Source organism: Snodgrassella sp. ESL0323, from assembly GCF_013346865.1.
Lineage (GTDB): Bacteria > Pseudomonadota > Gammaproteobacteria > Burkholderiales > Neisseriaceae > Snodgrassella > Snodgrassella alvi.
On the sequence record NZ_JAAEDT010000020.1, the window covers coordinates 1 to 57671 of the forward strand.

The window sequence follows — 57671 nt, forward strand, 5'->3', positions numbered from 1 at the left end:
GGGGTTAATAACCTGGGTGTAGCCTTCAAATGATTATCTATCATGTCTGCTACAACAACTCCTACTACCCCTCCAGACACTCCCCCACCAATCTTCATAGCAGTTGAAGCAGCCCCACCAATAGAAGTTGGAAAAATTTTAGGCATTTACTATTTCCTCATGTCCAATCATTTGATTATAAAATAATATAATCAAGTCGATCCGAATGGATAAAAATAAACTAATTTCTATAAAAAATCTTGATCCAGCAATATTGTGTTAATATTTAATAAAATTTAATATAAATTCGTCGTAGCAATTACTATCTTTCATTTTCTAATTTGATAATAGTCGAATTTCTATACTTTTTCAAAATTATTGATATAAAAATAATTTATCATAAATAACTGTTGCGGATATGTTCATAATAAGAATTTTCTTAGTCTTTTTCACATACGTTAATTTATGAATGTTTGTTTTTTGTTTGATTAATTTAAACTCTTCCGGATTAAGGGGATTCATACATTCTAGATTGAATAATATCTACTTAATGTATCATAAACCAGATAATTATTTTTCTTATACTCTTCGTACTTAAATAATTTATTGACCATGATTAAAAAAAGAAATAGTGTCATACTTTGTCTTGTATTTTCCAGAAATTTAACAATAAATCCAGTAAAGGATGGCCAATAACTCATCTTTTAGCATTGACTATAAAGCTGTTCAAGACATTAACATAATGATGCTCATTCCAGCCCAAATAATGATTATTATACCTTTCAAAAAATCATATCGGGTGTATTTTATCCCTCTGAAACATAAAAAATTCATTACCAAGTTGAGATACTATTGCAGAGGTAATATTAAATTGTTCGTTCTTATAGTATTCTCACTTCTTGGGATGCTAATACAAAGTTGATATTATCTTTTAAAATAATATATCCCAAAACAGTTTATTAACATGATTAGCATAAAAATTTAATAGAATACAGAAGATAATTCTTTATTTCATATTAACACTATCTCTTCTATAATAAATCGTTAAAAGAACTGATTTACAAAAAAAGCGGAATACTGATAACAACACATTTTTATCATTACCACTTATGTAGCACTAATTAATATCACCTGAATTGGCCTCATTATCAATTAATAATTGTAAATTACCATCCTTATCTTTTACTATTCGTATATCAGCACTCCAGATTTTTTCACTCCCACCTTTTTCTTCCGTGCTAAATGCAATACCATAGGTAATATCATTTCGAAAATGATATTCAAAATCTATGCACTCCTGAGCTTTTACATAATATTGTTCTTCCTGATAATATTTCTCCGATAAGTAGGATCTGATACTGGTTTGATATATATGTGTCGAGGTAATATTAAATGGTCTGTTTGTTCTTAACATATCCTCACTCCGCGGGATGCTAATACAAGGCTGACCATTTTCTTTTAAAACAATATCCGGTTCCCTAATACTACTACAGCTTGTTAACATGATTAGCATAAAATTTAGTAGAATACAGAGGATAATTTTTTGTTTCATATTAACTATTTCTTCTCTAATAAACTGTTATAAAACTGATTTACCAAAAAAGCTGAATACCGATAAGAACGTATTATTATTATGATTACCACTTATGTAGCACTAATTAATATCGTCTAGATTGACCTCATTATCATTTAATAATTTTAAATTACCATCCTTATCCTTTGTAATCCGTATTAATACCTCCCAGAATTTTGCCTTTTGATCTTTTTCCACTGATATAAAATCAATTTGATAAGTGAAATCATTTTTAAAATAATAGTTAAAATCTATGCATTCCTGGGCTTTTACATAATATTGATTTTCCGGATTATCATACTTTTTCACTGATAATTCTTTTCCGTCAACTGGTAGAGATACTGTTGCCAAGGTAATATTAAATAGTCTGTTTGTTCTTAATATATCCTCACTCCGCGGGATACTAATACAAGGTTGACCATTATCTTTTAAAACAATATCCGGTGTATAATACGCCCTAATACAACCTGCTAATATGTTCAGTAAAAAGATCAGCAATAAAAAGTGAATATTTCTTCGTTTCATCCAAATAGTGCTTTCTTATCTTTAGTGTTGTTTAAAAACAAACGTAAAGTATTCTCATATTTTTTTAGCCAGTAATTTCGCATGCCTTGTTGATTTCTAACTAGACGTCCTTTATATTTCTCATTTGTTAGTGTATACCAAGCATTATAATCAAAGGTTTTTAGACACCAATAATCAGCAATAATTGATGCTTGTTGCTCCATACGATAATCTGATAATATTTTATCATTTGTCAAATCATATTGATAATCAGCATGCCAGCTCATTAGCCCCTTAATCGCTACTGCCATTCCCCTCTGATATTGCCATACATGAACCATTTCATGCATAAACCAATGCTTATCATTACTTTGCTCAGTTGAAAAGTCATTCTTAAAATGCTTTTCAGGAAAATATATTTCACCAAATGGAGTTACAGCAGTATCACTATTTTGCATAGGCAGAATAGGCCCCTTCTAACTCTTACTGAAGCAATATTGAGCTATCTTTAAATATTGAAGTAACCATCGCAATCTCTCCAGGGGTTAATAACCTGGGTGTAGCCTTCAAATGATTATCTATCATGTCTGCTACAACAACTCCTACTACCCCTCCAGACACTCCCCCACCAATCTTCATAGCAGTTGAAGCAGCCCCACCAATAGAAGTTGAAAAAATTTTAGGCATTTACTATTTCCTCATGTCCAATCATTATATTTAATAAAATTTGATATAATTTCTCCGTAGCAATTACTATCTTTTATTTTCTAATTTGATAATAGTCGAATTTCTATATTATTTCAAAATTATTGATATAAAATAACTTATCATAAATAACTGTTGCGGATATGTTCATAATAAGAATTTTTCTTAGTTTTTTTGACATACGTTAATTTATGAATGCTTGTTTTTTGTTTAATTAATTCAAATTCTTCCGGATTAAATGATTCATGCATTTTGGATTGAATAATATGTACTAATGTATCGTCAAAAACCGGACAATTATTTTTCTTATACTCTTCATACTTAAATAATTCATCAACCATAATGTGAAAAAAGAAATAGTGTTGTACTTTGTCTTGTGTTTTCCAGAAATTTAACAATAAATCCAGTAAAGTATGGACAATAACTCCTTTTTTATCACTGACTATAAAACTGTTCAAGACATTAACATGATGATGCTCATTCCAGCCAAAATAATGATTATTATACTTTTCAAAAAAAATCTTATTGGGTGTGTTTTTATCCCTCTGAAACATAAAAAAATTCATTTTCTTGATAGTTTCAGGAATAGGATTAGTCAGTAATATGGTGGCATCAATCCAGATACCGCCATAAACATCCAAAAGAGCCAGCCTGAGCAGATCTGAGAAAAATGCAAATTTAAACTGTTTATTTTTTCTTTTTGCCCAAACAAAATCAGGAATATCCAAATAATCCCCGATAGTACTGTCATCAAGTCGAATTACCTGATAATCTTCTTTATAAATATCTATCGATTTAAAGCAAATTTTAACTGTTTCAGGAAGTAATATATTATCAATTCCCTGACCCCAGTATTGCCAAATAATTTTATCTGTTGTCAGTATTTTTTTAGGTTTTAAATTAAATTTACTTAATTTATTTTTAAAATAAAGTTCCAGAAAATTTTTGGATGCTTGCGCTAGCACCGCTTTACGATCAAGTTCTGCTTTAAACGAAATTTTTCGTCTGATAATTTTTGGAACAAAACAAAAATAAAACATGCGAAACGGTTGTTTAAGCACATATTTAAAAAAAATAGCCCATTTGGTATTAACAAAAAAAATAGAGGCTAATTCCGAATAGTTGTCATTATTTTGCGATTTCATTTTCAGCAATCTGGTATTGTGATTTGAATAACGAAATTAAAACTTAAGCATAAATTAATACAATAAAAATCAGTAAGATAATAAAATGAAAAACTTTCTGATACTCAAAACATAAAATAACTAAATTTTATGAATATATCCTAAGACATTTCAAAATTAACCTGAAATCGGTTAACTGATAATATTTAATAAAATTAAGTATATTATAATCATCATATTAATTTGTAATAATCTTATTGTCAATAAAATGAATCTTCATAATCTCAATTTGATATAATCAGCTAGATTATAGAAAAATAATTAATTAAAAATAAAATTTTAGTTTTTATATTAATAATTTAATAAAATTTTATTTTTATAATTTCAACTGTAAGGTTTATTTGATTTTGAACGTACTTTAGCATATAAAGTATTTAACTCAGAGTAAACATTCTATTTCTTAAAGAATATTTATTTTTATTATTTTCAATAGTTTTATGACGCTAAAACATCTATTAATAAAAAATAATAACTAGAACCATTATAAATAAAATTTGTAGTGGTAAAACGGTGAATGATCCCATACATCTACCAATATCTATCCTCACTCAGTGCCTGACGGCAATCCTCAAAAAAGGTTTAGCAACCAGACTGTCAATAATCTGCTCACCATCAAAGCCATCAACCAGAATAATATCTGTATTTACCCGCAGTATCTTGATGTATTCGGCACCGTTGTCTTCAATAATTTCGAATTTTTTGCCTTCAAATGGCAGCTCAAACATACTGCGGACAATGCTGATACCTGAGAGTTAATATCGACAGCAGCCTGACTGGTATCAGGCAATCATTATTCCTACACATCTATATGTACAACCAATTCTGGCGGCACTAAAACAATTTACCATCAAAGGTATGGCTCATATTACCGGTGGCGGTATCAGTGAAAATGTACCCCGTATTCTTCCTGAAAACACCGTGGCCGCCATTGATTCTCAATCATGGACACTACCCAAACTTTTTCAATAGCTGCAACAAGCTGGAAATGTAGAAACTCAGGAAATGTACCGCACTTTTAATTGCGGTATTGGTATGGTTTTGGTGGTGAGTGCAGAAGATGCAGATGTGATACAGAAATTTTTACAGCAACAAGGCGAAACTGTTTATCAGATAGGTCGTATTCGTTCTCGTCAAGGGGACGAACATCAAACCCAAGTAAATTAGATAGTAATTAAAAATTAATTGCAATATTAATATATGAAGGCTTAGAATTAATTTATTTATTCTAAGCTTTTCATTACAATTAATAAATTATATAATTACCAATCAATTAAAATTCATTATTGAAATAACGAGTTCAGATTCAAAATCTTAGTCAACTTTATTTTTGAAAGAAATATATCTCGCAGAACTTTCGATACCTGGAAAAACTGTACTTTCATTGATATTAAGTAAGTCTAGTTCATTTAATATTTTTTTCCTATTCTTAATTTTAATTCTTTTAATTTGAATAAAATTATTTCCAATTTCTTCTAAACTAGCATTTAAACCAAATAAAAGAAAGACACCAGACTGAGAAGTTATTCTTTCATTATTTTTAATTCCCTTAATACAGATAATATTTTGTAAATCGTATTTATCTATTCTTGGTTCAAAAAAAGGTTTCTCGTCTCGAATAAAATGAAGAAGTTTTTTTATACTGGTCTGTTGATTAAAACGTTCACGATCAAAGTTAAACTTAATTGATTCTTTTTCTTGATCGGATAATCTTGCTAAATTTGCAATACAGCTCGCCGTGTCAGAATCATAATATTTGACATGCTTATCATCTATAAAAAATATAATCACTTCCCCTATACCTTCATCCGTATCTACACTTGATTTACATGCAAAATAAAGGGCTATAAGTGGATTAGTAGTTAAATCAAGTAATCGTGTCGGCATTGAGTAATGCTGCATTCTAACCAATTTATCTAATGTATATCTATCATTGATAAATTCTTTATATTCAGACATGTACAATTCTCGATATAAAATATGTTCTTGCGAACTATATATAGAACGACCTTGACTATTTTTTCTAAAAAGTGAGGGTACTAAGCGATACCGCTCACTTGAGTGTCCGCGATAAAATATATGTTTTTTGTGTTTTTTTAAATCCAAAATTTGCTGAATAAATTCGAATATTTCCCCAATATAAACATCTTTTCCCTCTTGTTGTGTATACATAATAAATTACCTATTCATTATCAAAAAATTGCTGAAGCTGTTCCTTATATAAATAAAGAGGTATATCAATTAACCCAATATTTTCTGTAGATATAAAATGTATTTCATAGTTTGAATCTTCAAAACTAAAAAATTTACTTATTCCCAGTTCAATATTCGCAACAGCATCAATAAAATCTGAGTCATATTCTATTCTGATGGATTCGGATGTATTATCAGAAAAATAAATATTTATACTATGTGTTATCTCATAAACATCTTCTTCAGTAAAATTATTCTCTTCAATCAAATCTTTAATAATTAATTGTAATTTTTCTGATGTATTCTTACAAAAGTACTCATCATCCCAAAAATATTCTTCTATAAGATTGTACTATTCTTCAGCTCCTAAACCTTGATATCCATCCCAAGGTATCTCCCAATTTTTTGGAGCAACTGAAGAATCATCAAGAAGTGAAATTTTTTTTATTGAATTAGTATTAATAATAAGGTAGCGGTTATTTAAAGTTTCAACAGAAAATAATTCATCATGTATATTTCCGTCAGAACACAAGCTTTTATGAATTCTTTGAGCTGTAGCAGAGGTAATCGGATACCATTTAATATTATTAGAATTACATAAAAGAATACCAATATGCCCCCAAAAAGAATCAATTATTTGTTCTTTTTGCCATGGCTGCCAATATGTTGTTGAAACTGGCTCATTACTTAAAATATCAAGAACGCTTGTACCAAAAATTACCGCAAGATCCCTTAGTGTTTTTAATTCTGGTTGAGATTTATTCAATTCCCAGTCACTTATATCTTTCGATTTTACTCCCAAAATATCAGCTAAATCCTTTTGTGTATAATTACATGATTTTCTTAAAATTTTTAGTTTTTCCATAATTGGTATTAATAGCAAATAAAATAATAAACAATCTCTATTGTTATATTTACATATTTAAGCTAATTAAAACAATGGTAATGGCTTATATTTCTATTAAGAACTGTAATAATTAAATATAGTCTTTTGCCAACACCAGATAATTGTCGGCAAAAGACATATCGTCGTTTATTTCACCAATAATGCAGGAAATAGCCTCTCAATCCATTGACGCAGTAAAATCAGTTTGCCATGAAAAAAATGACCGGAACCGGGTACAACCAATACGGGCAAGTCCTGCCCTTCAGCCCAGTTCAGACTGTTCTGCAACGGTACCACTTCATCCTTTTCACCATGAATCAGTAATGTAGTAGCCGGATTATAGGCACTGGGTGCATCAATGGTATACATACCTATAGCCGGACCCATCAGCAATAAGGCATCCGGTCTTGCAGTGAGCGCACTGAACAAGGCTACATATCCACCAAAAGAAAAACCGGATAATACCAGTTTACCAACTTCTGGATGCTGAGCACGGGCAAAGTCAACCACGGCAAGGCAGTCTGCCACTTCACCGCGACCATAATCATGCTCTCCTTCGCTATTACCCACGCCACGCAAATTAGGCAGATAACAGTGAAAACCCATTCCTGTAAGTGCTTTTGCTGCTGTCTGTATCACCTTATTGGTATTCAGCCCGCCTTGTAAAGGATTGGGATGATTAATTACAGCCACACCACATGCGGTACCCTGCGCAGGTAAATAAATAGTTTCAAGCCGTCCTGCCGGCCCGTTAATCCAGATGTTCGGTTGTTGCTTCAGCATCAGATTTACTCATTACTTTCAGATTTATCCATTAACAATCGGGTAACAACACGATCGTTTGCCAGTTCTTCATCCAATATTTCCTGTAGGTCACTTTCGTCTACATAGGTATACCAGCGCCCCTGCGGATAAAGCACCATAACCGGCCCTTCATCACACCGGCCAAGACAGCCGGCACTACTGATACGCAGCTTACCTACTCCCATCAGCCCCATGGCCTTAGCATGACCTTTGAGATAATCAACTGCATCTGCACCAACATCATCGTCTCCACAGCTCTGGCGACACGGATTATCTCGGCGATTGGTGCAGACAAAAAGATGTTTAGCATAATAACTCACGGGTTTTCCTTTATTCTTTGTTTCTGTTCACACCGGCAATATCCATTTTGCCAGTATGAAATATTTAATCATTAAATGTCAGCACACGATTACTGTGTGATTGCTGAGCTTTAACTGAAGCCAGCATAGCGGGCAAATCCAGATTAAATTCAATTGCACGCTGTGCAGCCCGTTTTTTCAGTTTATCCCAGTCACGTACTGAAGGCGGCTGCTGAAAGGCCAGTACGGCAATATTGCCATGAGTTTCAGCCGGCACCATTAGTACTCTGTTGTCAAATACACTACGCAACCGGCGTACAAAAGTCTGAAACCGTTTGTCACCCTGCCACCAGTTAGTAACAAAGATACCATGCTCACTCAGTGCCTGACGGCAATCCTCAAAAAAAGGTTCAGCAACCAGACTGTCAATAATCTGCTCACCATCAAAGCCATCAACCAAAATGATATCTGTATTTCCCCGCAGTATCTTGATGTATTCGGCACCGTCGTCTTCAATAATTTCGAATTTTTCGCCCTCAAATGGCAGCTCAAACATACTGCGGGCAATACTGATAACCTGAGGGTTGATATCGACAGCAGTCTGACAGGTATCAGGCAGGTAAGCATCTATCCAGCGTGCAAATGAACCACCGCCCAAACCTATTTGGGTAATATGCCGAGGCATACTGTCGGCAAACAATAGCCATGCCATCATAGCTCGGCTATACGATAACACCAGTTCTGCCGGATCATCGACATTCATAGAACTCTGTATAGTAGATGTACCTAGATGGAGAGAGCGTATATTGCCTGATTCGGATATGCCTACTTCGGGTAACTCATAGCGCGCAGGACGTAAACGACGATAGGGATGTTGTGGCATAGTAATTTCCGTCATCAGATAACAATAAAGTAGCAATTGGCCGGATGGCTAATATGCAGTCTGATAATATTCAATATCAGATTAGCAGTAAACCGTTTAAAAATAATATTAGCCTCACTGATAAGACTGGAATAAACAGCAAATACAGTGAGGCCAGTTGGTGGTGTATTATATAGTTATAACAAATCTTATGTCTTATCTGGAATCAGCATCATTAATATAATTAATTTTAATAAATTTAATATTTCTTAAAATAAAAAGGTTTATATAAAACATCACCACAATTATTTAAATAAAACACATTATTCCTATTCTTGGATAGTGTTTTTTTATTTCCGGCGATAAAATAATTAGTGCTTAGATAAAAATTACCTACTCCCCAAGAATTAATATTTATCTTTTCAGGAATTTTAGCTTCTTCCACAAATGTCCCTATATCACTTTTAGTAGAATCTAAAATATAATTTTTACTGATCATTGACCATTCAGACTTACTTAAAATACTACAACAGTTATTACCATATATCTCAGCACCACTATTACTTTGAATTAAAATAAAATTTTCCAATTTAAAATCATCATTGATAAAATTCTGATCTAATGTTACATAGCTCTGTGCTTTATCCGTATTAATAAGTTCCTCAATTTTTTCCATGTAATTCTCTCCTTCTTCTACTTCTATATGTTTTTTAAGCTCCTGATTGTTTAAATTCAAAGGAATTCGCCATACTCTGCAATTATTCTGACTTTTACAATCACTAGAAGTCCATCTTTTCACTCCATTGGCATCCAAAACATCATCATTCCAAAATAAACTATTCTCAAATATCATCCGCTCAGTTAAGCTTTTCATTGCCTTATGCCAAAGCTCTTTTTTGGTGTAATACCTTCTGTCCCGCCAGCAGTATCCCTCTCTATTCTTTTTCTCAAACTCTTCCTGTGAAATGTTAAAAGGTATGGAATTCTTTTTTAATATGTCATACCAGAAGTGATAAGGAGATCTTTCATAGAATAGTTTTTTTATTCCGAATCCTCCTGCAATAATTAATATTATGAATAAAAAACTTATTATATATTTTGTTTTTTTGGGGTTAACTTTTGCTTCAGTCCATATTTTATCTATTACCCAAACAAGACAAAATATTAATATCAAATCGATTAAAACTATGCCAACAATGATTAATATAATTACAAGCATACTAGTATCTTTCTAAAATATTATGTCTTGTTAGCTGCTAAACGGTTATTGAATCAATTTTCTGATACTGCAACCTATAAATCCGGTGTTTCCATTTGTATTGCTGAATCACAAACTATCTATCATGAGATTTGTAAAATATCCAAGGGGTAATTTAATAACTATCTGTGTAGTAAGATTGAACAAGTACAGATACAGAATAAAGTCAATAGACTGATTAGCGCTGTTATCAGCAAAATCACAAGCAAAGCACAATTAGATAATAGTGCTCTAAATCAGCAATAAAAGCAGGCAAACTATCCCCGACTACTCAATATTCCTGTCGGAAAAAGTATGAGCTGATATACATAGGATGGATGATACTGGCAGGACCGCTTGCCTGCCATTCATAATATTTTATGCTCCGGCAATCAGATGCAGGGCTTCTTCATATTTAGCCAGTGTTTTGGCAATTATGTCTGCCGGTATATGTGGTGCCGGTGGTTGTTTATTCCAACCGGACTCTACCAACCAGTCACGGATAAACTGTTTATCGAATGAAGGCGGATTGCTACCAACCTGATAGCTGTCTACAGACCAAAAACGGCTGGAATCCGGGGTAAGCACTTCATCCATAAGCGTTAAAACACCATTCTCATCCAAACCGAATTCAAATTTGGTATCGGCAATAATGATGCCTTTACTGCGAGCATAATCCGCGGCTTCTGAATATAGCTTAATCGCCTTAGCATTTACCTGCTCTGTCAGTTCTTCTCCCAGCAGAGAAGCACATTGTGACAAACTGATATTTTCATCATGGTCGCCTACAGCAGCTTTACTTGATGGAGTAAAAATTACCTCTGGTAACTGTTCAGCTTCACGCAATCCAGCTGGTAATTTAATTCCGCAAACAGCTCCGGTTTGCTGGTAATCACGCCAGCCACTGCCAGAAAGATAACCGCGAACAATAGCTTCTATTTTCAACGGGCTTAATTTTTTTACCACAACTGCCCGTTTGGCAATTTTGTCAGCCTGCTGGCGTGGCAGCACATCATAAACTGTTTCACCAGTAAAATGGTTAGGCATAATATGTTGCAGTTTTTTAAACCAGAAATTGGATATCTGGGTAAGAATTTCGCCTTTTCCTGTTATAGGTTCAGGTAAAATTACATCAAAAGCCGATAAGCGGTCTGTAGCTACCATCAGCATGTGTTTCTCGTCAATTGCATACAAATCGCGTACTTTACCCGAATATATTTTTTCCAGAGCCAGCTCAGTCATCATCTACCTCTATTCAAGCGGTTAATCGCCAATATAATATACCTGTGCAAATCAATAACCTTGTGCTAAGGTAATCATTGTGCAACAAATGTTAGCAGCCAATGATTATTTTAACCGATATTGCAATACAACAGACAGTCTGTTTGCCGTACTGCAAGGGTTAAGCCTGTTGCTGATGTTAAATCGTAGATAAATTCCACGCCAATTGGAAGGAGAATTGCCATGGCTGATTTTGATTCACAAAAAAAAGATTTAATGAAAGAAGTACGTTCTGTACTGGATGAAGTTGAAGATTTATATGAAAATGCCGGCGACAACGGGTCTGATCAGGCCAAAGCATTGAAAGATCAGTTTCGTAAAAAACTAAGCAATACCAAATCCAAACTGTGCGATATCGAAAGTACACTGGCAGAAAAAGCCCGTGCCACAGCTGAACGCACTGATGAGCTGGTACATGAACAACCATACTATGCTATGGGTGTTGCTGCCGCAGTCGGCTTTCTTGCCGGTGTGTTGCTGGGACGTTGCAGACACTAAACAACTTACGGCATAAGTTCATTCAGGCAATCTGGTCTGACGATCGGTTGCCTGAATATAATTTACTTTTTAACGGATAATATACCATGAGTATAGGCAATCTTGGTCGTGACCTGCGCCAGCTGAAAATCTGGCTGACTTATGGCACTGAGTTATTGTGGATTCGCTTACGTATGCTACGCCTGGATGCGATTGCCCAGCTGCAAAGTATTATTGTACTGATGGTACTTGTTGTACTTGCCGGAGTAATGTTTTTTCTGGGATTTATCAGTTTATTATTCGGTCTGAATACTGTACTTTCCCCTCAGGCTAAAGTATGGGTATTTTTTGGTCTTGCCATTCTGTTTTTACTTTTGATTCTGATTCTGACTATATTAATTATTAAATTGTTACGCAAGCAAAGCCAGTTTATGACAAAAACACTGGATGCAATGAGTGAAGATCTAAGCTATCTCAGACATACCGGCAAGCATGAAGCCAATGGAGAACACAGACGACCATGAGTAAATCCGATAAGTTGAATATCGCACAACAACGCGAATTGCTGGACATACAGGCACAAGGTACGAGATTAAAATTACTCGCAGAGCAGCTCAGGAATGGCGATAATACCCATAAATCACGTTTATGGCAGCGCTCGCTGAATATTGTGGATAAAATTCCAGCAGGAGGTTTAGCACTTAAGCTGGCGAACAAACCCAAACGCTGGCGCAACAAGCTGCTGGTGGGTGCAGTATTAACAGCGGCTACCTTGATAGCCAATAAAATTAGCCGCAATATACGTTAAAATACAACAGATAATAAAGATAAAGCCTCTTACCAGCAAGTAAGAGGCTTTTATTTATAAAACCTGAATAAACTTAAATTCCACGCAGTAAATCATTAACACTGGTTTTAGCACGGGTTTTGGCATCTACCTTTTTGACAATTACTGCACAATACAGACTATGGCTGCCATCTTTTGCCGGAAGGCTGCCTGAAACCACAACAGAACCGGCTGGTACCCGGCCATAACTGATTTCACCGCTTTCACGGTCATAAATTTTAGTAGACTGACCAATAAATACACCCATCGAAATTACACTGCCCTCTTCGACAATTACCCCTTCAACAATTTCAGAACGGGCGCCGATAAAACAGTTATCTTCAATAATTGTTGGTGCTGCCTGTAAAGGTTCCAGTACACCACCTATGCCTCCCCCGCCACTCAGGTGAACATGTTTACCAATCTGAGCACAGGAACCTACCGTTGCCCATGTATCAACCATCGTACCTTCATCAACAAATGCACCAATATTAACAAATGAAGGCATCAGTACTACATTTTTACCAATATGACTGCCGGCACGTACTACTGCACCTGGAACTGCACGGAAGCCTGCCTGCTGAAAATCTGCGCCAGTCCAGTTGGCAAATTTAGTAGGTACTTTATCAAAATAGCGATTGACTGCATCATCTGCCAGTACATTGTCACTAATCCGGAAAGACAGCAATACTGCTTTTTTGGCCCATTCATTTACCAGCCACTGATTACCCTGTTTTTCAGCCACACGCAGATGTCCGCTGTCTAGTTGCTGTAAAGTTTCAGCTACAGCTTCCTTTACTTCGGCAGTTACAGAAGCCGGAGTAATTTCCGCGCGGTTTTCAAAAGCAGTTTCAATTACTTGTTGTAAAGACATACAATATTCCTATAATCAATAATTCAGTTCTGGATTATCTCTGGGTAAGGGTATAACACCATTATCTGCCAGTATCTGTGATTTGAAAGAGTCTGGCTGTGCCAGTGAACGTGGATTAAACTCATGCAGACAAGCTGCAAATTCAGCATAAGGAATTTTACGGGCACCAAAGCTGGCTAAGTAGTCAGTGTAAACCTGACAATCTATCAGCGGTACGCCCTGTTGCTGCAAATAATGCACGGCATGCACAAAAGCTATTTTGGAAGCATCCGAAGCATGAGCAAACATGGATTCACCATAGAATATCTGCCCAATCAGCACGCCGTATAAGCCTCCAGCCAGAATAGTATTGCCATCTGTATCCCGATACCAGCATTCAAATGAACAAGCATACTGCTGCTGATGTAACGAATAGTAAGCCTGCTGCATTTCTGCGCTCAGCCATGTACCGTTCTGCCCGGGGCGTGGCGTTTGGGCGCAGTTGGCAATCACCTGCCGGAAAGCATAGTTCATGGTCACGGCATAAGGCTTATTGCGCAAATTTTTCGCCAGAGAACGACTGACTTTCAACTCTGCCGGAAATAGTACCATCCGCTGCGCAAAAGACCACCACATAATAGGCTCATCAGGTGAATACCAAGGGAAAATACCCTGCCGATATGCAGCCAGTATTCGGGCAGGAGATAAATCGCCGCCAACAGCCACCAATCCGTCACGTTGTTGCTGTGCAGTTTCAATATCCGGAAAATCCAGATTATTCCTGCTCAGAACCGGAACACGTAAGCGGTATTCAGGCTGGTTCATACTTGAATATCCTGCCTTTTATTTCAGTTTCAGAGATATTTATTGTCAAACTGCTGGCACTCAGTGCATACACCATACATATACAAAGCATGGTCAACAATACGGTATCCATTATCATCAGCAATCTTCTTTTGCAGCTTTTCAATTTCTTCACTGCAAAATTCAGTTACCTTTCCGCATTTAATGCATACAAGATGATCATGATGACCGCCGCGATTTAATTCATATACGGCTTTACCGGTTTCAAAATGATGGCGTAACAGAATATTGGCCTGTTCAAACTGGGTAAGCACTCGATAAATGGTGGCCACACCGATTTCCACTCCATCATCAAGCAGGCGCCGGTATACATCTTCTGCACTCATATGCAGTTCAGGCTCGGCTTCAAATAGCTCCAGAATTTTCAGTCTGGGGCCAGTTACCTTTAAACCGCTATCTTTTAATTGAGCTACATTGTTATTCATGATGCTTATTTCACCACTAAGTAATAATACTCGCTATAATACGCAATTTTAAGGCAATTGCCCACTGGGTGTCATACAATGTCGACATCGCCATTGTTAACTGTTTCGTCCCGGATCAGAGGTATCAGTATGAAAAAAATATACTGCCTGCTGGCAGTGGCCGTTCTAGGCCTGAGCGCATGCTCCACAGCAAAACTGACACAAATTCCGTCGTATAAACTGAAAATTATTCAGGGTAATGAGCTTGACCAGAATGTGGTAAATTCCTTGCAGCCCGGTATGAGCCGTGAACAGGTGCAAATGCTGCTTGGCACGCCCTTACTGCGTGACCCGTTCCATGCCAACCGCTGGGATTATCTGTTTGTTATAACCCGCGACAAACAGATTCGGGAAGAAAAGAAGCTGACACTTTACTTTGATGCCAATGGTAAACTGGTCCATGCCGAAGGTGATGCTTTAACTGCTCAGCCTGTACCTGTAAGGGAGTAATACATGTCTACATCACGTTTAAGAATTGCTGTAGCCGGCGCCAACGGGCGTATGGGCAGAGCTCTTATTCAAAGCATCAGTCAGCGCCAGGATTGTGTTCTGAGCGGCGCACTGGAACACGACGCTTCCCCTGCTATCGGTCTAGATGCCGGGTTTGCCATCGGTCTGGAGCTGGGTGTTAGTATTTGTCACGACCCGGAAAAGGTACTGGACAATACAGATGTACTGATTGATTTCAGTAAACCGGAATCCACGCTGAATAATCTGGCTATCTGTGAACGGCTTGGTGTCAATGATGTTATCGGCACGACAGGTTTCGATGAGACAGGCAAACAACGCATTGCCTCAGCTGCTGAAAAAATTAGCATTGTATTTGCTCCTAATTTCAGTGTAGGTGTCAACCTGACCTTTGCTCTGCTTAATACCGCTGCCCGGGTATTAAATGAAGGCTACGATATTGAAATTATCGAAGCACATCATCGCCACAAAGTTGATGCTCCTTCCGGTACTGCTTTACGTATGGGTGAAGTAATTGCCGATGCACTAGACCGTGATTTAAAAACCTGTGCTGTTTACGGGCGTGAGGGACATACCGGAGCGCGTGATCCGCAGACAATCGGCTTCTCAACTATCCGCGCCGGTGATATTGTTGGCGAACATACGGCATTGTTTGCTACTGATGGTGAACGCGTAGAAATCAGCCATAAAGCCTCCAGCCGTGCTACTTTCGCTAATGGTGCTGTCCGGGCGGCAGTCTGGCTGCGTCAGCACCCACATGGTTTGTTTGATATGCAGGATGTACTTGGTCTGAAATAAAGCTATCTGACTAACACAGTAAACAGGGTTAGCTCTTTATCTGGCCAACCCTGTTTATTTTAGACATTTTAGAGCTAAAAACGGTATAGAATTAATTATATTTTCAATAATATAACAACCATAAAAAAGCCATTGTCAGAAACAATGGCTAAAAAATTTTGCAATACATACTTCATTATTTATGCAGCCATAGCCATACATTTATCCGCGCAGGCATTACAAGCTTCAGCGCAGCGCTGACAGTGATCCATTTTAAAACGACCACATTCCTGAGCACAGGCACGGCATACTTCAGCACACAGCTGACACACCTGTACGATAAAAGCACTGTTCATACACATAAAATTAACAGCCAGTGTGCACATTGCCGCACATTGCATATCCAGATGAATACACTTAGCCATCATTTTGACATCATCTTCCTGCAGACAGGCAGTAGAACAATACTGGCATAAAGCAATACAACGGTTACAGGCTTCTACACATTCTTTAAATTTCTGGGCATCCATGGTTGATATCCTATTCAGCAATATTTTGATTTAACAAGAAAAATCAAAATCAGTCTATAAAACCATAGCGCATATTGCAATCCAGTTACAGGTAAATAAAATTATGATTTAGATAGATTAATTTAAGTTTCACCCGAATCTGTATTTCATATGCCAATTAACAGGTGAAAATTGTTTATTCACGTAAGTCTGCAAAACATAACAGAAAATAATTTCCAAATATAAATTTTTATGATTTTCAAATTAGCCTTTCATAAAGCAGATTGATTACTTTCAAAGTAAAATATTAAATCCGCTTCAATGATTTACTTTATTTTTGAGTATAAAAATTCAGTAATCCGGATTTATTTCCTCTTTATATTATCAATAAATATCCATATTAATCAGCAATCTATTGAAATCAAACAATATAACTCCATATCAATAATCTATTATTTTGAAGGAGCTTATTATGGCCAGCGGCTGGGCATCAGATGATGCGGTAAATCAGCAGATTGAAAGCACGATAGCAGATGCCATCAATCATGTCCGTCAGCAAATGGATATTGCAGATGAAAGCGCAGAATTTTGTGAAGAATGTGGCGAAGCAATTCCTATCGGGCGTCGTCAGGCTATTCAGGGCGTTCGTTTTTGTGTTCACTGTCAGGCAGAACGGGATAAGGAAATGCAGAAAACATTCAGTTTATACAACCGGCGTGGCAGCAAAGACAGTCAGTTACGTTAAGTTCACTTGATTAACAAATAAAAATATATGTTTATCTCGCGCATATTAACCCTAACCAAACAGAATGAATCATGACCATCTATTTAAAAAAGCCAGACAACCTAAATTGCCGGCTTTAATTCACTACCAGAGATGATACTGACGGATTTCTGAATTTTATACCGCTACTGCTATGCACCAGCTCAGGTAATTAATGGCTGATTGGTAACAATGTCAAATCAAACTGGAATTTATACTATTACAATAAAACAGCATTTATATTTTCATATTTCTCATATATTTTACTTGCTTCACTATGCACATTAATTTAAGAGCAATTTGATTTATACCTGAAATTATCAATCGATATCAGATCTTGCGACCAAACCATTCAACCTTACCAATAATTTCAAAATCTTCTTCAATATGTGCCAGATCAACAGTAAATGCTTCGTATTCTTTGTTAGCAGAAGTAACCAATAATTGATTATTCGGTTTCAACTGCGTACGCTTAACCAGAATATTTTTTCCTATGCGCAACACATACAGACCGTCACCGCCTTCTTTTTTTCCATGATTAACCAGTACATGATCTCCGTCATTAAAAACACCAGCCATACTGTCATCTTTAACGATAAATGTACTTAATTTCTGCGGATCAACATTCAGATAATTTTCCAGCCAGCTACGATTGAAAGCAATGGTGCATAAAGTTTTATTGTCCGAGACGTCTGTTTTATTGGTATTTTGCAAAGAGCAGACTGGAATGAATGTATAATCTCCTGCACATATTTCATTGGAACGGCCGGCATAATCAGGACTGCTTTCACTAAGATCAGTGCCGGTATTCATGGATAATGGATCGGGTAGTTTAGTATAAAAATCTTTGTGGTTATTTACACTATCATAATTAAATTTAGGCCCCTTACCTGTCGCCAGCCATAATAGATTTACCTGTGCAACATCGGCTATTTTAATTAGATTAGTAGTACTCGGTTCTGCACCTTCTTTCACCCATTTAGAAGCAGTAGGGTAAGCAACATCTACCTTCCTGGCTAATTCAGAAACACTTTTCAGAATAGTAACTACTTCCTGCATTCTAGAGGCAAACCCGACGTTAAAATTTTCCATTTTGGAATTACTTTCAAATAAAACTATGTAAGGTCTAATTTAAAACATATTTGTAAACAAGAATTTACAAATATAAATTTAAAAAAAGCAACATTTTTTGCACAATATTTAAATTAAAACTTGCAAATTGTAATCTTTACTATATAATCTAATATGTGAATATATTAGGAACAACACTTAAATACATTAATGCAAACAATGTTTATATTAAAATTTTAATATTAAGCTATAATAATTAATTTACAGCATAGCATTAGTATTAAAAAATACATTAATTTAGCAATTCACTATCTGTATTTAACTACCGGATAGATGATACCATTTTGTCATTCGCAAGAAAATGCCAGAAATCAGCTAGGTTTGCACCTTTGCATGTTTTTTTGCATATAAAAAATTGACCGACAAAATATTGGATTGCATCTATTGGTAATAGTATCTTTTTTCCGAGGTATCAGCTACATTGTCATTATATGTGAAATTTTGTTAAAGATGTAGCATTTTTTTATAATTTTAACATTAATTTTTTATTAAATAAACATTTGGAATTTTATATATAAATTTATATATATAGAGATTTTTTAAGCAAAAGCTATTTATTTATTATACTTAAAATTTTGATGATTACCGTTCAAATAACTATTTATTCTAAATATATAACTAATAATTATATATTTATATATTAAAATTTATGAGAAAACACCATTGGAAGATTCATTAATTTTTTTATCGATTTTAATTAAGTTATTAAATATTTTTATTATAAAAAATTATACTTAAACTTAGTATTGCAATTTTAATGTTAATTTTTTAATGTATAGTTAAAATAATCATTTCTCTAGTTCTTACATTTAAAATACATTTAATTTTTTTCATTACATTTAAAAAATAATTATAAATATCAATTTTTTATAAAAAAAATTTAAGATACTGGTATACCTTAACTAAGTTATTAATATGGGTCCGTTGTCTATTTTTAAGATACTTTTTTGCTATATATAAAATAAACAGGCGCCTCAAAGTTTATATTGCAGATGAAGAAAGTAGATATAGCCTTTTTGACTGAAGGCACTAAGATTATTTACTTCATCAGAGCTATTTATTAACTATACACAGCCTGAGCTGCTCATTACCAGCGTGGCACTGATATACCTGTTTATTTAATAATTTTTTAATAACTAAAAATCACTACGAATTTGCTTTCACCTTAACTGAATCAGGGCTGGCGATACCAGGCACCGGACTGGCCGCCCTCTTTGTGTTGCAGACAGATATTGCTGATAATCATACTGCGATCTACTGCTTTGAGCATATCATAAATAGTAAGCAGTCCGACACTGGCAGCAGTTAATGCTTCCATTTCAACTCCGGTCTGCCCCGTATTTTCTGTTTGTACACAAATAGTAATACTGCGTTTTTCATCATCAAGACTGAAATCAACATTAACCCGGGTAAGTGCTATCGGATGGCATAAAGGTATTAAATTACTGGTTTGTTTGGATGCCTGTATTGCGGCAATTCGTGCAATACCGAGTACATCCCCTTTTTTACTGTCACCATTGCGTATTTTATTAAACGCAGTTTCATTGACACTGATAATACCGGTTGCAATGGCAATGCGCTTACTGTGCGGTTTGGCTCCCACATCTACCATATGAGCTTCGCCACGATTATTGAAATGAGTTAACTCGTCTGAATTCATCTTGCTTCACTGACAGGCTAAAGGGTCTATATTACAATAATTGTCTTTGTAATGCTGGATGAGCTCTGAAAATGGATACATTGTCTTTATTAAAAATTGGTCTGGTTTCTATCAGTGACCGGGCTTCTACTGGCGTCTACACGGATCAGGGTTTGCCTGAACTGAAAAAATGGTTACAGCGTGCGGTATTGAATCCTTTGGAATTTGTTGAGCACCTGATTCCGGATGAACAGCCACTTATTGAAAGTATTCTGACTCAGCTTGCCGATGAAGATGCCTGCCCTCTGATTCTGACTACCGGCGGTACTGGCCCTTATTTACGCGATGTAACTCCGGAAGCAACGCTGGCAGTTGCCGACCGGGTAATTCCGGGCTTTGGTGAATTAATGCGGCAAATTAGTCTGCATTTCACTCCTACTGCTATTTTATCGCGTCAGGTAGGGGTACTGCGTGGCAATAGTCTTATTCTGAATTTACCCGGTAAACCATCTGCAATTGCAGAAACACTGGGGGGCGTGAAAGATGAACAGGGAAAAACCCTGATACCGGGTATTTTTGCTTCAATACCTATTGCAGTAGATGCCGTTAGCGGCCCGCTTATCCGTACAGATTCTGATTTTTGTCCGGTAGTATTACCCAAGCGCTGATTGAATAATGCCTGATGTTCACTGACCAATTAATTTGGCAATGGATTTGATTGGCGGAAAATGGGAAGGTGTGATTCTTTATTCAATAAATAACATTCTGTAATCTTTAGCAGATAGGGTAATATCCAGATTTATATCGAATTTCTTAAAATTTTTATTTATTGAGCTTTATAAAAAAACAGTCTGGTAAATGACCAGACTGTTTTTTCATTGTTAAATATTTTTATCCACTTCATCCAGCGTAGCTTTGGCATCACCAAAACACATTCTGACATTTTCTTCATAAAACAGTGGATTATCTACGCCTGCATAACCGGATTGCATTGAACGTTTAAATACAATCACATTTTTGGCTTCCCAGACATGCAATACCGGCATACCGGCAATAGGACTATTCGGGTCAGTTACTGCTGCCGGATTGACTGTATCATTGGCACCAATCACCAGTACTACATCAGTATCGCTGAAATCATCATTGATTTCGTCCATTTCCAGTACAATATCATAAGGTACTTTTGCTTCAGCCAGTAATACATTCATATGTCCGGGCAGGCGTCCGGCTACCGGATGAATCCCGAAGCGGACATTAATACCTTGCTGGCGCAGTTTGGCGGTAATACTGGCCACTGCATTTTGTGCATGAGCCACCGCCATACCGTATCCCGGCGTAATAATGACGCTATGTGCATTTTTCAGTGTATCTGCTACCTGCTCCGGTTTGATTTCCTGAACTTCGCCGGCTGGTACATTGTCACTGTTTGCGGCTACCGGCGCTGAGCCGAAACCACCGCCAATTACAGACAGAAATTTGCGATTCATCGCCTGACACATGATATATGACAAAATCGCACCGGACGAACCGACTAATGCACCGATAACAATCAGTAGATCGTTATCAAGCATAAAACCGGCAGCGGCGGCAGCCCAGCCTGAATAAGAATTCAGCATGGAAATGACTACCGGCATATCAGCTCCGCCAATCGAAGCGACCAGATGATAACCGAATACCAGTGCAATCAGAGTCATGACAATCAGAGCAAAACCGGAACCGCCAACACCTACGAACCACAGCATCAGTAAAAATGACAATACCAGTGCGCCCAGATTGAGCAGGTGCCGGTGTGGCAGTTGCAGGGGGCTGCTGGCAATCTTACCATTCAGTTTTCCCCATGCTACTAATGAACCACTAAAGGTTACTGCACCAATAAATACCCCCAGAAATACTTCAACCAGATGGATGGTGAACATGTCTGAGTCTACATCATGAGGGTCGATGTAGCTGTTGAAACCCACCAGTACGGCAGCTAATCCGACAAAGCTGTGCAGCATAGCAATCAGCTCCGGCATCTGGGTCATTTCTACTTTCTTAGCCTGTTGCAGACCCACTGCACCACCAATAACCATGGCAATAATCACCCAGCCCAGACCGTGCGCATTTTCACTGAAAACCGTAGCAATCAGCGCAATAGCCATACCTGCTATGCCCATATAACAGCCACGTCTGGCACTTTCCTGCTGTGAGAGTCCGGCCAGACTCAGAATAAACAATACTGCAGCAACGATGTATGCAGCAGTTACGATACCTTGAGACATACCGTTTCCCCCTTATTTACGAAACATATTGAGCATACGGCGGGTAACAGCAAAGCCACCGAAGATATTAACGCTGACTATCGCTACTGCAATAAAGGCCAGCAACGATACGAAACCATGTCCCTGCCCGATTTGCAGCAATGCACCTACTACAATAATGCCCGATATGGCATTAGTTACTGACATTAACGGGGTATGCAAGGCGTGGTTCACGTTCCATACCACAAAGTAACCCACTACACAGGCAAGTACAAATACCATGAAGTGATTCAGAAAAGCCACCGGAGCAACCGCACCTATCCACAACATCAGTATGACTGCAATTGCTGCCCAGATGATTTTTTTGTTTGCTGATGCCGGCTGTGCTGTCGCAACAGGAGCCGGAGCTGCAACTTTCGGTTCTGCTTTTGGCGCAGCGGATACCTGAATCGGTGGTGGTGGATACATGCTGTTGCCTTCATGAGTAACAGTCATGTTACGGATAATCACATCTTCGAAGTTTAATGCCAGCTCACCATCCTTATTCGGTGTAAGCAGGCGTGCCAGATTAACCAGATTTGTGCCATAAAGCTGTGAAGACTGGCCTGCCAGACGGTTAGCCATATCGGTATAACCAATTATTTTCACCCCATTGGCGGTAGTAATAATTTTACCGGGTTCGGTATATTCGCAGTTACCGCCGGTAGCAGCGGCCAGATCCACGATTACCGAACCTTCACGCATACTGTCTACCATCTCCCGGGTAATCAGTTTGGGAGCAGGTTTTCCCGGAATCGCAGCAGTTGTAATGATAATGTCAACTTGTCTGGCCTGTTCGGCAAACAGTTTCATTTCTGCTTCAATATAAGCAGCACTCATGGTTTTAGCATAGCCGTCGCCACTACTGCTTTCTTCTTCCTGATAGTCCAGTTGCAGAAAGTTACCACCCATGGACTCAATCTGGTCAGCAACTTCAGGGCGGGTATCGAATGCATTAACCACGGCACCAAGCTGACGGGCTGTACCAATAGCGGCCAGACCAGCCACCCCTGCACCTATCACCAGCACTTCTGCCGGAGGAACTTTACCGGCAGCAGTAATCTGGCCGGTAAAGAAACGGCCAAAGTTTTCAGCAGCTTCAATTACCGCCCGATAGCCACTGATATTAGCCATTGACGACAATGCATCCATTGCCTGTGCACGTGAAATCCGCGGTACCATGTCCATTGCCAGTACGGTAATTTTTTTCGCCTGTAACTGCTGTACCAGCTCTGACTGCTGCGCCGGCATGATGAAGCTGACCAGTATCGTATCGGACTGCATGGCGGCAATTTCTTCTTTATTCGGTGCATTTACCTTAAATATTAGCGGACACTGCCAGACAGTGTCTGCATCCGCCACTGTTGCGCCTGCTTCCTGATACAAACCGTCAGATAAGCTGGCTGCCTTACCGGCATCATGCTCAATAACAACTTCATGCCCCAATTTAATTAGCTGGGTAACGGTTTTCGGCGTAGCCGCTACTCTGGTTTCACCGGCAAGAGATTCGCGTGGAATACCTATCTTCATTCTTATTCCTTTCCGAGGAAGGTGCCGTAAATAGTTTTAACTGTAAATACTTGTCTGCTCTGATATATTTGGTCTGAGTTAATCAGCATAGACTGCCTGTCTAACCCATAACTATCAGAAGATAATATTTTCTGTTGTTTACAACCACTATATTATCGAAAACACAGCAATAAAACCTTTATTCAGGTCATTATTTGTGTCTGATTTAAAAAATTTAACAATTACATTTACATATAATATGTCTTTATCAATAATGTCTATTATCAGGATAGGCTATTATCTGTTTTCAACAAAAAAGCCAGCCATTAGTAATAACGGCTGGCTGTGATGTGACAGAAACAAAATTTAATTCATGCTGTTCAGCGGCCGGATAACTTCATCAATCTGACGATTCAGACTTTCCAGCCCGTTGCCGGATAAATACCACAAGTCAGCACTAAGATTAACGATTTGCGTACCTGCATTCTGCATAACTTTATTATCAAAATAATCGCTGCGCATTGGTGTATTACCTATTGCTTTACTGCGGTCAACAACGTAAATAATATCCGGATGATATTGAGCAATAAACTGATTATCAACCATTATACGTGCCGGCCGGCCATTTTCAGCTTTATCCGGTACAGGCAGATCATTGGCATTTACAGCCCGTTTTACATGTAATTCATCGAAGATCAGCGCAGCATAGCTACCCTGATTCATCAGCATCACATTTCCGTCATTATGTAATACCACGATGGCTTTTTTACCGGATTGCTGCGCGAGCTGACGGGCTGCATCCATTTTTAAATCCAGTGCATTCAACTGCTCCTGCGCCAGTACTTCTTTGCCGGCAATTTTCCCCAGCAATCTGATCTGATTCTTAACCGCAGAATAATAATTTTCACCGGCATTAACTGAGTAATTGAGTGTAGGTGCAATAGCACTTAAATCTTTATAGAAATTATTCTGCCTTCCGCTCATGATAATCAGATCCGGACTGGCAGCTTTAATACCGGCAATATCCGGCTCCTTCATTTTGCCTGAATCCTGTACCTGTGCATTATGATATTGTTGCAGATAAGCCGGAATATTACTTACCGGCGCAGCAATAACGCGGTTGCCGGCACCTAGTGCATCCAGTGTATCTAAAGCACCGAAATCCATCACAACAATTTTTTGCGGTTGTACCGGTATTTTAATTTCTTCGCCAGCCTGAGTAAGGTTAATTGACGGTGCAGTGCTTTGACAGGCACTTAACCCCATTATCAGAGCCGATGCCACAGCCAGCGTTATTATTTTTTTCATAACTGAATTACCCCTTGAATTTTAAATTATTAAATAATGATAATTATTATCATTATTTAATATAAATGTCCAGCTTTGCAATACAATCCAGCTTAATATAAATTTAATAAGCGGATGTTATAACTTGCCGGACAGTATGAATTTAGTGTGCGCCCAGTTTCAGACCAATAATACCGGCAATAATCAGTGTCAGGCTAATCAGACGCATGGCACCAGCCGGTTCTTTAAAAGCAATGATACCAACAATGGTTGCCCCCACAGCACCAATACCAGTCCAGACTGCATAAGCTGTACCTACCGGCAATGAACGCATGGACTGTGCCAGCAGAAGAAAGCTGCCAACCAGAGCAGCTAATGTAATGATACTCGGGGTGAATTTAGTAAAATTCTGTGAATACTTAAGACCAATTGCCCAGACTATTTCAAGTATGCCGGCCAGCAATAATGACACCCAGGCCATAATGATTCCTGTTAAGGCTGATGCAGGCCGTCCTGCGTGAGAATCTACCGGTCGGGTCGTCCCGAACGGATGCATAAATAAGCATATGAATAATGGCATCATAATAGGCAGCCTGAATCAGCGTCAAGCAATCAAAACTCCATTGGAACGAAAACAGATGGCTATAAACCATCTGTCAGGATATTGATACTGATCATAGTTCAGTCTGACACAGTTATAATCAATATAATGCTGCGAACTTATTTCTTCTTCTGAATGAATTCAATTTTATAGCCATCAGGATCTTCCACAAATGCGATGACAGTAGTGCCATGCTGCATGGGTCCGGCCTCACGGGTTACACGACAGCCCTTAGCGCGCACAGCATCACAGGCAGCATAAGCATCATCTACCTCAATAGCAATATGTCCGTATCCTGTACCTAGATCATAAGTATGCGTATCCCAGTTATAGGTTAATTCCAGTACGGTACTGTCAGATTCTTCACCATAGCCGACAAAAGCCAGAGTAAAACGTCCGCCGGGAAAATCTTCTCGCCGCAGCAGTTTCATACCGAGCACATCCTGATAAAACGCCAGTGATTTATCCAAATCACCTACTCGCAGCATAGTATGCAACATTCTCATGTTATGTTCCTTATATCTTATTCTGTTTTTGTTTTTGCCAGATTACCCAGCAGCATGGCATCGCCATAACTGAAAAAGCGGTATCCGGCGCCAATGGCATGCTGGTAAATGGCACGAATTTCATCATAACCGCTAAATGCGCTTACCAGCATGAGTAAAGTTGATTTAGGCAGGTGAAAATTGGTAATCATGCGGTCAATTACCTTAAACTCATAGCCCGGCGTAATAAAAATATTGGTATCGCCCTGGCCTGCCTGTAATTTTCCACTGCGTGCTGCAGACTCCAGTGCGCGAACTGCTGTTGTGCCTACCGCCCAGATTTTATTTCCTCGCGCCTGTGCCGCTTCAATCTCTGCTACAACTTCCTCACTCACGTCATACCATTCACTATGCATATGATGTTCAGCAATATTTTCTACCCGCACTGGCTGAAAGGTGCCTGCACCTACATGTAAAGTTACTTCGGTCAGGTGTACGCCTTTATCTCGCAATTGTTGCAAAATAGTATCGGTAAAGTGCAAACCGGCGGTAGGGGCAGCTACTGCTCCTTCATATTTAGCATAAATCGTCTGATAGCGTTCATCATCGTCGTGATCAGCCGAACGGGTAATGTATGGTGGTAATGGCAAATGGCCGTGCGCTTCCAGTAGCTCCCATACAGTTTTGTCGCCGGAAAAATGCAGTACAAATAACTCACCTTGTCGTGCCTGCATCTGTGCATGCAATCCGCCTTCGAAAATCAGTTCTGTACCCGGTTTGGGCGATTTAGATGAACGCACATGTGCCAGAGCAGTATGGTTATCCAGCACTCGTTCAATCAATGCTTCAATCTGACCGCCACTGGCTTTACGGCCAAAAAGGCGGGCTTTCATTACACGGGTATTGTTAAATACCAAAACATCACCGGCTGCCACATAATCTGCCAGCCGGATAAATTCACTGTCTGTCGGAGGCTGCCCGGGCAAAGCCACCAGCAGACGGCTACTGCCGCGCACAGCCGGAGGGTGCTGAGCAATCAGTTCCGGTGGCAAATCAAAATCAAAATCATTAATATGCATGTAATATGTGCCCGAAAAAGGCAAAAGACGTATTATAAGCCGGCTTGCACAGACTGCGAAGCAGTAGCATATTACCCTTATCAGCCACAGTTTAAATATCCGGCTTATCAGTTTATTAAGCACGCAAAATAAGGCTGCCAGACTGTTATAAGGAAAACAGTTGTAGTTTGTATAGTGAAATTTTTACGAAAATACTGGACATTTGCGCGCATTTTCGGCAAAAATGGCGCAATTTTGCGATAAACAATCAATATATGAGTGCCTCAATTCTGGTTTTAAACGGCCCCAATCTGAATCTTTTAGGGTTACGGGAGCCACATATATATGGTCATACCACACTGGCAGACATTAATCAGAAACTGCTTGTACAGGCACAAGCTGCAGGCCTAACACTGGAAACACTGCAAAGCAATGCCGAACATGTTCTGACAGAACGCATTCAGGCTGCATTAACTGATGATACCCGATTTATTATTATTAACCCGGGTGCGTTTACCCATACCAGCGTAGCCATTCGTGATGCTTTTGCAGCTGCCGGCAAACCATTTATTGAGATACACATTTCAAATGTACATGCACGCGAAGCTTTCCGGCGCCATTCCTATCTGTCCGATATTGCCATGGGGGTAATCTGTGGTCTGGGCGTATATGGTTACGAGGCAGCGTTACACCGTGCAATTGAATACATTCAAGAGACAGATCGCCAACACTAATACCTATTGCGATCTAGTCCAATCACACAAGGGTTCATAATATGGATTTACGTAAACTTAAAAAACTCATTGATCTGGTAGAAGAGTCAGGCATTGCTGAAATCGAAGTGACCGAAGGTGAGGAAAAGGTACGCATTACCCGCACTACTGCTGCTCAGCCAGTATATTCTGCACCAGTACAACAACAGCCGGCTGTTATGGCTGCACCAGCAGCAGTTCCGGCAGAAGCTGCTCCCGCAGCAGCCGTACCGGCAGCCGGTCCTGATCTGAGCAAAGCGATGAAATCACCGATGGTCGGAACTTTTTACCGGGCAGCAAGTCCGACTTCTGCACCGTTTGTTGAAGTGGGGCAAACCGTTAATGCCGGCGATACTCTGTGTATCATCGAAGCCATGAAACTGATGAATGAAATTGAAGCTGATCACAGTGGCGTAGTCAAAGAAATTCTCGTATCCAACGGGCAGCCTGTGGAGTTTGGTGAACCGCTGTTTATTATTGAGTAATCTTAATATCAGTCATAACTCCCCTTTTTTACAAGGTACTGCCTCATGTTAAAAAAAGTTCTTATTGCCAATCGTGGCGAAATTGCGCTGCGCATTCTGCGCGCCTGCCATGAAATGGGTATTGCAACCGTGGCTGTGCATTCAGAAGCCGATAGTGATGCTCTGCACGTCAAGCTGGCTGATGAATCTGTTTGTATTGGTCCGGCCAGTTCCGCCCAAAGTTACCTGAATATCCCTGCTCTGATTTCCGCTGCTGAAGTTACCGATGCTGATGCCATTCACCCCGGTTATGGATTTCTGGCAGAAAATGATGGTTTTGCAGAACAGGTGGAGCAGTCCGGTTTTGTTTTTATCGGTCCGCGTCCGGAAACCATACGTCAGATGGGTGACAAAGTTTCTGCGAAAAAGGCGATGCAGGCAGCCGGTGTCCCCTGTGTACCCGGTTCAGATGGTGCATTACCGGAAGATCCGCAGGAAATTGAAAAAATCGGTGCTGCGGTAGGCTATCCGGTCATTATTAAAGCATCAGGCGGCGGCGGCGGTCGAGGTATGCGCGTAGTTGAAAAGGCTGAGGATTTACTGGCCGCAGTAGAAATGACCCGTACTGAAGCCGGTGCTGCTTTTGGTAATCCTGCCGTGTATATGGAGCGCTATCTGCAGAAACCGCGCCATATTGAAATTCAGGTACTGTGTGATGAACATGGCAATGCCATTTATCTGGGTGAGCGTGACTGCTCTATGCAGCGCCGCCATCAGAAAGTCATTGAAGAAGCACCGGCACCATTTATCACTGCGGAAGAACGCGAACGTATTGGTAGCGCGTGTGTAGCCGCATGTCAGCGCATCGGCTACCGTGGTGCAGGTACATTTGAATTTCTGTATGAAGATGGTGAGTTCTTCTTCATTGAAATGAATACCCGTGTACAGGTTGAGCATGCTATTACCGAGCTGATTACCGGTGTGGATATTGTACAGGAGCAAATCCGTGTAGCTTCCGGTCTGCCCTTATCCTACACTCAGGCGGATATCCGTTTACAAGGACATGCTTTTGAATGCCGGATTAATGCCGAAGACCCGTATACTTTTGTTCCCAGCCCCGGTCTGATTACCAGCTGCCACCAGCCCGGTGGTAACGGTGTGCGCATTGACAGCCATATATATCAGGGCTATACCGTACCTCCTTATTACGATAGCATGATTGGTAAGGTTTGTACCCACGGGCGTGATCGTAATGAAGCTATCGCCAAAATGCGTGTTGCCCTGCAGGAGCTGGCCATCACCGGTATTAAAACTAATACCAACCTGCACCGTGATATTTTTGCTGATCCGGGTTTCATTCATGGTGGTGAAAGTATTCATTATCTTGAGCAATGGTTACAAAAACACAAAGAATCACAAAAATAATTTACAATAAGCATACATTGCGCTTTTGTTTGCAGGCAGCCGCGGTGGCTGCCTGAAGTTTTATAAAACATCCAATTACGGTAAAAAAGCCATGCACTACCAACAAGTTGTTATTACAGTTACACAAGATCAGGTGGATAAGCTCTCCGATGCTCTGATTGAAAACGGCGCATTAAGTACAGCTATTGAAGATGCCAATGCCGGCAATGACAATGAACAGCCGATTTTCGGCGAACCTGATATGCCCACTGAACAGGTGTGGCAGCAAAGTAACATTGTGGCATTATTTAATGAAAATACTGATATTGATTCCGTTGTTTCTGCAGCAGCACAGGAATGTGCTATTGCCAAACCACAATACTATCTTGAAACCATTCCTGAACAGGACTGGGTACGGCTGACTCAGTCTCAGTTTGACCCGATTCAGATTTCTTCGCGCTTATGGATTACGCCATCGTGGCATAACCAGCCAACTGAACCGGGTGTCATTAATCTACAATTGGATCCTGGGCTGGCTTTCGGTACCGGGAGTCACCCCACTACTCGGCTGTGCCTGCAATGGCTGGATAAGCATGTGCGCAGTGGTGAAACTCTACTGGATTATGGCTGTGGTTCGGGTATTCTAACAATTGCCGCACTGAAACTGGGTGTCGGCCGTGCCTGTGGTGTAGACATTGATCCGCAGGCAATCCGTGCCAGTCAGGATAATGCTGCACAAAATCAGGTCAGTGCTGAATTTTATCTTCCGGATAATTTGCCAGCTAGTCAGAAATTTGACATTGTTGTTGCAAATATTCTGGCAAATCCGTTACGCATGCTGGCTCAAATGCTGGCAGAACGTACCCGTACCGGCGGTGAAATTGTCCTTTCAGGTATTCTGGCAGAACAAACAGAAGAACTCAGTGAAATATATCGTCAGTGGTTTGATTTAAATTCACCTAAAACACTGGACGGGTGGGTATGCATTAGTGGCCGTAAAAGAGCATAATTGTCCGGTTCTGCTATTTATCTGCAGACTCTGGCATGACATACTAATGCGATAAAGCGGCTATCTGCTTCTGACAGTACTTAATTGCCTCCTTTTTAACTATTTTGGTTTGCTGAAATAATCATGTCTAAAACAATTACTGTTATTTGTCCTCAATGCCATGCAGAAAATATCGTAGCAACACCGCCACGTGACGGAGGACGTGTTGTATGTCAACAATGCCAGCACAGATTTACTGTTGTATCAAAAATCCGTGCGAATAAAAATGTCACCCCGCCGGCTTCAGAAAGCAATAAAAATACAGCTGCCTCCGGGCAGCAGATACCCAGTGCCAGTGAAGTAATGGATTTACTGCACAATGCTCTGAATCAGAATCAGACGAATAATAAACGCGCACAGAATCAAATCTACACCAGTGCACCAACACCAAAAAATACTGCGGTTATCGACAAAAGACCGAATCTAAATACTTTATTAAATCAGGTAGCGAATAAAGTGGAGATTCGCGTGCCAACAACAACCGAACCGGAACCGGAACACTCGTCTGCGCCACAGCCGCAGCTGGCCAGCAGTGAATTACTGCTTAACCCGCTGCCAGTAGCAGAGCCAGTAAAAAATGCACCGCCAATAGTCAGCACACCAGTCCATGTGCCTGAAGAAAATACTACCAATATTTCCATGAACAGTAATGTGAATAACCTGAATAATCTTGTTTTTACCTTACTGCCTAATGACAACACAAATCAGGCAGATGTACCATTACTGCTAAATGATGCGATCGAAAAAACCGATGCCATCCATGCCAAAACCGAATTTTTACATCATCAGCAGGATAAACTGTCCAAAGAATTTAACTGGACTCTAGCAACTATTGTTGCGTTAACTGTACTGATGATGCAGTTATTTTATTTAATGGCAGTAAAATGAACATTCATGCAGGTAATCAAGAAACTTTTAAGAGTAACCAGTTTGTTCACGATTTTCGTCAGGCCTCACCCTATATCCACCATCTGAATGGTAAAACGCTTGTTTTAGCAATCAGTAGCCATGTTCTGGTAAGCGACAAACTCGCAGCACTGGCAGCCGATATCCTTTTATTAACCAGCCTCGGTATGAGGCTGGTTCTTATTCACGGTTGCAGCCAGTATATTCAGGCCATAGCCGGCAGCGATACCGCAATCAGCATAGATGAAAATCCGGTTACGGATAATGCTGCTCTGGAGTTAGTCAAACAGGCCAGCGGAATTGCACGCTTCAATCTGGAAGCAGCACTATCTATGATACCTACACAGGTTATGGATCACAGCACTCCCAACCTGCGTATTGCTGCCGGCAATTTCCTGCGCGCCAAGCCTCTGGGCGTAATTAACGGAACAGATATGGGCTACAGCGGCTGTGTTCGTAAAGTAGATTCGGCTGCTATCGAAGAGCGTCTGGCTCACAATCAGCTGGTATTAATCAGCCCGATCGGCCATTCGCTTAGCGGTCAGTCATATCGTTTGCAGGTAAATGAAGTTGCACAAGCTGTGGCAGAAGCCATCAGCGCAGAAAAACTCATCTTTCTGGGCACGCAGCAAGGTTTACTGGATGAACAGCAACAAACCATCAGTGAGCTGAACTGTGTTGAAATTGCCAGTCTGCTGGCACAAAACACCGGAAGCAGACGCCAGACAGAGCTGTTACAGACAGCAGCACATGTACTTGAACACGGTGTTCAGCGGGTGCATGTACTGTCCGGTCTACAGGATGGCAGCCTGTTACAGGAATTATTTACTCGTGAAGGCAGCGGCACAGCCATGGCTAAAGCGCCTTTTATGCGTATCCGGCCGGCTGCCAATAAAGATATCGGCGATATCCTGCAGCTGATTGCGCCACTGGAAGCAGCCGGTATTTTATTACCGCGCGACAGTGAGTACATGGAAAACCATATTCATGAATTTTCTGTGTTGGAGCAGGATTGCTATGTTTATGGCTGTGTTGCTTTACATGTTTATCCTGAAGCAAATGTCGGTGAGCTGGCTTGTCTGATTGTTTCACCGAATGCCCGCGCCCGCGGCTACGGAGAACTGCTGCTGACTCATGTTATCAAACAGGCACAGCAATTACAGCTAAAAGAACTGTTTGCTCTGAGCACACATACCGGCGATTGGTTTGTCGAACGCGGATTTATCAGTGCTCGCCTGGAACAGTTACCATCAGAGCGGCAGCAACAGTACACCAATAACAAACGCCAGTCGAAAATATTTTGCCGCCAGCTCTAAACCAACTCCAGCAAAATCTTTTACAATCTGTATTTTTCCCTGAATGACACGAAGGAAAACACATGAGCCATATGGTGCATTGCGTTAAACTGGGCAAAGAAGCGCCCGGAATGAAATTTCCGCCATTTCCCAATGAACTGGGTAAACGCATATACGATAATGTATCACAGGAAGCCTGGGATGGCTGGTTACGTTATCAAACCATGATTATTAATGAAAACCGCCTTAGTCTGGCCGACCCCCGCGCCCGTCAGTACATTACTCAGCAAATGGAAAATTATTTCTTCGGCGAGGGTGCCGACCACATCAGTGGTTATACACCTCCTCAGGAATAAAAACTAATGGCTGTTCGATTTCACAGAAACGAACAGCCTTTTATTTTCCCGACATCTTTGCACTGTTTTATGGTTATCCAGCTTATTAAAAGTGATTTGTTTCGTTATAGCGGCCGTACAGACTGGTCTAGTTTTATTCGTCATTATTTGTTTAACCGGGGATTCCGCTTTACTTTCTGGCTCAGGCTGGCCTCCGTACCGGGAATATGGCGCAAACTTGCCTACCCCATGTATGCATGGCAAAAACGCCGCAGCGGCATCATTATCAGCCCGCGCACAGCAGTGGGTTATGGTTTGTATATTGGTCATGGCGGCCCGCTGATTATCAATAGCAGTGCCCGACTGGGTAATAATGTCAATCTTTCACCCTACACAGTAATTGGTGCTAACAACGGACCCGCAGCCTGTATCGGTAATAACGTCTACATCGGACCCAATTGTAATCTGATTGAAAATGTACAGATTGGTGACAATGCCACTATCGGTGCCGGCAGTGTTGTGACTAAAAATATTCCGGCAAATGCCACAGCTGCCGGCAATTACGCTAAAGTACTGAATTATCAGAATCCGGGACAGTATATTCATAACCGCTGGCCGCAAGAAAACACAGATGAGGCTTGACCTGACAACAAAACAGTGCCAATGTTATTAAATTAACATCATACAGACACACTCTTACTCTTAATGACAGTTACAGGTATAGCCAATGTCCGAAATTCAGCCACGTCTGCTTTGCCGTGAACTAAGCCTGCTGGCTTTCAATCGTCGTGTTCTGGCACAGGCACAGGATGTACAGGTGCCCTTACTCGAACGTTTACGGTTTTTATGTATTGTTTCTTCCAATCTGGATGAATTTTTTGAAGTACGAATGGCATGGCTGCGGCGTACCCGTCAACTCTCGCCGCATATTCCTCTGGCCAATGGTGAACTGCCGGATACAGTTATTGCCAATGTAACCGAAGAAGCTCATGCCATTATTGCCGAGCAATACAGGCTGTTTAACGATGAGCTGATTCCGGCTTTACGCAATGAAGGCATATCATTTTATCCGCGCAGTTCATGGAGTAAGGCACAACGTCAGTGGGTGGCTGATTACTTCCGGCATGAACTGTTACCCATTCTGACCCCTATCGGACTGGATCCTTCTCACCCATTCCCGCGTTTACTGAATAAATCGCTGAATTTTGCAGTAGAACTGGAAGGTAAAGATGCTTTTGGTCGTACTGGTGGCATGGCCATCGTTCAGGCTCCGCGTATTTTGCCAAGAGTACTGAAAATGCCTAAGGAATTATGTGACGGACATGATGGTTTTGTATTTCTATCGTCAATCCTGCATGCTCATGTGCATACACTCTTTACCGGAATGAGCGTTAAAGGCTGCTATCAGTTTCGCCTTACCCGCGATAGTGACCTAAGTGTTGATGAAGAAGATCTGGAAAATCTGCGCACGGCAATTGCAGGTGAATTACAGGGAAGACAGTATGGAGATGGTGTTCGGCTGGAAGTAGCCGATAATTGTCCGGCGCGCGTTTACGATTTCCTGCTTAGCCATTTTCATCTGGGGCGTGATGAATTGTACCGGGTAAACGGTCCGGTAAATCTGGTACGACTGATGGCCGTACCAGATATGGTTGAACGCAATGATTTAAAGTTTCCGCCATTTATTCCCGGCACACCGGCCATTCTGAATAAAAATCGCGATATGTTCAGTATCATCAGTCAGCGCGATATTCTACTCTATCATCCTTATCAGTCTTTCGAACCTACAGTTCGTCTGATTCAGCAGGCAGCTGATGACCCTCAAGTTATTGCGATAAAAATGACCATTTACCGCACTGGCAGTAATTCTGACCTAGTAAAAGCACTGATGAAAGCAGCACTGACAGGCAAACAGGTTACCGTAGTGGTTGAACTGATGGCCCGTTTTGATGAAGAAACCAATCTGAACTGGGCCAGTCAGCTTGAAGCTGCCGGCGCTCATGTCGTATACGGAGTCTTCGGATATAAAGTTCATGCCAAAATGGCATTGATTGTCCGTCGTGAAGACGGCAAACTGAAACGCTATACTCATGTCAGTACAGGTAATTATCATCAGGGTACCAGCCGCATTTATACCGATCTGGGTTTAATGACCTGCAATCAGGATATCAGCGTGGATGTTAATACTGTATTTATGGAAATCACCGGTCTGGGACAACCTAATAATCTGCATAAAATAGCGCAAAGCCCGTTTACTCTGCACAAAATGCTTCTCAACAGCATTAATAACGAAATTGAGCAGGCAAAAGCCGGTAAAACAGCACGTATTATGGCCAAGATGAATGCACTGGTTGAACCTACTATTGTCGATGCCTTGTATGCGGCCAGTCAGGCTGGCGTACAAATTGAGCTGATAGTACGCGGAATATGTGTGCTGCGTCCGGGTGTTAAAGGCTTATCAGAAAATATCCGAGTGCGTTCAATAGTCGGCCGGCTGCTGGAACATGCGCGGGTATTTTATTTTGAAAATGGCGGTGATTCTAAACTATGGATATCCAGCGCCGACTGGATGGGACGAAATCTGTTCCGTCGTGTAGAAATTTGTACACCGATTGAAACACCTGAGCTAAAACAACGTATAATCAAGGAAACTCTGATGCTTGCGCTGACTGATAATCAGTGTGCATGGCTGATGCAGCCGGATGGTCAGTATGAGCGCATTAAACCAGCAGAGAAAGAGTCTATAACCAATATGCAGAATATGCTTATTGAGCGTTATCGCCAGTAATAATACTGGTTTTAAACCTAAAACTACCGAATGGCCGGTCAGAATGCTGAATTAATTGTGTGGTAAGCAGTTTTAGCCAGTGCCATGGCAAAAAAAGCAAGGTTATCCATCCGGATACCTTGCTTTTCGCTTGATTAAATAAAAATTACTGATGTCCGGTACTACCAAAACCGCCTTCTCCGCGGCTGGTTTGCGCAAACTCATCAACCACAGTAAAAGCTGCCTGCATAACCGGCACAATAATCATCTGAGCAATCCGTGCCAGAGGTTCAATGACATACGCTTCCTGACTGCGATTCCACAACGATACTTTTAATTCTCCCTGATAATCCGAATCAATTAACCCGACCAGATTACCCAGTACAATCCCATGTTTATGCCCCAGACCTGAACGCGGCAATATCAGAGCCGCGTATCCCGGATCAGCCAGATGTATGGCCAGTCCGGTTGGTAACAGAAAGCTTTCTCCCGGCTGCAAAGTAACCGGTGTTTCAATACAGGCACGTAAATCCAGCCCGGCCGAACCAATCGTCGCATATTCAGGTAATTGTTCTGCCATTGACGGATGTAATATTTTAATTTGTACAGATAACTCAGAAGCACTCATAAAAACCAGTCTTTAAATAATAGATCATTAAAAATATCAGGACAGCAAGCCCTTATAACACATCAGTAACAGTCTTTTACTGTCACGGCAATAATTGTGCCAGCCGTTCAACAATAGCCGCAGCGGTATCTGCTTTACTCATCTGCGGTAAAGCCGTTTCCTGCTCGTCATCAAGTAAAATTACCTGATTGGTCGTTTTACCCATAGCCTGACTCACATCATTGGCTACCAGTAACGGCACACCTTTTTTCAGCCGTTTAGCACGCGCATATTCCAGAACATGCTCACTTTCTGCTGCAAAGCCAACACAGAAAGGAGCATCCGGCCGGCTGGCTACGGTTGCCAGTATATCGGCATTTTCAGTTAGTTCGATTACAGGAATAGCCTGCCCCGGCTGTTTTTTCAGTTTTTGTACACTGCGGTTTTTTACTTTGTAATCAGCCACTGCTGCTACAGAAATAAACACATCTTGCTGTGGCAACAAACGCTCGACTGCATTCAGCATAGAATCTGCGCTGACAGCCTGTTCAGTGTAAGCCAGCCCTGCTGCCATTGAGGTATTAATCTGTCCGTATACCAAAGATACACTTGCTCCGGCCGCACGGCAGGCACGTGCCAGAGCCATACCCATTTGTCCGCTGGAAATATTGGTAATACCGCGTACCGGATCAATGGCTTCAAAGGTTGCCCCTGTCGTAATCAGTACCCGTTTACCAGCCAGTACCGGCAGTGTCCAGACATCTGCCAGCAATTCCGCCAGCTCAGCCGCTTCCAGCATGCGTCCGCTGCCAGTTTCGCCACAGGCCTGCTCACCGACTGCCGGTCCGATTATTTTTATCTGATCCTGACGTAATAAAGCCAGATTGCGCTGATTAGCCGGATTATTCCACATCTGTACATTCATTGCCGGCGCAACAGCCAGCGGACAGGTACGGGCTGCTACCAGAGTTGTCAGCAGATTATCAGCCATGCCATGCGCAATTTTCGCCAGCGTATTGGCAGAAGCCGGTGCAATCAGCATCACATCTGCCTGACGACTCAGATTGATATGAGCCATCCCGTTGCCACCGGCAGCATCATGAGTATCCAGTAATACCGGTTCTCCGCTCAGTGCCTGAAAAGTAGTGGGACTGACAAAATTAGTAGCTGCCTGTGTCATCACAACATTAACCTGATGTCCTGCTTTTTTAAGCAGTCGCACCAGTTCACAACATTTATATGCAGCAATACCACCACAAATACCCAGCAACACCTTTTTCTTCATTACTTTTACATCCATCGTCCTGACCGGCCGTTAACAGATATCTACCGAATTTTCATTTAACCCAGTCAGAAAAAAATAAAACAAACTATTTGATTAGAAGGAAAATTTTTTGCATAATCCATTTATACTCACATTCACATTTTATAATTGAAAATCAGTACAATCTAATTATCAGATACAACCGCTCAGTAGATCAGGTTTAAATGAATATAGCAGCCAATAATTACATGATACACTAGGCAATATTCAGCCTGCCAGACAGCATGTTCTCTGTCTGACCATACTTTAGCTCAATCCTAACAAAATTTTATTCAATTTAAAAAGTACCGCTAAATCCCTGTTTACATACAAAGTTATACTCTAAGTGGAGAATTTAAACGTATTAACACTTAAATTTCATTGCCCCATACTAAATGCTTGCATACAATGCGTCCCCTAAAGCAGGAGCAGAATCGTTTTTGCACCGTTCTTTAAACATTACAGTAAACATCCATATGCCGAGCATTGGCTGGAACGATTTTTCTGGAGTAACCTTTAATTATGAGCGAAAACGCAACCACCAGACCCGGTGCCGATCCAGCACATTACTTACAGATTAAAGACATCGTCAAAACCTATGGCGATAATTACGCTGTAGACCATATTAATCTGACCATCAAAAAAAACGAAATATTCGCCTTGCTCGGCAGCTCCGGCAGCGGTAAATCGACTTTATTACGCATGCTCGCCGGTATGGAAACACCAACTCAGGGACAGATTATCCTTGATGGTGAAGATATTACTAAATTACAACCCTACGACCGCCCTATCAATATGATGTTTCAGAGCTATGCCCTGTTTCCGCATATGACGGTCGAACAAAACATCGCTTTCGGATTAAAGCAGGACAAACTACCCAAAGATGAAATCAATGCACGGGTAGAAGAAATGCTGCGTCTGGTACAAATGAGCAAATACGCCAAACGCAAACCACACCAGCTTTCCGGAGGTCAGCAGCAACGCGTTGCGCTGGCACGCAGCTTGGCGAAACGCCCTAAATTGCTGTTACTGGATGAACCTCTGGGTGCCTTAGACAAAAAACTGCGTCAGCAAACCCAGCTGGAACTGGTGAATACTCTGGAAAAAGTAGGCGCTACCTGTATTATGGTTACCCATGATCAGGAAGAAGCCATGACAATGGCTTCACGTATTGCCATCATGTCAGACGGTCAGTTGCAACAGGTTGGCACACCTTCTGATATTTACGACTATCCAAATAGCCGCTTTACAGCTGAATTCATGGGCGAAACCAATATTCTGGAAGGCAAAGTGACTGAAGACGGTGCCGACCATACCATTATTCACTGCCCCGAAATGCAGCAACTGGTTTATCTTGGTCACGGTATTAGCGGACCAGAAGATCAGAAAATCTGGCTGTCTATTCGTCCTGAAGATATCAACATCTATCGCGAGCAACCTCAGCAGGAATATAACTGGTCAGCCGGAATTGTCAAAGAAATTGCCTATCTGGGCAGCTTCGGTATTTTTCATATCCAGCTGCCTTCCGGCAAAATTATCAAAAGTCAGGTGTTATCCTCATACTGGGAACAATACAGCATTCCTATGCCCACCTGGGAAGAAAAAGTTTACATCAGCTGGCCGGATAATCAGGTCAGTCCTCTGACTCATTAATAGCCGCGGGAGCTTAAACATGAACTGGTTTAACCGCCTTAAAGGCTTACGCCCGACACAGGGACTGGTTGTCGGCATTCCTTATATCTGGCTGCTGGTACTTTTCCTTATCCCGTTTTTTATCGTACTTAAAATCAGCTTTGCCGAACAGGATATTGCCATCCCGCCCTATACCCCGCTGTATCATGTAGATGCAGAAATGGGACGGGTAAATATTTTAGTTAGCTACCAGAATTATGCTGATATTTTTAATGATTTCTGGCAGTCTCTCGGACAAATGTTTATTGGCAACCTTGGCGATAATATTTACCTGCTGACTTACTGGTTATCAATTAAAACAGCCTTCACTACGACACTTATCTGTTTGCTGGCAGGTTATCCGATAGCCTATGCTATCGCCCGGGCTCCGGAAAAAATCCGTAATGGTCTGCTGCTTACCATTATGCTGCCTTTCTGGACATCATTTCTGCTGCGTGTATATGCATGGATGAGCCTGCTCGGCCATAACGGTATTATTAATACTTATCTGATCAAATGGGGACTCATCAACAACCCAATGAATATGCTATACAACTCATTCTCACTGAATCTGGTTATGGTATATACCTATTTGCCCTTTATGATTCTGCCACTGTACACTCAGCTGGTAAAACTGGACAATCGCCTGCTGGAAGCCGCTGCCGATCTCGGTGCTGGTCCCATTAAAGCGTTTGTTTCCATTACTCTGCCACTATCCAAAGCCGGTATTATCTCCGGCTCGATGCTGGTCTTTATTCCGGCAGTCGGTGAATTTGTGATACCCGAACTGATAGGCGGACCAAACAATATGCTGATTGGTAAAGTATTGTGGATGTCGTTCTTTAACCAGAATAACTGGCCGCTGGCGTCAGCAGTAGCTGTCATTATGGTGCTGTTACTGGTGATTCCGATTACCCTGTTCCATCGCTATGAAACCCGGGAAATTAAAGAAGGAGCCAGTCATGCATAAAAACACATCATCCTGGTTTCTCAAAACAATGCTGACTCTGGGGCTGGTCTTTCTGTACATGCCATTGGTCGTCCTAATTATTTATTCATTTAATAATTCGCGTCTGGTTACTGTATGGGGAGGTTTTTCCACTCAGTGGTACAGTCAATTACTACATAATGAGCTGATACTCGATGCCGCGTGGCTTTCAATACGCATTGCTCTGTGTTCGGCAGCAGCCGCAGTCATTCTGGGGACACTTGCCGGCTACGCACTGGCCCGTATCAAACGTTTCCGTGGTAACACCTTATTTGCTGGTATGGTTTCTGCACCAATGGTTATGCCGGACATCATCACCGGTCTGTCCATGCTGCTGTTAATTATTCAGGTACAGATGCTGCTGCAAAACAGTGCTTTTAGTTTTCTGTATTTTGAGCGTGGCTTTTTTACCATCTGGCTTGGTCATACCACACTGTGCATGTCTTATGTAACTGTTATTATCCGCTCACGTTTGTCTGAACTTAATCAGTCACTGGAAGAAGCAGCTAAGGATCTTGGCGCAAGGCCATTAAAGGTATTTTTTCTGATTACACTGCCGTCAATTGCTCCGGCTATTGCATCCGGCTTTCTGCTGTCCATTACTCTGTCGCTGGATGATCTGGTCATTACATCATTTCTGTCTGGTCCGGGTTCTTCTACTTTGCCAATGATTATATTTTCAAAAATCAAACTGGGTCTGGATCCGCAAATGAATGTACTGGCCACCATCATCATTGCACTGGTAGGCACACTGGTTATTGGTATTAATTACTTTATGATGCGGCAAAATACCAGACGTGAACGGGAAATGGCAGAAGCCTATCGACAGAGCCAGTTACTTGAAGCTAACAAATAAAAATTGCATACATGGCAGCTATCTGATTTCGGTTAGCTGCCAGTGTTTCATCTTCCTAATCAGTTTAATCATGTAACTATGTCTACCCACAAACCGCCTGATACAGAACGCATTAACAGCTACTATACAGCCAGCTGTAATGACCACAGCCACTATCCAAGTTTAGAAGGTACTGTTGAAGTGGAAACCTGCATCATTGGTGGCGGACTGAGCGGAATCGGTACTGCATTGCCATTGGCACAACAACAGCATAGCGTAGCACTTATCGAAGCCGCCCGAATCGGTTATGGTGCCTCCGGCCGTAACGGCGGTCAGGTCATTTATGGTTACGCTGCTGAAATGAGTAATCTGGCCGGCATGATCGGACTAAAAAATGCGCAAACACTCTGGCAGTGGAGCCGTGAAGCTGTCACTCTGATTGAACAACAGATTCAAACCTATCAAATCAGCTGTGACTGGCAACGTGGTTACGCTCATGCAGCCATCCGGCCGCACCAGCTGCGTGTCTTAACTGAATGGGTGAAAGAAGCTGCCGAACACTACCATTTTCATGATTATGAAGTATGGAATTCAAACCAGCTGCAACAGCAACTGGCCAGCGAACGTTATACCGGCGCGATTTTTGACCATCAGGCCGGACATTTACATCCACTAAACTACTTACTTGGACTGGCTCGTGAAGCTGCCCGTGCCGGAACATTGTTGTTTGAACATTCCCCTATGCTTTCGCTGGAAACATGGCAGCATGGATACCGGATTACCACACCAAACGGGAATATCATTGCCAAAAATCTCGTGATTGCTGTCAATGCCTTTACCCGCAGTCTCCGGCAGGCACCTATAAAGGCGCTCGAAGCCAAAATCCTGCCGGTAAGTACATACATGATTGCAACCCAGCCGCTTGGGGAACGTGCTCAGCAACTCATCAAAAATAACATGGCAGTATGTGATACCCGTTTTGTACTTGATTATTATCGTCTGAGTGCAGACAAACGCTTGTTATTCGGCGGTAAAGTCAATTATTCCGGTCGAGAACCCGGCCGGCAGCAACTCATTCAGAGTATGCGCCGTGATATGCTTAAAGTATTTCCACAACTGGCTGATGCAGAAATTGATTATGCCTGGGGTGGTCAGATTGATATCAGCATGAACCGCCTGCCCCATTTCGGGCGTCTTAACCCGCGACTCTATTTTTTACAAGGATTTTCAGGACATGGCGTGGCTGCTGCCGGTATGGGCGGACAGATTATTGCTGAGGCAATCAGCGGTGATGACAGCCGTCTGAACATGTTTGAAAAAATTATTCATCACAACTTTCCCGGTGGAAGATTACTGCGTCTGCCTATACAATGGTTAGGTACAGGTTATTACCGTCTAAAAGATTTATTACCTTAATTTTAAGAGTTATAAATTTAACTATAGTACAATCAATACCCGTTTTTGAATTCAAGTAACAGGCTTCATGACCGCTTCCGACTTTTCTGCTTTTTATCAACAGGCATTACAACAATGCCTGCTCAAACAAACCGACCTGATGCAAAGCCACACACTGGCTAATGGCGAAAAGGTATGGGTGCGGCAAGCTGGTGCACGTAATAGTGCCTGGCGCTATCATTTATTAAAAATTGCTCAGAAAATAAGTGGCATTCACATGCTGCAACCTGTACCCAATCTGGGTGGTATTTCTTCCCTGCAAACTGAGAAAGTTCGCCTGCAGGATCTAGCTAAAGCAGGGGTACAGGTTCCGGCCATTCTGGCTCAGCAAACAAATGCATTGATGATTAGCGATATTGGTGATCATAATCTGGAAAACGAATGGAATCAGTGCAGACATCAGCCTGAACTTCTGTTGCAACGCTGGCAGCTTGGTCTTAACGCCATCGAAGATGTACATAAACGCAAGCAATACCTGAGTGAAACCTTTGCACGCAATATGATTTACATAAATCAGAACAGCATAGGCTTTATCGATTTCGAAGATGATCCTTTATCCGCGATGACATTAACGCAATGCCATTCCCGCGACTGGCTATGCTATCTGCACTCAGGTGCACGTTTAATGCAGGAATTCGGCGTAACTGTTCAGGCTAAAGAATTATGGCATAGCGTACTGCATAATCAACCGGATGAAGTAAGCAGTATTGTCAACAAAAGCTTACATAAAATCCGCTGGATGCGTCATCTAAAAGCTAAATTTTATGGTAAAGATACGCTTAAGCTTGCCGCGATGGCGGGATATGCCTGAAACAGCCCGGCTAACGCACAATCATGATTGATATTGCAAACTCAGATATAGAAAATAATTTTTCTCATTAAGTAAAAAAGCTGTAGCAACAATAAAATGCTACAGCTTTTTTAAGAATTAACTGAATTCAGCTTGCTGCCCGCTGACAATGCATCACCATTTGCTGCAACATCCATGGTTCTATTAACTGAATATGCTTGTGCTCAACTTTAATCCAGCCTTCTTGCTGAAATTTAGACAAAGTACGGCTTACTGTTTCCAGTTTTAATCCCAGATAGCTGCCAATTTCTTCACGTGACATGCGCAGAATAAAATCATTTGCGGCAAAACCCCGAAAACTCAGACGATGTGACAAATTCACCAGAAACGCAGCCAGACGCTCTTCCGCACGCATATTACCCAGCATCAGCATTAATTCTTGTGTGCGCAGAATTTCCTGACTCATCAGACGATAAAAATGTATTTGTAATGAAGGCAAAATATTACCGGCATCTTCCATATTAGTAAACGGTAGCTCGCATACTTCACTGTCTTCCAGAGCTACTGCGTCACAACCATGAATATTATGACAAATACCATCCAGCCCCAATAATTCACCTGACATAAAAAAACCAGTTACCTGATCTCGTCCGTCTCGGCTATTAACCATAGTTTTAAAAAAACCGGTTCGTATGGCAAATATTGCATCAAACGGTTCACCGGCACGAAACAGATACTCCCCTTTTTTTAAACGACGACTCTGACGAATAATCGCTCCTAAATCGGTTAGTTCTCGTTCTTTGAGTAATACCGGCATACAGAGAATATGCAAAGAACATTTCTCGCATAATTTCTGTAATATTTCACCCTGTTTATACAATTTAATCATAATATATTTATTACCGATTACACTTTGCCCAAAACATCATAAACAAACAGATTGATACAAATAATTTTTTTGAAACAACTCTACATATTATTGACAAAGTGAATTGAATTTTCCTTCAGACCCTGATTTAATACAAAATAGATTTATTATGTTTTCACTGCTTTACTTTACTGTCGGATGTATTCTACCATAAATAGTTATCACTCCTATCTATTTCACCAGCCCCCCCACAAGAATAATCACTACTACCCAATGAACACACCTCGCATCAATATAGAATTCGACCGTACCCTGATTGCTTCCTTACCGTCTTCCGGTCCGCGTTATACCTCCTATCCTACTGCAGACCGTTTCAATACTTCATTCACTGCAGCCAGGTTACAAACTGCTTTACAGCAAAATATCGGTGGTCAGCCAGTTTCTCTGTATGTACACATTCCCTTCTGTAATACCATCTGTTACTACTGCGGATGTAATAAAGTTATCACCAAAGATACCAGCCGTGCTGACCTTTATATAAAATATCTGGACAAAGAACTGGCACTCCTGGCTCAAAACTGGCAAAGCAAACCGCTGCTGGCACAATTACATTTTGGTGGCGGTACACCAACCTTTCTGAATGACGATCAGCTCAGTCATATCTTTGCCAGCATCAACCGTTACTTCACTCTGTCAGCACAGGGTGAATATTCGATTGAAATCGATCCGCGTAAAGTAACAGCTGATACAGTGGCTCATCTGGGCAGACTCGGTTTTAACCGGATGAGCGTCGGTATTCAGGATTTCAATCCGGCGGTACAGCAGGCTGTCAACCGTATACAGAGCGAAGCTGAAACCCGGGCAGTCATTGAGGCGGCCAGAGCTAATGGTTTTAATTCTGTCAGTGTTGATTTAATCTATGGTTTACCGCACCAGACTGAAGCCTCTATGCGCTGCACACTGGATCATGTACTGACTCTGCAGCCGGATCGCATTGCCATGTATCACTATGCGCACCTGCCACATCTGTTCAAACCCCAGCGGCGTATTGACACATCAGCCGTACCCGACAGCAGTGTTAAACTGGATATTCTGCAAAATACCGTTCAATATCTATTACAGCAGGGCTATATCTTCATCGGCATGGATCATTTTGCCAAACCTGATGACGAACTGGCCATTGCCTTATCTGAAGGCCGTCTGCAACGCAATTTTCAGGGTTATTCAACCCATGCAGACTGTGACTTAATCGCTATCGGCGTATCCAGCATCGGCAAAATCAGCAATATCTACAGCCAGAATGAAAAAGACCTGTCTGCCTACTATCAGGCTCTGGATGAAAACCGCCTGCCGGTTATGCGCGGCTACCAGCTTAATGCGGACGATTTACTGCGCCGGTGTGTAATTCAGGATTTAATGTGCCGCTTCCAGCTTAATTACACTGATTATAGCCATGCCATGCAGCAGCCTTTTCAAACTTACTTTGCTGCTGAGCAGGCCGATTTACAGCACCTGAAACAGCTTGGCTTGCTCAATCTTAGTGATCAGAATTTACAGGTAACACCCAAAGGGAGGCTGCTGATTCGCAATATCGCCATGGTATTTGACTACTATTTGCGTCAGAAGCGCACCGAAGCCCAGTATTCACGTACATTATAATAATCAAACCGCAACAGTTACCATCGTTTTATCAGCAAGATAAATAACGTTGCCAAAATTAATAAATACTGCAACTGTCCACCATCACCATTTACTTAACTGAAAACCAATTTTACTATTTTAAAATTAAACCAGTTCCCACGGTAAATCACACCGTTTATGAACTGGTTTTAACTTTTTCTCATTACGCAATTGCTGAGCAGCCCAGCGTAAATTATATTGCCAGATATAAAGCATACTTCCGGATGCTTTCAACTCCTACTCATATTTATCCCAGATATATTTACTGACATTTTTAGGCCAACCAGATCCGCCTAAGTACTTCAGTGCTTCAATTACCCATAATTTCATTATATCTCTGGTAACTACTGGTTAATCCTCTTTAAAATTATTCTGGTCATTTATGCCTGAACGATATATAAATTACTCAGTATCCTGAAAAAAGAACAGTCTGGCATCATTGAAATGTTTACTAAACCTGATAAGCTGAAACAGTTTTTACATTACGCATGCACTAGTACACTGCCTACTATACTTAATCAGCGCCAAGATACATTACAGCATCTACCCGTTAATTTTCGCTGCGCTGCGGTACTGATGCCTGTTGACTGGAATCATGGTAACGCGCAAATCTGGCTTACTCAGCGCAGTCAGCAACTACGCCAGCACCGCGGGCAAATCGCTTTTCCCGGTGGCAAACTGGAAAATAATGAAAGCAGTATCAATGCAGCATTTCGCGAAAGCGAAGAAGAAACTGGACTAATTCGTAATCAGTGGCAACTGGTCGGAACCTTACCTCAATGCTATCTGCCCAGCGGTTTCAAAGTTGTTCCTGTTCTGGCCTGGAGTAATTCATCTCTATACTGGCAGCTCAACCCGTCAGAAGTCAGCGAAATATTCCCGGTACCCTTACCTGTTGTTCTGGATAGCAAGCTATACCAGGATAGTATTACTCAATATCAGCAACTTAAGCTTAAGGTATATCATTTACATTATCAAAACCGACATATCTGGGGAGCTACTGCATGCATGCTATTACACCTAGCTCAATGCTATCAGGTATGGAACAGGCAAAACCATCAATCAACACTAATCCAGTAAATCAATACGTACTATTTCTCCGCATAACTGTCTTACCTGCTCCAGACAATGTGCCGGTTTCAGGGCTTGAAAAGCATAAGTAAGCTGTGCCTGAAAACTTCCGGCAGCTATTTTTTCGCCATCGCCAGCCACACCACTGGGCATATCCAGCGCCACCTTAAACACATCTGCCTGAGAGACTGCAGCAAAACAACGTTCAATAGTCTGAGGCAACTCACCATGGAAACCAGTACCATACACAGCATCCACAACCAGATGCACAGACGGCAGCACAGTATGCAATTGCGAAGTATCAATACAATCTACAGTAACCGGCAGACATTTCCGGTTGGCTTCTGCAAGAGCTGATAATTGCTGTCCTTGTAAAAACATAATCGTTACCGGCCAGCCATGTAAAGACAATACTCGGGCCAGTACCAGCCCGTCACCTGCATTATTCCCTTTGCCACACAATATCAGTATATGCTGCGAGGAATGAAACCGACATAATAAATCCTTCGCTGCACGACTTCCTGCATGTTCCATCATTCGGGCATAACTCAAACCTTCCCGGTTCTGTGTATCTTCCCATGCTTTCATCTGTGCCACAGTCCAGACCGGCGTAGTCATATCGTGTCCTTTATCAGGAAAAACAGATTATTATCATACTTGGGTATTCCGGCGTTCAATCTGTACACCCACTTCCTTAATACCAACAAGAATACCCGGCTTCACCACTTTCACCCGCACCCATAATGCCCCGTAACGGTTCAATATAAACTGAGCCACATACTCTGCCAGTGCTTCCAGTAACAAAAATTCCTGTTCAGCAAGTGTCTCACGCAAATCATCGGCCACTCTGGCATAGTGAATCGTATCGTCAATATTATCGCTTTGCGCCGCCTGCTGAAAATCTGTACCAATATCCACATCCAGCAACAATGTTTGCTGTTGTTGCCGCTCCCACTGATATACCCCAATCAGCGTCTGCGCAGTCATACCGTGTAAAAAGATAGTATCCATGTCCAACCTACTGAGCTAAAATGCAAACCCTCAGATTGTAGACTAAAGAAACCGCTTTATGGTCAATTACCTTGCAATTATCGGTGCCTATTTACTGGGCTCTCTGTCTTTTGCCGTTATTGTTTCACGCTGTATGGGTATGCCCGACCCGCACAGCTATGGTTCCGGCAATCCCGGTGCTACCAATGTCTTGCGTACAGGCAAAAAAAGTGCCGCTGCTCTTACACTGCTAGGCGATGCACTCAAAGGCTGGCTGGCCGTCTGGCTGGCAAAACATTATCAGACGGTCTGGCAACTGGACAGCAATACCATTGCCATAATTGCCGTAGTGGTTCTCATTGGCCACATGTGGCCGGTATTTTTCAAATTTAAAGGTGGTAAAGGCGTAGCTACTGCACTGGGTGTACTCCTGGCTTTATCATGGCCTACTGCACTTATTTGTGCAGCAGTATGGCTGATTATGGCCTTTGGTTTCAAAGTATCTTCACTGGCCGCATTAATAGCTACTCTGATCAGCCCGTTTGCTGCCTGGTGGTTTATGCCTCAGTTAAGCTGGGTAATTGCTGTTATAGTGATTGATATACTGGTTCTTTACCGGCATAAAAGCAATATCAAAAATCTGTTCAGCGGTCGTGAAGGTAAAATTGGCGAAACTAAATAATAAATTGACATAGCGGTCATAAATAAAAAAAGACAGTTTTCTCAACTGTCTTTTTCTTTATCTCAGGCATATTACTTCAAATTTTGTTTTTGCTGCTTACGATTGCGCCTGCGCTGACGAATTTCAGCAATTTTACGTTTAAAAAACTGGATACGCTGACGCTTTTTCCACCAGTAATAGACTAGTGCCAGTGCACCAACACCAATCACAACATACACAACTGCCTGGAACTGATGCACCTTATGCATCAGCCAGTCAATATTTTCCGCACCATATTCACCCAGATATACCCACACAGGTACAGAAATCATTGCTGCCAGACCATCCATCAACAAAAATTTCGGTATAGAAACTTTCCCGCTGATCCCGGCGGTAATATAAATCGGGGTACGCAAACCGGGCAGAAAACGGGCAATAAATAATACCCAGCTACCATATTTATCAAATTTATCCTGTACCTGAGCATAGCGCCTGGGCGTCATTACCCGCTGAACAAAACGAAATTTCAGAATACGATGACCAAATACGCGTCCGGCACTAAACATCATACCATCGCCTACCAGAACACCAGCCATACCTACCATAAACATGGTATGTACATGCGCATGTCCCAGGCCGGCTATAACACCACCGGCAACCAGCGTTACATCTTCCGGTATCGGCACACCAAAGCCGCAGGCAACCAATACCAGAAATACCGCTGCATAGCCATACTCAGTAAAAAAAGCTTCCAGCAATGCAAACATAAAATGCCCGTTCTTTTTTTATTCCTGTCAGACAGATTTATTCTGCCAAACCCGACTTAATTGCATTGGCAATTTTTTCAGCTGCCTGACGCGCAACTTCAGTCTGACGAGCTTCTACCATAACCCGCACTACCGGTTCTGTTCCTGACGGGCGAAGTACCACACGTCCGTTATCTCCGAGCTGTTTCATCACCTCATCAGCTACCGGTGCCGCAATACTCTGCCAGTCCTGATCAGGCTCAATATGAACATTAATCATAGTTTGCGGAAAAGGCTGCCAGTCAGTAAGTATACTGGCTAAATCCTGCTGTAAAACCTGTAAGGCTGCAAAGACCTGTAAAGCTGCAATAATTCCGTCACCGGTATTATGCTTATCCAGACAAACTATATGACCGGAAGCTTCTCCCCCCAGTGACCACTGATGCTGATGCAGCTGTTCCAGAACATAACGATCGCCTACTTTAGCGCGGACAAAGTCAATGTCCAGCCGCTTAAACGCCAGCTCCATAGCAAGATTGGTCATAACCGTCCCCACTACACCGCCATCCAGACAGCCTGCTGCAGCACGAGCTTTGGCAATTACATAAATCAGCGCATCCCCATCATAGACTTTGCCGAATTTATCTACCATCATCAGCCTGTCGCCGTCACCATCCAGTGCAATACCATAATCGGCTTCATTCTGTAACACTGCTGCCTGTAGTGACTTAGTATATGTCGCACCGATTTTCAGATTGATATTATAACCATCCGGCTGATCGCCGATGCAGACCACATCTGCACCCAGTTCATGAAATACCTTAGGTGCCACAGCATAGGCTGCACCATTTGCCGTATCTACCACCAGCTTCAAACCGCGCAAATTCAAATGATTCGGAAAAGTAGATTTACAAAACTCAATATAACGGTCAACAGCACCATTTATGCGCCGTGCGCGGCCAAGTTCGCTGGAGGGGACAGTTTTTACCGGCTTTTCCAGCTCCGCTTCAATTTCCAGCTCCAGAATATCACTTAACTTGACTCCGCCTTCTGCAAAAAATTTAATACCATTATCATGATAAGCATTATGTGAAGCAGATATCATCACCCCGCAATCCAAACGCAGTGCACGGGTTAAATAAGCCACACCCGGTGTAGGTAATGGTCCTGTAAGCAGTACATTTACCCCTGCTGCTGTAAAGCCGGCTTCCATTGCTGCTTCCAGCATATAACCGGAAATTCTTGTATCTTTACCAATCAGCACAGTAGGCTGATGATCAGTTCCATGTTGTACCAGTACATGTCCGGCAGCATACGCTAATTTCAGTACAAATTCGGGGGTTACCGGAAACTTACCAACTTCACCACGCACCCCGTCTGTACCAAAATATTTTTTTGCCATCACCTGCTCCGACCGATTAATTCAAGACTATTATTGTAGAACAGGCATAGCTGTTCAGTCAGTAAATAAAATGTTATTTGAAAACTATCCGGTTCACAATAAATCTGAATCCGATTAAATTTCACTCAGATTACATAATAAAAACCGCAGCCCACGCCTGCTGACAATCTGCAACCTATCTTATTAAATACTTCCGCCCAAGGCCGCCCATACCTGTAAACCCTGACGTGTTTCACGTACATCATGTACCCGTATAATTGCTGCACCACGTGCCACGGCTGCTACTGCCGCCACCACACTTCCAACAACCCGTTGTCTTGGTTCAGTTTCATCAGTCAGTAAACCAATCATCGTTTTGCGTGATACTCCAATCAGTACCGGACAACCAGCAGCCGCATGCCAGTCTGCAAAGTGCTGCATTAATGCAATATTATGCTGAAGACTCTTACCAAAACCAAAACCCGGATCTATTGTCAGACGCAAACGTTCAATCCCAGCCTGTTCACACACAGATACACGTTGCTGCAAATACTGACCAACTTCAGTAACCACATCCTGATATTCAGGATTATGCTGCATATTTTCCGGCTGTCCCTGCATATGCATCAGACACACACCAATATTCTGCTGCTGTGCAAGTAAATCTACTGCACCAGCATCTTCCAGTGCCTGAATATCATTTATTCCGTCAGCCAGCTGCTGCTCAAGTAACTGACGCATTACCCAAGTGCGGCGTGTATCTACAGTTAATGGTACATTCCAGGTAACTAACTCTCTTAATACCGGCTCAATACGCTTCCACTCATCCTGAGGTGAAACAAAATCAGATCCGGGACGGGAGCTCTCTCCGCCAATATCCAGAATATCCGCCCCATCCTTTAATAACTGTTCCGCATGCTTTAATGCCAGAGTCAGAGAAGTACTGTAACTACCACCATCTGAAAATGAATCCGGCGTTAAATTGACGATTCCCATAATTTTCGGCTGCGCCAAATCAATTTGAAAACGCCCGCACTGCCAGTAATTTTGACTAGAATTATTCATACTCAATCATAACCTCTTAACATTTATCAAATAACCATACAGCCTGTATTTGTGGTTAAACCAATAATACTAGCAATAAATTCTGCTCAGCCAGATAAAGATATTTCTCTTCAGATCTCGATTTTTTTTATCCTCAAAGTACAAATTCAGACTCACTGAAAATAACAAAAATATAAAATCTATAAAAAATTATTGTAAATTAAAGAACATTAAAATTAACAAAGATATATATTGAACTGCAACCAGAATTGCTATCAGAATTAAGACAGAATACCATGATGTAAAATAAATTGATAAATCTCAAGATTTAAATATCCTGTCATTATCTGAGTTATATAAATAATCCAGACTCCAATATAACCATCATAATTGCTTTGATTTCACATTTATAACTGATAATAATGGAGAAATATTCAATTTATAAATTCACCTATTTTAAAGCCAGCCAAATTAATTAATGAAAGAATATTTGCCTCATGGGAAATATTGATTTACTACTTTCATGAATGAACCGTTTGGCTGAATTTATCACACCAGCTTTTACCAGTATTTTATCATTTACATAATACAGAATCTTCCTGACTTAAATTACCATGCTTTTCAACAATTCATATGAACCAAAATAGCATATACCTATATACCAGAATAACTATTTTCAGTATTACTATTATATTTTGTGCCTCTTATTTTCAGATAAAACATAGAAAAAACGGCAGCTATTGCTGCCGTTAAAAATCATATAACTACATTAATTAGTCCTGTGATTTCTGTTCAGGTGCAGATGCTTTAGATTCAGTATTATCTGCATCCTCAGCCACAGCATCAGCTTTAGTTTCGGATTGAGTTGCTCCATCCACTTTAGCACCTGTTTCGGTTTCAGCTACCGCATCAGTCTTAGCTTCAGTTTCAGTCTCAGCTTCAGTCTCAGCTAACGGCTGCTCAGTATCGCCATCCTTAACTATATTTTCACTGAAATCTTTTGGTGGACTAGGCTGCTTACCGGCCATAATTTCCAGCACCTGATCACGGTCAATGGTTTCCCATTCAATCAGAGCCTTAGCCATGGTATGCATCTTATCGCGATTCTCATCCAGAATTTTATAAGCAATTTCATACTGCTCATCAAGGATGCGACGTACTTCAGCATCTACTTCCTGCATGGTTTTTTCAGAAATATTTTTCGATTGCGTTACAGAGCGCCCGAGAAACACTTCATTTTCATTTTCACCATATACTACTGGTCCCATTTTTTTTGACATACCATAACGGGTTACCATATCACGCGCAATCTGAGTAGCACGTTCAAAGTCATTAGAAGCACCAGTAGACACACGACCAATAAACAACTGTTCAGCTATACGACCACCAAACAGAATTGAAATCTGATTAAGCATCTGATCTTCATACATACTGATGCGGTCACGTTCCGGCAGCTGCCAGGTCAGACCAAGTGCACGCCCACGGGGCATAATCGTTACTTTATGTACCGGATCTGTAAAATCCAGTGTCTCAGCAACAACAGCGTGACCTGATTCATGATAAGCAGTGGCTTTTTTCTCATCCTCATGCATAACCATGGAGCGACGTTCAGGACCCATGTAAATCTTATCTTTAGCATCTTCAAAGTCACTCATGTCTACTTTGGTCTTATTCCGACGACCTGCAAACAGAGCAGCCTCATTTACCAGATTGGCTAAATCAGCGCCTGAAAAACCCGGTGTACCACGTGCCAGCACAGGTAAATCCACTGATTTATCCAGAGGCACTTTGGCAGCATGTACTTTCAGAATCTGTTCACGTCCGCGGATATCCGGTAACGGTACCACTACTTGACGGTCAAAACGGCCTGGTCGCATCAGAGCAGGATCAAGCACATCCGGACGGTTAGTTGCCGCAATCACAATAACTGTTGTATTGCTTTCAAAACCATCCATCTCCACAAGCAGCTGATTCAGCGTTTGCTCACGTTCATCATTACCGCCACCTAAACCGGCACCACGCTGACGGCCTACCGCATCAATTTCATCGATAAAAATCAGACAGGGAGCATTCTTTTTTGCCTGCTCAAACATATCGCGAACACGCGATGCACCCACACCAACAAACATCTCTACAAAATCGGAACCGGAAATACTGAAAAACGGCACCTGAGCTTCGCCGGCAATCGCTTTTGCCAGTAATGTTTTACCTGTACCCGGTCTGCCACACATTAGAATACCGTGCGGTACGCGTCCGCCAAGCGTCTGATAACGCTGTGGTGCCCGCAGATAATCCACAATTTCCTGCACTTCTTCCTTAGCCTCATCACAACCAGCTACATCAGCAAAGGTTGTTTTATTAGACTCTTTATCCAGTAATCGGGCACGGCTTTTACCAAAAGAAAAGGCACCACCCTTGCCTCCGCCGCCTTGTGTGGAGCGCATGAAATAAAAAAATACACCAATCAGCAACAGTATAGGTAATATGCTGATAAACATATTAGTCAAAATACCCGGTTTTTCTTCCGGAATCACATTAACCCGAATATTTTTCGCTATCAGATTACTAACAAAATTATTTTCCAGCGGTGTCGGTGCATTGGTAATGAAAGAAGATTTATCATGACGCTGGCCCTTCAGCTGCAGACCATTAATCACCGAACCTTCAATATTTACACTGGCAATCTCACCCTTGTTAACCTGCTGAATAAACTGAGAGTATTCAATTTGCTGTTTACTCTCTTTTTTCTCAGTAATGGCATTGAATGCGGCCATTAATACTAACGCCAGCACCAGCCAGACCAAAAGATTCTTTACGGTATTCCGCACTGTCAGAAACTCCTAAGGAGGTTAATTAATTGTTGTTCAGAATAGTTAATATAGCCAATATCTTCACATGGCATTGGCTATAACTACTATTTTTTACCGCGACCAAGCAAATAAATTTCGCTCGAGCGGTCACGGGATGCTTTCGGCTTGCGAACCATTACCTGAGCAAAACAATCCTTCATAGCCTGCTGAAACTCTTGCAGACCTGCTCCCTGAAACACCTTCACCAGAAAATCACCACCCGGTTTGAGATGTGCCTGAGCAAACTCCAGACCCAATTCTGCCAGATAAAAACTGCGTGCCTGATCAGTAATGTTATTGCCAGACATATTGGGTGCCATATCACAAATTACAAGATCCAGTTCACAACCATCCAGCAAAGTTTCAAACTTTGCCAGCACGTCATTCTCGCGAAAATCACCCTGAATAAAACGTACACCCGTCACTGGTTCCATAGGCAGAATATCCAGTGCAAATACCTGTCCTGCCGCACCAGCTAGCCTGGCCGCAACCTGCGACCAGCTACCCGGAGCACTGCCAAGGTCAGCCACTACCGCACCCGGTCGTATCAGATGATCCTTATCATTGATTTCCAGCAACTTATAGGCTGCGCGTGCACGGTAGCCTTCTTTCTGAGCCAGATGAACATAATGATCGTTAACATGCTCGTTGAGCCATGCACTGGAAGATTTAGAGCGAACACCCATGATGCAAATTCTTGAAAAAATCACCACATTGTATCGTGAAATTGATGCAGAATACAGCATTTCCCCTTATATAAAAGATAAATTCATCAGCATAAATAATTTTATCCACCGGCTATACTCAGCAATTAATCAGACCTGTTCCTCAGGTTTTATTCCAAATCTTTTTTTGTAGTGTAAATTACTCATCTGAATAGATTGACATAGTGAAACACCAGCGCACATATCTGATAAATTGTTTCATTAGCTGCACCAGAATAAAAGCCATAAGAGCGCTCAGCAGCAGATAACCGGGGATTTCAATTCTGGTACTCAATGGCATAATAGTATCGGACGTAGCAACATATGTTGCCCATGTATTTCTATCATCATCCAGGTCAATAGTTTCAATCTCAATCAATTGAAGATGTGGCTCCTCTTTAAGTACCTTATAACTGAAGGAATAATTACCATCTGATGATTTATCCTGCCCACTGGGAAATTTGGCCAGAAATGACGTATTTTCCGGTTTAAAATCTTTATTAGTACTATAATTTACCTGAGTAAAAGTGCCATCAGGCCTAAATACCGCAACTTCAAAAGGAAAATGAGATTGGTTTTTGATGCTGCTCTTAGCGTACAGATGCGACACTAAAGGCAGACAAACCATGCACAACCCAAACCCTACAGCTAATCTGAAAATAAAGGTATCCAGAACTCTCAGTATGCCGAGACACAAAATCTGCGAAAATTTCATAATTATTATGATCTAATGGAAAAATACTAAATTTCTCTAACTAATCGGAATAAAATAAATATTACCAACAATAAACAAATATCACAGAAATTAAATATACCTGAATGTTTTATAAATTACTATTTTAATTAAAATAAGAAATACATTATTAATATACTGATTTTGAATTTTTATTTTCAATACAAATATACAAGACCTCTCAACTATAAAAAATCGTCTGTCTCATTTAAAATAGCTCAACTCTGAATCTAACTTGAATAACAGGCTAATCAGATCGTAATTAATCCGGAAAGTAAAATGGCAACAGATAAATTAAACAGTAAAGAAAAAATGGCATTAAAAGCTCGTGCACATCAATTACATGCAGTAGTACTGATTGGTCAGCACGGACTGACTACTAAAGTAATCACCGAAACCAATCGTAATCTTGATGCACATGAACTGATTAAAGTACAGGTAGCAGGTGACGATCGTGCAGCGCGTATAGCCATTGCAGAAGAACTATGTAAAGCTACTCATGCCGAATTAATTCAGCATATTGGCAAACAACTAATATTATTCCGCCGCAAAGAGAATCCGGCAGAATAAATAAAAGCGATTCATGTAATGAATCGCTTTTATTTTATCCGGCTAGTTACTGTAAAGCAGTAAACAATTTTTTAAATGCAGATAAATTAAATATAAAACACTTCAAGAATTTCATATTCACGGATACCGCCCGGTGCCTGAACTTCTGCCACATCACCCTCTTCTTTACCAATCAGAGCACGTGCTATAGGTGAACCGACATAAATTTTAGCCTGTTTAATATCTGCCTCATCTTCACCCACAATCTGGTAACTCACTAC

Annotated in this window: 62 protein-coding genes and 2 pseudogenes (1 of these 64 running past the window's edge); 26 read left to right on the forward strand and 38 right to left on the reverse strand. The window is 41.2% G+C overall.

From position 1 onward, the window contains the following. Positions 1-1096: 1096 nt before the first annotated feature. The 6 genes and pseudogenes from GY065_RS08560 to GY065_RS08580 form a co-directional block, all read right to left on the reverse strand. On the reverse strand, positions 1097-1531 hold the full coding sequence (locus GY065_RS08560) for a putative T6SS immunity periplasmic lipoprotein (RefSeq protein WP_174833806.1): 435 nt from the start codon (positions 1529-1531) through the stop codon (positions 1097-1099). 102 nt (positions 1532-1633) lie between these two features. Continuing rightward, entirely contained in the window at positions 1634-2077 is a 444-nt protein-coding gene (locus GY065_RS08565) for a hypothetical protein (protein WP_174833807.1), read from the reverse strand. Further along, positions 2074-2514 (reverse strand): hypothetical protein, encoded by a 441-nt coding sequence (locus GY065_RS08570; protein WP_202984077.1) that lies wholly within the window; start codon positions 2512-2514, stop codon positions 2074-2076. The genes GY065_RS08565 and GY065_RS08570 overlap by 4 nt, the downstream gene beginning before the upstream one ends. 25 nt (positions 2515-2539) lie before the next feature. Beyond that, complete coding sequence (locus tag GY065_RS13095) at positions 2540-2743, reverse strand: hypothetical protein (RefSeq protein WP_202984078.1); 204 nt, start codon at positions 2741-2743, stop codon at positions 2540-2542. A 140-nt stretch (positions 2744-2883) separates the two neighbouring features. Beyond that, a complete protein-coding gene (locus GY065_RS08575) occupies positions 2884-3906 on the reverse strand; it encodes a capsular polysaccharide synthesis protein (RefSeq protein WP_174833808.1) in 1023 nt (340 codons plus the stop codon). Between the two features lie 579 nt (positions 3907-4485). Further along, positions 4486-4732, reverse strand: a pseudogene (locus GY065_RS08580) (polyamine aminopropyltransferase); the annotation flags it as partial. Here GY065_RS08580 and GY065_RS08585 point away from each other — a divergent pair. Next, a pseudogene (locus GY065_RS08585) lies at positions 4726-5109 on the forward strand (AIR synthase-related protein); the annotation flags it as partial. The pseudogenes GY065_RS08580 and GY065_RS08585 sit on opposite strands and share 7 nt — an antisense overlap. Positions 5110-5256: 147 nt before the next feature. On the opposite strand, the gene GY065_RS08590 reads toward GY065_RS08585, so the two are convergent. From GY065_RS08590 to GY065_RS08625, 8 genes are all read right to left on the reverse strand, one after another. Continuing rightward, a complete protein-coding gene (locus GY065_RS08590) occupies positions 5257-6114 on the reverse strand; it encodes an FRG domain-containing protein (protein WP_174833809.1) in 858 nt (285 codons plus the stop codon). Positions 6115-6124: 10 nt separating this feature from the next. Further along, entirely contained in the window at positions 6125-6403 is a 279-nt protein-coding gene (locus tag GY065_RS08595) for a hypothetical protein (protein WP_174833810.1), read from the reverse strand. 84 nt (positions 6404-6487) lie between these two features. Further along, the gene (locus tag GY065_RS08600) at positions 6488-7000 is read right to left on the reverse strand and encodes a helix-turn-helix transcriptional regulator (protein ID WP_174833811.1); all 513 of its coding nucleotides are present in this window, start codon (positions 6998-7000) and stop codon (positions 6488-6490) included. Between the two features lie 168 nt (positions 7001-7168). Beyond that, complete coding sequence (locus tag GY065_RS08605; protein WP_174833812.1) at positions 7169-7804, reverse strand: alpha/beta hydrolase; 636 nt, start codon at positions 7802-7804, stop codon at positions 7169-7171. A gap of 5 nt (positions 7805-7809) precedes the next feature. Beyond that, positions 7810-8145 (reverse strand): ferredoxin, encoded by a 336-nt coding sequence (locus tag GY065_RS08610; RefSeq protein WP_174833813.1) that lies wholly within the window; start codon positions 8143-8145, stop codon positions 7810-7812. A gap of 64 nt (positions 8146-8209) precedes the next feature. Continuing rightward, a complete protein-coding gene (locus GY065_RS08615) occupies positions 8210-9007 on the reverse strand; it encodes a polyamine aminopropyltransferase (RefSeq protein WP_174833814.1) in 798 nt (265 codons plus the stop codon). 238 nt (positions 9008-9245) lie between these two features. Next, positions 9246-10205: a hypothetical protein gene (locus GY065_RS08620; RefSeq protein WP_174833815.1), complete on the reverse strand. Its 960-nt coding sequence runs from the start codon at positions 10203-10205 to the stop codon at positions 9246-9248. A 396-nt stretch (positions 10206-10601) separates the two neighbouring features. Continuing rightward, the gene (locus GY065_RS08625; RefSeq protein ID WP_174833994.1) at positions 10602-11465 is read right to left on the reverse strand and encodes a phosphoribosylaminoimidazolesuccinocarboxamide synthase; all 864 of its coding nucleotides are present in this window, start codon (positions 11463-11465) and stop codon (positions 10602-10604) included. A 222-nt stretch (positions 11466-11687) separates the two neighbouring features. On the opposite strand from GY065_RS08625, the gene GY065_RS08630 reads away from it, so the two are divergent. The 3 genes from GY065_RS08630 (at position 11688) to GY065_RS08640 (ending at position 12789) form a co-directional block, all read left to right on the forward strand. Beyond that, entirely contained in the window at positions 11688-12002 is a 315-nt protein-coding gene (locus GY065_RS08630) for a YqjD family protein (protein WP_025331163.1), read from the forward strand. An 86-nt stretch (positions 12003-12088) separates the two neighbouring features. Beyond that, a complete protein-coding gene (locus GY065_RS08635; protein ID WP_084585584.1) occupies positions 12089-12505 on the forward strand; it encodes a phage holin family protein in 417 nt (138 codons plus the stop codon). Next, entirely contained in the window at positions 12502-12789 is a 288-nt protein-coding gene (locus tag GY065_RS08640; RefSeq protein ID WP_078475131.1) for a hypothetical protein, read from the forward strand. The genes GY065_RS08635 and GY065_RS08640 overlap by 4 nt, the downstream gene beginning before the upstream one ends. 73 nt (positions 12790-12862) lie before the next feature. Here the strand turns inward: GY065_RS08640 and dapD are convergent, their stop codons facing one another. The 3 genes from dapD to fur are packed head-to-tail and all read right to left on the reverse strand — an operon-like array spanning position 12863 to position 14949. Continuing rightward, positions 12863-13681: a 2,3,4,5-tetrahydropyridine-2,6-dicarboxylate N-succinyltransferase gene (gene dapD, locus GY065_RS08645; protein ID WP_174833816.1), complete on the reverse strand. Its 819-nt coding sequence runs from the start codon at positions 13679-13681 to the stop codon at positions 12863-12865. Positions 13682-13696: 15 nt separating this feature from the next. Continuing rightward, entirely contained in the window at positions 13697-14485 is a 789-nt protein-coding gene (gene aat, locus GY065_RS08650) for a leucyl/phenylalanyl-tRNA--protein transferase (RefSeq protein ID WP_084561969.1), read from the reverse strand. 29 nt (positions 14486-14514) lie between these two features. Continuing rightward, a complete protein-coding gene (gene fur / locus GY065_RS08655) occupies positions 14515-14949 on the reverse strand; it encodes a ferric iron uptake transcriptional regulator (RefSeq protein ID WP_174833817.1) in 435 nt (144 codons plus the stop codon). 129 nt (positions 14950-15078) lie between these two features. Between fur and GY065_RS08660 the strand changes: the two genes are divergently transcribed. Both GY065_RS08660 and dapB read left to right on the forward strand, forming a co-directional pair. Further along, positions 15079-15438: an outer membrane protein assembly factor BamE gene (locus GY065_RS08660; protein ID WP_037475840.1), complete on the forward strand. Its 360-nt coding sequence runs from the start codon at positions 15079-15081 to the stop codon at positions 15436-15438. 3 nt (positions 15439-15441) lie between these two features. Then, entirely contained in the window at positions 15442-16254 is an 813-nt protein-coding gene (gene dapB, locus GY065_RS08665; protein WP_174833818.1) for a 4-hydroxy-tetrahydrodipicolinate reductase, read from the forward strand. 179 nt (positions 16255-16433) lie between these two features. Here dapB and GY065_RS08670 read toward each other — a convergent pair whose 3' ends face one another. Continuing rightward, positions 16434-16763 carry a four-helix bundle copper-binding protein gene (locus tag GY065_RS08670; protein WP_174833819.1) on the reverse strand — a complete coding sequence of 110 codons (330 nt, stop codon included), beginning with the start codon at positions 16761-16763 and terminating at the stop codon, positions 16434-16436. 451 nt (positions 16764-17214) lie between these two features. Between GY065_RS08670 and GY065_RS08675 the strand changes: the two genes are divergently transcribed. Continuing rightward, positions 17215-17487, forward strand: a complete 273-nt coding sequence (locus GY065_RS08675; RefSeq protein WP_174833820.1) for a DksA/TraR family C4-type zinc finger protein — start codon at positions 17215-17217, stop codon at positions 17485-17487. A 348-nt stretch (positions 17488-17835) separates the two neighbouring features. Here GY065_RS08675 and GY065_RS08680 read toward each other — a convergent pair whose 3' ends face one another. Then, entirely contained in the window at positions 17836-18597 is a 762-nt protein-coding gene (locus tag GY065_RS08680) for a helix-turn-helix transcriptional regulator (RefSeq protein ID WP_037475831.1), read from the reverse strand. A gap of 1213 nt (positions 18598-19810) precedes the next feature. Further along, a complete protein-coding gene (moaC, locus tag GY065_RS08685) occupies positions 19811-20296 on the reverse strand; it encodes a cyclic pyranopterin monophosphate synthase MoaC (RefSeq protein ID WP_174833821.1) in 486 nt (161 codons plus the stop codon). A gap of 71 nt (positions 20297-20367) precedes the next feature. On the opposite strand from moaC, the gene mog reads away from it, so the two are divergent. Further along, positions 20368-20943, forward strand: coding sequence for a molybdopterin adenylyltransferase (gene mog, locus GY065_RS08690; RefSeq protein WP_174833822.1), 576 nt, complete (start codon positions 20368-20370; stop codon positions 20941-20943). 213 nt (positions 20944-21156) lie between these two features. On the opposite strand, the gene pntB is transcribed toward mog, so the two are convergent. The 6 genes from pntB to queA form a co-directional block, all read right to left on the reverse strand. Next, on the reverse strand, positions 21157-22536 hold the full coding sequence (gene pntB, locus GY065_RS08695; RefSeq protein WP_174833823.1) for a Re/Si-specific NAD(P)(+) transhydrogenase subunit beta: 1380 nt from the start codon (positions 22534-22536) through the stop codon (positions 21157-21159). A gap of 12 nt (positions 22537-22548) precedes the next feature. Next, positions 22549-24084 carry a Re/Si-specific NAD(P)(+) transhydrogenase subunit alpha gene (locus GY065_RS08700; protein ID WP_174833824.1) on the reverse strand — a complete coding sequence of 512 codons (1536 nt, stop codon included), beginning with the start codon at positions 24082-24084 and terminating at the stop codon, positions 22549-22551. A gap of 345 nt (positions 24085-24429) precedes the next feature. Next, positions 24430-25371 (reverse strand): siderophore ABC transporter substrate-binding protein, encoded by a 942-nt coding sequence (locus GY065_RS08705; protein WP_174833825.1) that lies wholly within the window; start codon positions 25369-25371, stop codon positions 24430-24432. Between the two features lie 142 nt (positions 25372-25513). Continuing rightward, the gene (sugE, locus tag GY065_RS08710) at positions 25514-25831 is read right to left on the reverse strand and encodes a quaternary ammonium compound efflux SMR transporter SugE (RefSeq protein WP_025331179.1); all 318 of its coding nucleotides are present in this window, start codon (positions 25829-25831) and stop codon (positions 25514-25516) included. Positions 25832-26070: 239 nt separating this feature from the next. After that, positions 26071-26457 (reverse strand): lactoylglutathione lyase, encoded by a 387-nt coding sequence (gene gloA / locus GY065_RS08715; RefSeq protein ID WP_078475657.1) that lies wholly within the window; start codon positions 26455-26457, stop codon positions 26071-26073. 17 nt (positions 26458-26474) lie between these two features. Further along, positions 26475-27515 carry a tRNA preQ1(34) S-adenosylmethionine ribosyltransferase-isomerase QueA gene (queA, locus tag GY065_RS08720; protein ID WP_174833826.1) on the reverse strand — a complete coding sequence of 347 codons (1041 nt, stop codon included), beginning with the start codon at positions 27513-27515 and terminating at the stop codon, positions 26475-26477. Between the two features lie 254 nt (positions 27516-27769). Here queA and aroQ point away from each other — a divergent pair, with 254 nt between their 5' ends. The 9 genes from aroQ (at position 27770) to ppk1 (ending at position 36486) form a co-directional block, all read left to right on the forward strand. Then, positions 27770-28228: a type II 3-dehydroquinate dehydratase gene (gene aroQ, locus GY065_RS08725; protein ID WP_025331182.1), complete on the forward strand. Its 459-nt coding sequence runs from the start codon at positions 27770-27772 to the stop codon at positions 28226-28228. Between the two features lie 41 nt (positions 28229-28269). Continuing rightward, positions 28270-28731: an acetyl-CoA carboxylase biotin carboxyl carrier protein gene (gene accB / locus GY065_RS08730; protein WP_025331183.1), complete on the forward strand. Its 462-nt coding sequence runs from the start codon at positions 28270-28272 to the stop codon at positions 28729-28731. A gap of 45 nt (positions 28732-28776) precedes the next feature. Next, positions 28777-30135: an acetyl-CoA carboxylase biotin carboxylase subunit gene (accC, locus tag GY065_RS08735; RefSeq protein ID WP_025331184.1), complete on the forward strand. Its 1359-nt coding sequence runs from the start codon at positions 28777-28779 to the stop codon at positions 30133-30135. Between the two features lie 91 nt (positions 30136-30226). Continuing rightward, positions 30227-31123, forward strand: coding sequence for a 50S ribosomal protein L11 methyltransferase (prmA, locus tag GY065_RS08740; protein WP_174833827.1), 897 nt, complete (start codon positions 30227-30229; stop codon positions 31121-31123). A gap of 123 nt (positions 31124-31246) precedes the next feature. Then, positions 31247-32050 carry a hypothetical protein gene (locus GY065_RS08745; protein ID WP_037475811.1) on the forward strand — a complete coding sequence of 268 codons (804 nt, stop codon included), beginning with the start codon at positions 31247-31249 and terminating at the stop codon, positions 32048-32050. Next, positions 32047-33384 (forward strand): amino-acid N-acetyltransferase, encoded by a 1338-nt coding sequence (gene argA, locus GY065_RS08750; RefSeq protein WP_174833828.1) that lies wholly within the window; start codon positions 32047-32049, stop codon positions 33382-33384. The genes GY065_RS08745 and argA overlap by 4 nt, the downstream gene beginning before the upstream one ends. Positions 33385-33446: 62 nt before the next feature. Beyond that, positions 33447-33719 (forward strand): oxidative damage protection protein, encoded by a 273-nt coding sequence (locus GY065_RS08755; protein ID WP_037475808.1) that lies wholly within the window; start codon positions 33447-33449, stop codon positions 33717-33719. 6 nt (positions 33720-33725) lie between these two features. Then, entirely contained in the window at positions 33726-34340 is a 615-nt protein-coding gene (locus GY065_RS08760) for a serine acetyltransferase (protein ID WP_202984079.1), read from the forward strand. A gap of 85 nt (positions 34341-34425) precedes the next feature. Beyond that, on the forward strand, positions 34426-36486 hold the full coding sequence (gene ppk1, locus GY065_RS08765; protein ID WP_174833829.1) for a polyphosphate kinase 1: 2061 nt from the start codon (positions 34426-34428) through the stop codon (positions 36484-36486). Between the two features lie 145 nt (positions 36487-36631). Here the strand turns inward: ppk1 and dut are convergent, their stop codons facing one another. Further along, the gene (gene dut, locus GY065_RS08770; protein ID WP_084547891.1) at positions 36632-37093 is read right to left on the reverse strand and encodes a dUTP diphosphatase; all 462 of its coding nucleotides are present in this window, start codon (positions 37091-37093) and stop codon (positions 36632-36634) included. A gap of 82 nt (positions 37094-37175) precedes the next feature. Continuing rightward, the gene (gene coaBC, locus GY065_RS08775; RefSeq protein ID WP_174833995.1) at positions 37176-38357 is read right to left on the reverse strand and encodes a bifunctional phosphopantothenoylcysteine decarboxylase/phosphopantothenate--cysteine ligase CoaBC; all 1182 of its coding nucleotides are present in this window, start codon (positions 38355-38357) and stop codon (positions 37176-37178) included. Positions 38358-38897: 540 nt separating this feature from the next. Between coaBC and GY065_RS08780 the strand changes: the two genes are divergently transcribed. The 5 genes from GY065_RS08780 (at position 38898) to GY065_RS08800 (ending at position 44135) form a co-directional block, all read left to right on the forward strand. Next, entirely contained in the window at positions 38898-40028 is a 1131-nt protein-coding gene (locus GY065_RS08780) for an ABC transporter ATP-binding protein (protein ID WP_037475799.1), read from the forward strand. 19 nt (positions 40029-40047) lie between these two features. Next, positions 40048-41016 carry an ABC transporter permease subunit gene (locus tag GY065_RS08785; protein WP_037475797.1) on the forward strand — a complete coding sequence of 323 codons (969 nt, stop codon included), beginning with the start codon at positions 40048-40050 and terminating at the stop codon, positions 41014-41016. After that, complete coding sequence (locus tag GY065_RS08790; protein WP_174833830.1) at positions 41009-41890, forward strand: ABC transporter permease subunit; 882 nt, start codon at positions 41009-41011, stop codon at positions 41888-41890. Before GY065_RS08785 ends, GY065_RS08790 begins: the two co-directional genes overlap by 8 nt. 78 nt (positions 41891-41968) lie before the next feature. Continuing rightward, on the forward strand, positions 41969-43285 hold the full coding sequence (locus GY065_RS08795; protein ID WP_174833831.1) for an FAD-binding oxidoreductase: 1317 nt from the start codon (positions 41969-41971) through the stop codon (positions 43283-43285). Between the two features lie 67 nt (positions 43286-43352). Continuing rightward, positions 43353-44135 (forward strand): hypothetical protein, encoded by a 783-nt coding sequence (locus GY065_RS08800; protein ID WP_174833832.1) that lies wholly within the window; start codon positions 43353-43355, stop codon positions 44133-44135. Between the two features lie 127 nt (positions 44136-44262). Here GY065_RS08800 and fnr read toward each other — a convergent pair whose 3' ends face one another. Further along, positions 44263-45003 carry a fumarate/nitrate reduction transcriptional regulator Fnr gene (fnr, locus tag GY065_RS08805; protein ID WP_037475793.1) on the reverse strand — a complete coding sequence of 247 codons (741 nt, stop codon included), beginning with the start codon at positions 45001-45003 and terminating at the stop codon, positions 44263-44265. 252 nt (positions 45004-45255) lie between these two features. Here fnr and hemN point away from each other — a divergent pair, with 252 nt between their 5' ends. Continuing rightward, entirely contained in the window at positions 45256-46641 is a 1386-nt protein-coding gene (gene hemN, locus GY065_RS08810) for an oxygen-independent coproporphyrinogen III oxidase (RefSeq protein WP_174833833.1), read from the forward strand. Positions 46642-47106: 465 nt separating this feature from the next. Further along, positions 47107-47742: a CoA pyrophosphatase gene (locus tag GY065_RS08820; RefSeq protein ID WP_174833834.1), complete on the forward strand. Its 636-nt coding sequence runs from the start codon at positions 47107-47109 to the stop codon at positions 47740-47742. Here GY065_RS08820 and GY065_RS08825 read toward each other — a convergent pair. Beyond that, positions 47731-48351 (reverse strand): NAD(P)H-hydrate epimerase, encoded by a 621-nt coding sequence (locus GY065_RS08825; RefSeq protein ID WP_174833835.1) that lies wholly within the window; start codon positions 48349-48351, stop codon positions 47731-47733. The genes GY065_RS08820 and GY065_RS08825 overlap by 12 nt on opposite strands. Positions 48352-48384: 33 nt before the next feature. Continuing rightward, the gene (folB, locus tag GY065_RS08830; RefSeq protein WP_174833836.1) at positions 48385-48744 is read right to left on the reverse strand and encodes a dihydroneopterin aldolase; all 360 of its coding nucleotides are present in this window, start codon (positions 48742-48744) and stop codon (positions 48385-48387) included. Positions 48745-48802: 58 nt separating this feature from the next. Between folB and plsY the strand changes: the two genes are divergently transcribed. After that, a complete protein-coding gene (gene plsY, locus GY065_RS08835) occupies positions 48803-49405 on the forward strand; it encodes a glycerol-3-phosphate 1-O-acyltransferase PlsY (protein WP_078475673.1) in 603 nt (200 codons plus the stop codon). 71 nt (positions 49406-49476) lie between these two features. Here plsY and GY065_RS08840 read toward each other — a convergent pair whose 3' ends face one another. The 6 genes from GY065_RS08840 to GY065_RS08865 form a co-directional block, all read right to left on the reverse strand. Beyond that, a complete protein-coding gene (locus tag GY065_RS08840) occupies positions 49477-50151 on the reverse strand; it encodes a DedA family protein (protein WP_084552052.1) in 675 nt (224 codons plus the stop codon). A gap of 37 nt (positions 50152-50188) precedes the next feature. After that, the gene (gene glmM / locus GY065_RS08845) at positions 50189-51532 is read right to left on the reverse strand and encodes a phosphoglucosamine mutase (protein WP_174833837.1); all 1344 of its coding nucleotides are present in this window, start codon (positions 51530-51532) and stop codon (positions 50189-50191) included. A 183-nt stretch (positions 51533-51715) separates the two neighbouring features. Next, entirely contained in the window at positions 51716-52576 is an 861-nt protein-coding gene (gene folP, locus GY065_RS08850) for a dihydropteroate synthase (protein ID WP_084547903.1), read from the reverse strand. 752 nt (positions 52577-53328) lie between these two features. Continuing rightward, positions 53329-55383 carry an ATP-dependent zinc metalloprotease FtsH gene (gene ftsH, locus GY065_RS08855; RefSeq protein WP_174833838.1) on the reverse strand — a complete coding sequence of 685 codons (2055 nt, stop codon included), beginning with the start codon at positions 55381-55383 and terminating at the stop codon, positions 53329-53331. An 86-nt stretch (positions 55384-55469) separates the two neighbouring features. Beyond that, complete coding sequence (locus GY065_RS08860; RefSeq protein ID WP_041880460.1) at positions 55470-56090, reverse strand: RlmE family RNA methyltransferase; 621 nt, start codon at positions 56088-56090, stop codon at positions 55470-55472. A 178-nt stretch (positions 56091-56268) separates the two neighbouring features. Next, complete coding sequence (locus GY065_RS08865; RefSeq protein WP_174833839.1) at positions 56269-56823, reverse strand: hypothetical protein; 555 nt, start codon at positions 56821-56823, stop codon at positions 56269-56271. Between the two features lie 297 nt (positions 56824-57120). Between GY065_RS08865 and yhbY the strand changes: the two genes are divergently transcribed. Continuing rightward, positions 57121-57411 (forward strand): ribosome assembly RNA-binding protein YhbY, encoded by a 291-nt coding sequence (gene yhbY / locus GY065_RS08870; RefSeq protein ID WP_174833840.1) that lies wholly within the window; start codon positions 57121-57123, stop codon positions 57409-57411. 86 nt (positions 57412-57497) lie between these two features. On the opposite strand, the gene greA is transcribed toward yhbY, so the two are convergent. Continuing rightward, on the reverse strand, positions 57498-57671 hold the 3' end of the coding sequence (greA, locus tag GY065_RS08875) for a transcription elongation factor GreA (protein WP_025331212.1). The gene runs 303 nt beyond the window's last position; only the last 174 of its 477 coding nucleotides appear in the window; its start codon lies off the right edge, out of view; the stop codon is at positions 57498-57500.

Coding starts and splice junctions, on each gene's coding strand:
- GY065_RS08560 (WP_174833806.1), bottom strand. CDS start 1,531: ATGAAACAAAAAATTATCCTCTGTATTCTACTAAATTTTATGCTAATC.
- GY065_RS08565 (WP_174833807.1), bottom strand. CDS start 2,077: ATGAAACGAAGAAATATTCACTTTTTATTGCTGATCTTTTTACTGAAC.
- GY065_RS08570 (WP_202984077.1), bottom strand. CDS start 2,514: ATGCAAAATAGTGATACTGCTGTAACTCCATTTGGTGAAATATATTTT.
- GY065_RS13095 (WP_202984078.1), bottom strand. CDS start 2,743: ATGCCTAAAATTTTTTCAACTTCTATTGGTGGGGCTGCTTCAACTGCT.
- GY065_RS08575 (WP_174833808.1), bottom strand. CDS start 3,906: ATGAAATCGCAAAATAATGACAACTATTCGGAATTAGCCTCTATTTTT.
- GY065_RS08590 (WP_174833809.1), bottom strand. CDS start 6,114: ATGTATACACAACAAGAGGGAAAAGATGTTTATATTGGGGAAATATTC.
- GY065_RS08600 (WP_174833811.1), bottom strand. CDS start 7,000: ATGGAAAAACTAAAAATTTTAAGAAAATCATGTAATTATACACAAAAG.
- GY065_RS08605 (WP_174833812.1), bottom strand. CDS start 7,804: ATGCTGAAGCAACAACCGAACATCTGGATTAACGGGCCGGCAGGACGG.
- GY065_RS08615 (WP_174833814.1), bottom strand. CDS start 9,007: ATGCCACAACATCCCTATCGTCGTTTACGTCCTGCGCGCTATGAGTTA.
- GY065_RS08620 (WP_174833815.1), bottom strand. CDS start 10,205: ATGCTTGTAATTATATTAATCATTGTTGGCATAGTTTTAATCGATTTG.
- GY065_RS08625 (WP_174833994.1), bottom strand. CDS start 11,465: ATGACTGAGCTGGCTCTGGAAAAAATATATTCGGGTAAAGTACGCGAT.
- GY065_RS08630 (WP_025331163.1), top strand. CDS start 11,688: ATGGCTGATTTTGATTCACAAAAAAAAGATTTAATGAAAGAAGTACGT.
- GY065_RS08635 (WP_084585584.1), top strand. CDS start 12,089: ATGAGTATAGGCAATCTTGGTCGTGACCTGCGCCAGCTGAAAATCTGG.
- GY065_RS08640 (WP_078475131.1), top strand. CDS start 12,502: ATGAGTAAATCCGATAAGTTGAATATCGCACAACAACGCGAATTGCTG.
- dapD (WP_174833816.1), bottom strand. CDS start 13,681: ATGTCTTTACAACAAGTAATTGAAACTGCTTTTGAAAACCGCGCGGAA.
- aat (WP_084561969.1), bottom strand. CDS start 14,485: ATGAACCAGCCTGAATACCGCTTACGTGTTCCGGTTCTGAGCAGGAAT.
- fur (WP_174833817.1), bottom strand. CDS start 14,949: ATGAATAACAATGTAGCTCAATTAAAAGATAGCGGTTTAAAGGTAACT.
- GY065_RS08660 (WP_037475840.1), top strand. CDS start 15,079: ATGAAAAAAATATACTGCCTGCTGGCAGTGGCCGTTCTAGGCCTGAGC.
- dapB (WP_174833818.1), top strand. CDS start 15,442: ATGTCTACATCACGTTTAAGAATTGCTGTAGCCGGCGCCAACGGGCGT.
- GY065_RS08670 (WP_174833819.1), bottom strand. CDS start 16,763: ATGGATGCCCAGAAATTTAAAGAATGTGTAGAAGCCTGTAACCGTTGT.
- GY065_RS08675 (WP_174833820.1), top strand. CDS start 17,215: ATGGCCAGCGGCTGGGCATCAGATGATGCGGTAAATCAGCAGATTGAA.
- GY065_RS08680 (WP_037475831.1), bottom strand. CDS start 18,597: ATGGAAAATTTTAACGTCGGGTTTGCCTCTAGAATGCAGGAAGTAGTT.
- moaC (WP_174833821.1), bottom strand. CDS start 20,296: ATGAATTCAGACGAGTTAACTCATTTCAATAATCGTGGCGAAGCTCAT.
- mog (WP_174833822.1), top strand. CDS start 20,368: ATGGATACATTGTCTTTATTAAAAATTGGTCTGGTTTCTATCAGTGAC.
- pntB (WP_174833823.1), bottom strand. CDS start 22,536: ATGTCTCAAGGTATCGTAACTGCTGCATACATCGTTGCTGCAGTATTG.
- GY065_RS08700 (WP_174833824.1), bottom strand. CDS start 24,084: ATGAAGATAGGTATTCCACGCGAATCTCTTGCCGGTGAAACCAGAGTA.
- GY065_RS08705 (WP_174833825.1), bottom strand. CDS start 25,371: ATGAAAAAAATAATAACGCTGGCTGTGGCATCGGCTCTGATAATGGGG.
- sugE (WP_025331179.1), bottom strand. CDS start 25,831: ATGGCCTGGGTGTCATTATTGCTGGCCGGCATACTTGAAATAGTCTGG.
- gloA (WP_078475657.1), bottom strand. CDS start 26,457: ATGAGAATGTTGCATACTATGCTGCGAGTAGGTGATTTGGATAAATCA.
- queA (WP_174833826.1), bottom strand. CDS start 27,515: ATGCATATTAATGATTTTGATTTTGATTTGCCACCGGAACTGATTGCT.
- aroQ (WP_025331182.1), top strand. CDS start 27,770: ATGAGTGCCTCAATTCTGGTTTTAAACGGCCCCAATCTGAATCTTTTA.
- accB (WP_025331183.1), top strand. CDS start 28,270: ATGGATTTACGTAAACTTAAAAAACTCATTGATCTGGTAGAAGAGTCA.
- accC (WP_025331184.1), top strand. CDS start 28,777: ATGTTAAAAAAAGTTCTTATTGCCAATCGTGGCGAAATTGCGCTGCGC.
- prmA (WP_174833827.1), top strand. CDS start 30,227: ATGCACTACCAACAAGTTGTTATTACAGTTACACAAGATCAGGTGGAT.
- GY065_RS08745 (WP_037475811.1), top strand. CDS start 31,247: ATGTCTAAAACAATTACTGTTATTTGTCCTCAATGCCATGCAGAAAAT.
- argA (WP_174833828.1), top strand. CDS start 32,047: ATGAACATTCATGCAGGTAATCAAGAAACTTTTAAGAGTAACCAGTTT.
- GY065_RS08755 (WP_037475808.1), top strand. CDS start 33,447: ATGAGCCATATGGTGCATTGCGTTAAACTGGGCAAAGAAGCGCCCGGA.
- GY065_RS08760 (WP_202984079.1), top strand. CDS start 33,726: ATGGCTGTTCGATTTCACAGAAACGAACAGCCTTTTATTTTCCCGACA.
- ppk1 (WP_174833829.1), top strand. CDS start 34,426: ATGTCCGAAATTCAGCCACGTCTGCTTTGCCGTGAACTAAGCCTGCTG.
- dut (WP_084547891.1), bottom strand. CDS start 37,093: ATGAGTGCTTCTGAGTTATCTGTACAAATTAAAATATTACATCCGTCA.
- coaBC (WP_174833995.1), bottom strand. CDS start 38,357: ATGAAGAAAAAGGTGTTGCTGGGTATTTGTGGTGGTATTGCTGCATAT.
- GY065_RS08780 (WP_037475799.1), top strand. CDS start 38,898: ATGAGCGAAAACGCAACCACCAGACCCGGTGCCGATCCAGCACATTAC.
- GY065_RS08785 (WP_037475797.1), top strand. CDS start 40,048: ATGAACTGGTTTAACCGCCTTAAAGGCTTACGCCCGACACAGGGACTG.
- GY065_RS08790 (WP_174833830.1), top strand. CDS start 41,009: ATGCATAAAAACACATCATCCTGGTTTCTCAAAACAATGCTGACTCTG.
- GY065_RS08795 (WP_174833831.1), top strand. CDS start 41,969: ATGTCTACCCACAAACCGCCTGATACAGAACGCATTAACAGCTACTAT.
- GY065_RS08800 (WP_174833832.1), top strand. CDS start 43,353: ATGACCGCTTCCGACTTTTCTGCTTTTTATCAACAGGCATTACAACAA.
- fnr (WP_037475793.1), bottom strand. CDS start 45,003: ATGATTAAATTGTATAAACAGGGTGAAATATTACAGAAATTATGCGAG.
- hemN (WP_174833833.1), top strand. CDS start 45,256: ATGAACACACCTCGCATCAATATAGAATTCGACCGTACCCTGATTGCT.
- GY065_RS08820 (WP_174833834.1), top strand. CDS start 47,107: ATGTTTACTAAACCTGATAAGCTGAAACAGTTTTTACATTACGCATGC.
- GY065_RS08825 (WP_174833835.1), bottom strand. CDS start 48,351: ATGACTACGCCGGTCTGGACTGTGGCACAGATGAAAGCATGGGAAGAT.
- folB (WP_174833836.1), bottom strand. CDS start 48,744: ATGGATACTATCTTTTTACACGGTATGACTGCGCAGACGCTGATTGGG.
- plsY (WP_078475673.1), top strand. CDS start 48,803: ATGGTCAATTACCTTGCAATTATCGGTGCCTATTTACTGGGCTCTCTG.
- GY065_RS08840 (WP_084552052.1), bottom strand. CDS start 50,151: ATGTTTGCATTGCTGGAAGCTTTTTTTACTGAGTATGGCTATGCAGCG.
- glmM (WP_174833837.1), bottom strand. CDS start 51,532: ATGGCAAAAAAATATTTTGGTACAGACGGGGTGCGTGGTGAAGTTGGT.
- folP (WP_084547903.1), bottom strand. CDS start 52,576: ATGAATAATTCTAGTCAAAATTACTGGCAGTGCGGGCGTTTTCAAATT.
- GY065_RS08860 (WP_041880460.1), bottom strand. CDS start 56,090: ATGGGTGTTCGCTCTAAATCTTCCAGTGCATGGCTCAACGAGCATGTT.
- GY065_RS08865 (WP_174833839.1), bottom strand. CDS start 56,823: ATGAAATTTTCGCAGATTTTGTGTCTCGGCATACTGAGAGTTCTGGAT.
- yhbY (WP_174833840.1), top strand. CDS start 57,121: ATGGCAACAGATAAATTAAACAGTAAAGAAAAAATGGCATTAAAAGCT.